48 protein-coding genes and 1 pseudogene are annotated in these 57023 nt (G+C 66.3%); 23 read left to right on the top strand and 26 right to left on the bottom strand.

Annotated features, from left to right (window positions below; translation table 11 throughout):
* Positions 1-112: 112 nt before the first annotated feature.
* Both ACTJLC_RS23670 and ACTJLC_RS23675 read right to left on the bottom strand, forming a co-directional pair.
* Positions 113-364: pseudogene (locus ACTJLC_RS23670) on the bottom strand (LysR family transcriptional regulator); the annotation flags it as partial.
* A 528-nt stretch (positions 365-892) separates the two neighbouring features.
* Positions 893-1339: a VOC family protein gene (locus ACTJLC_RS23675; protein ID WP_073432500.1), complete on the bottom strand. Its 447-nt coding sequence runs from the start codon at positions 1337-1339 to the stop codon at positions 893-895.
* Positions 1340-1739: 400 nt separating this feature from the next.
* Here ACTJLC_RS23675 and ACTJLC_RS23680 point away from each other — a divergent pair, with 400 nt between their 5' ends.
* Positions 1740-2186: a hypothetical protein gene (locus tag ACTJLC_RS23680; RefSeq protein WP_073432501.1), complete on the top strand. Its 447-nt coding sequence runs from the start codon at positions 1740-1742 to the stop codon at positions 2184-2186.
* 172 nt (positions 2187-2358) lie between these two features.
* Here the strand turns inward: ACTJLC_RS23680 and ACTJLC_RS23685 are convergent, their stop codons facing one another.
* Positions 2359-3276, bottom strand: a complete 918-nt coding sequence (locus ACTJLC_RS23685) for a LysR family transcriptional regulator (protein WP_440845333.1) — start codon at positions 3274-3276, stop codon at positions 2359-2361.
* 135 nt (positions 3277-3411) lie between these two features.
* Here ACTJLC_RS23685 and ACTJLC_RS23690 point away from each other — a divergent pair, with 135 nt between their 5' ends.
* From ACTJLC_RS23690 to ACTJLC_RS23710, 5 genes are all read left to right on the top strand, one after another.
* Positions 3412-4161, top strand: a complete 750-nt coding sequence (locus ACTJLC_RS23690; RefSeq protein ID WP_310132463.1) for a sulfite exporter TauE/SafE family protein — start codon at positions 3412-3414, stop codon at positions 4159-4161.
* Between the two features lie 389 nt (positions 4162-4550).
* Positions 4551-5297 (top strand): glucose 1-dehydrogenase, encoded by a 747-nt coding sequence (locus ACTJLC_RS23695; protein WP_114163502.1) that lies wholly within the window; start codon positions 4551-4553, stop codon positions 5295-5297.
* A 218-nt stretch (positions 5298-5515) separates the two neighbouring features.
* Positions 5516-7621: a TonB-dependent receptor plug domain-containing protein gene (locus ACTJLC_RS23700; protein WP_440845336.1), complete on the top strand. Its 2106-nt coding sequence runs from the start codon at positions 5516-5518 to the stop codon at positions 7619-7621.
* A gap of 1 nt (position 7622) precedes the next feature.
* Complete coding sequence (locus ACTJLC_RS23705; RefSeq protein WP_440845338.1) at positions 7623-8138, top strand: YfiR family protein; 516 nt, start codon at positions 7623-7625, stop codon at positions 8136-8138.
* Complete coding sequence (locus ACTJLC_RS23710; protein WP_440845340.1) at positions 8135-10018, top strand: putative bifunctional diguanylate cyclase/phosphodiesterase; 1884 nt, start codon at positions 8135-8137, stop codon at positions 10016-10018. The genes ACTJLC_RS23705 and ACTJLC_RS23710 overlap by 4 nt, the downstream gene beginning before the upstream one ends.
* 73 nt (positions 10019-10091) lie before the next feature.
* Here the strand turns inward: ACTJLC_RS23710 and ACTJLC_RS23715 are convergent, their stop codons facing one another.
* From ACTJLC_RS23715 to ACTJLC_RS23735, 5 genes are all read right to left on the bottom strand, one after another.
* On the bottom strand, positions 10092-13082 hold the full coding sequence (locus ACTJLC_RS23715) for an Hsp70 family protein (RefSeq protein ID WP_440845342.1): 2991 nt from the start codon (positions 13080-13082) through the stop codon (positions 10092-10094).
* Positions 13079-14983 carry an Hsp70 family protein gene (locus ACTJLC_RS23720; RefSeq protein ID WP_440845344.1) on the bottom strand — a complete coding sequence of 635 codons (1905 nt, stop codon included), beginning with the start codon at positions 14981-14983 and terminating at the stop codon, positions 13079-13081. Before ACTJLC_RS23720 ends, ACTJLC_RS23715 begins: the two co-directional genes overlap by 4 nt.
* A complete protein-coding gene (locus ACTJLC_RS23725; protein ID WP_440845346.1) occupies positions 14980-15567 on the bottom strand; it encodes a DUF2760 domain-containing protein in 588 nt (195 codons plus the stop codon). Before ACTJLC_RS23725 ends, ACTJLC_RS23720 begins: the two co-directional genes overlap by 4 nt.
* The gene (locus tag ACTJLC_RS23730; RefSeq protein ID WP_440845348.1) at positions 15567-15878 is read right to left on the bottom strand and encodes a hypothetical protein; all 312 of its coding nucleotides are present in this window, start codon (positions 15876-15878) and stop codon (positions 15567-15569) included. The genes ACTJLC_RS23725 and ACTJLC_RS23730 overlap by 1 nt, the downstream gene beginning before the upstream one ends.
* A gap of 70 nt (positions 15879-15948) precedes the next feature.
* Entirely contained in the window at positions 15949-16845 is an 897-nt protein-coding gene (locus tag ACTJLC_RS23735; RefSeq protein WP_440845437.1) for a LysR family transcriptional regulator, read from the bottom strand.
* A 133-nt stretch (positions 16846-16978) separates the two neighbouring features.
* Between ACTJLC_RS23735 and ACTJLC_RS23740 the strand changes: the two genes are divergently transcribed.
* The 8 genes from ACTJLC_RS23740 (at position 16979) to ACTJLC_RS23775 (ending at position 24353) form a co-directional block, all read left to right on the top strand.
* A complete protein-coding gene (locus tag ACTJLC_RS23740; protein WP_440845350.1) occupies positions 16979-17638 on the top strand; it encodes an NADPH-dependent F420 reductase in 660 nt (219 codons plus the stop codon).
* A 270-nt stretch (positions 17639-17908) separates the two neighbouring features.
* Complete coding sequence (soxC, locus tag ACTJLC_RS23745) at positions 17909-19180, top strand: sulfite dehydrogenase (protein ID WP_440845439.1); 1272 nt, start codon at positions 17909-17911, stop codon at positions 19178-19180.
* A 55-nt stretch (positions 19181-19235) separates the two neighbouring features.
* Complete coding sequence (locus tag ACTJLC_RS23750; protein ID WP_440845352.1) at positions 19236-19790, top strand: c-type cytochrome; 555 nt, start codon at positions 19236-19238, stop codon at positions 19788-19790.
* A gap of 218 nt (positions 19791-20008) precedes the next feature.
* Positions 20009-20923, top strand: a complete 915-nt coding sequence (locus tag ACTJLC_RS23755; RefSeq protein ID WP_440845354.1) for a TauD/TfdA dioxygenase family protein — start codon at positions 20009-20011, stop codon at positions 20921-20923.
* A 49-nt stretch (positions 20924-20972) separates the two neighbouring features.
* The gene (locus tag ACTJLC_RS23760; RefSeq protein WP_440845356.1) at positions 20973-22043 is read left to right on the top strand and encodes an ABC transporter substrate-binding protein; all 1071 of its coding nucleotides are present in this window, start codon (positions 20973-20975) and stop codon (positions 22041-22043) included.
* Between the two features lie 73 nt (positions 22044-22116).
* Positions 22117-22947, top strand: a complete 831-nt coding sequence (locus ACTJLC_RS23765) for an ABC transporter ATP-binding protein (RefSeq protein ID WP_440845358.1) — start codon at positions 22117-22119, stop codon at positions 22945-22947.
* The gene (locus tag ACTJLC_RS23770) at positions 22944-23846 is read left to right on the top strand and encodes an ABC transporter permease (protein WP_440845360.1); all 903 of its coding nucleotides are present in this window, start codon (positions 22944-22946) and stop codon (positions 23844-23846) included. Before ACTJLC_RS23765 ends, ACTJLC_RS23770 begins: the two co-directional genes overlap by 4 nt.
* A 207-nt stretch (positions 23847-24053) precedes the next feature.
* Positions 24054-24353: a hypothetical protein gene (locus tag ACTJLC_RS23775; RefSeq protein WP_440845362.1), complete on the top strand. Its 300-nt coding sequence runs from the start codon at positions 24054-24056 to the stop codon at positions 24351-24353.
* Between the two features lie 34 nt (positions 24354-24387).
* On the opposite strand, the gene ACTJLC_RS23780 is transcribed toward ACTJLC_RS23775, so the two are convergent.
* A complete protein-coding gene (locus tag ACTJLC_RS23780) occupies positions 24388-26229 on the bottom strand; it encodes a thiamine pyrophosphate-requiring protein (RefSeq protein WP_440845364.1) in 1842 nt (613 codons plus the stop codon).
* Between the two features lie 257 nt (positions 26230-26486).
* On the opposite strand from ACTJLC_RS23780, the gene ACTJLC_RS23785 reads away from it, so the two are divergent.
* Complete coding sequence (locus tag ACTJLC_RS23785) at positions 26487-27482, top strand: hypothetical protein (protein WP_440845366.1); 996 nt, start codon at positions 26487-26489, stop codon at positions 27480-27482.
* A 106-nt stretch (positions 27483-27588) separates the two neighbouring features.
* Here ACTJLC_RS23785 and ACTJLC_RS23790 read toward each other — a convergent pair whose 3' ends face one another.
* Genes ACTJLC_RS23790 through ACTJLC_RS23800 form a run of 3 tightly spaced genes read right to left on the bottom strand, consistent with a single transcriptional unit; the run spans position 27589 to position 30962 of the window.
* Positions 27589-28350 (bottom strand): endonuclease/exonuclease/phosphatase family protein, encoded by a 762-nt coding sequence (locus ACTJLC_RS23790; RefSeq protein WP_440845368.1) that lies wholly within the window; start codon positions 28348-28350, stop codon positions 27589-27591.
* Positions 28347-30629 (bottom strand): VTT domain-containing protein, encoded by a 2283-nt coding sequence (locus ACTJLC_RS23795; RefSeq protein ID WP_440845370.1) that lies wholly within the window; start codon positions 30627-30629, stop codon positions 28347-28349. Before ACTJLC_RS23795 ends, ACTJLC_RS23790 begins: the two co-directional genes overlap by 4 nt.
* 6 nt (positions 30630-30635) lie before the next feature.
* Positions 30636-30962: a hypothetical protein gene (locus tag ACTJLC_RS23800; RefSeq protein ID WP_440845372.1), complete on the bottom strand. Its 327-nt coding sequence runs from the start codon at positions 30960-30962 to the stop codon at positions 30636-30638.
* A 481-nt stretch (positions 30963-31443) separates the two neighbouring features.
* On the opposite strand from ACTJLC_RS23800, the gene ACTJLC_RS23805 reads away from it, so the two are divergent.
* A complete protein-coding gene (locus ACTJLC_RS23805) occupies positions 31444-32319 on the top strand; it encodes a manganese catalase family protein (RefSeq protein ID WP_440845374.1) in 876 nt (291 codons plus the stop codon).
* Positions 32320-32378: 59 nt separating this feature from the next.
* On the opposite strand, the gene ACTJLC_RS23810 is transcribed toward ACTJLC_RS23805, so the two are convergent.
* A complete protein-coding gene (locus ACTJLC_RS23810) occupies positions 32379-32804 on the bottom strand; it encodes an NUDIX hydrolase (protein ID WP_440845376.1) in 426 nt (141 codons plus the stop codon).
* A gap of 216 nt (positions 32805-33020) precedes the next feature.
* Here ACTJLC_RS23810 and ACTJLC_RS23815 point away from each other — a divergent pair, with 216 nt between their 5' ends.
* A complete protein-coding gene (locus tag ACTJLC_RS23815) occupies positions 33021-35741 on the top strand; it encodes an outer membrane protein assembly factor BamB family protein (protein WP_440845378.1) in 2721 nt (906 codons plus the stop codon).
* Between the two features lie 194 nt (positions 35742-35935).
* Here ACTJLC_RS23815 and ACTJLC_RS23820 read toward each other — a convergent pair whose 3' ends face one another.
* The gene (locus ACTJLC_RS23820; protein ID WP_440845380.1) at positions 35936-37018 is read right to left on the bottom strand and encodes a glycosyltransferase family 4 protein; all 1083 of its coding nucleotides are present in this window, start codon (positions 37016-37018) and stop codon (positions 35936-35938) included.
* Positions 37019-37269: 251 nt separating this feature from the next.
* Between ACTJLC_RS23820 and ACTJLC_RS23825 the strand changes: the two genes are divergently transcribed.
* Positions 37270-39576, top strand: a complete 2307-nt coding sequence (locus tag ACTJLC_RS23825; RefSeq protein ID WP_440845382.1) for an FdhF/YdeP family oxidoreductase — start codon at positions 37270-37272, stop codon at positions 39574-39576.
* A 39-nt stretch (positions 39577-39615) separates the two neighbouring features.
* Here the strand turns inward: ACTJLC_RS23825 and ACTJLC_RS23830 are convergent, their stop codons facing one another.
* Positions 39616-40209: a hemerythrin domain-containing protein gene (locus tag ACTJLC_RS23830; RefSeq protein WP_440845384.1), complete on the bottom strand. Its 594-nt coding sequence runs from the start codon at positions 40207-40209 to the stop codon at positions 39616-39618.
* Positions 40210-40661: 452 nt separating this feature from the next.
* Here ACTJLC_RS23830 and ACTJLC_RS23835 point away from each other — a divergent pair, with 452 nt between their 5' ends.
* Complete coding sequence (locus ACTJLC_RS23835; protein ID WP_440845441.1) at positions 40662-41693, top strand: flavodoxin family protein; 1032 nt, start codon at positions 40662-40664, stop codon at positions 41691-41693.
* A 95-nt stretch (positions 41694-41788) separates the two neighbouring features.
* On the opposite strand, the gene ACTJLC_RS23840 is transcribed toward ACTJLC_RS23835, so the two are convergent.
* Both ACTJLC_RS23840 and ACTJLC_RS23845 read right to left on the bottom strand, forming a co-directional pair.
* On the bottom strand, positions 41789-43837 hold the full coding sequence (locus ACTJLC_RS23840) for an NAD(+) synthase (RefSeq protein WP_440845386.1): 2049 nt from the start codon (positions 43835-43837) through the stop codon (positions 41789-41791).
* A 145-nt stretch (positions 43838-43982) separates the two neighbouring features.
* Positions 43983-44510, bottom strand: coding sequence for a CinA family protein (locus ACTJLC_RS23845; RefSeq protein ID WP_440845388.1), 528 nt, complete (start codon positions 44508-44510; stop codon positions 43983-43985).
* 274 nt (positions 44511-44784) lie between these two features.
* On the opposite strand from ACTJLC_RS23845, the gene ACTJLC_RS23850 reads away from it, so the two are divergent.
* Positions 44785-45297, top strand: a complete 513-nt coding sequence (locus ACTJLC_RS23850; RefSeq protein WP_440845390.1) for a GNAT family N-acetyltransferase — start codon at positions 44785-44787, stop codon at positions 45295-45297.
* 52 nt (positions 45298-45349) lie between these two features.
* Here ACTJLC_RS23850 and ACTJLC_RS23855 read toward each other — a convergent pair whose 3' ends face one another.
* The 8 genes from ACTJLC_RS23855 to ACTJLC_RS23890 all read right to left on the bottom strand — a co-directional run bounded on the left by ACTJLC_RS23855 (position 45350) and on the right by ACTJLC_RS23890 (position 54687).
* A complete protein-coding gene (locus ACTJLC_RS23855) occupies positions 45350-46609 on the bottom strand; it encodes a c-type cytochrome (RefSeq protein WP_440845443.1) in 1260 nt (419 codons plus the stop codon).
* 191 nt (positions 46610-46800) lie between these two features.
* Positions 46801-47703, bottom strand: a complete 903-nt coding sequence (locus tag ACTJLC_RS23860) for a cytochrome c oxidase assembly protein (RefSeq protein ID WP_440845392.1) — start codon at positions 47701-47703, stop codon at positions 46801-46803.
* Between the two features lie 320 nt (positions 47704-48023).
* Entirely contained in the window at positions 48024-48353 is a 330-nt protein-coding gene (locus ACTJLC_RS23865) for a hypothetical protein (RefSeq protein WP_440845394.1), read from the bottom strand.
* Positions 48354-48365: 12 nt separating this feature from the next.
* On the bottom strand, positions 48366-49043 hold the full coding sequence (locus ACTJLC_RS23870) for a cytochrome c oxidase subunit 3 (protein WP_440845396.1): 678 nt from the start codon (positions 49041-49043) through the stop codon (positions 48366-48368).
* Positions 49040-50989 (bottom strand): cytochrome c oxidase subunit I, encoded by a 1950-nt coding sequence (gene ctaD / locus ACTJLC_RS23875; RefSeq protein ID WP_440845398.1) that lies wholly within the window; start codon positions 50987-50989, stop codon positions 49040-49042. Before ctaD ends, ACTJLC_RS23870 begins: the two co-directional genes overlap by 4 nt.
* Positions 50986-52089 carry a cytochrome c oxidase subunit II gene (gene coxB, locus ACTJLC_RS23880; protein WP_440845445.1) on the bottom strand — a complete coding sequence of 368 codons (1104 nt, stop codon included), beginning with the start codon at positions 52087-52089 and terminating at the stop codon, positions 50986-50988. The genes ctaD and coxB overlap by 4 nt, the downstream gene beginning before the upstream one ends.
* 244 nt (positions 52090-52333) lie before the next feature.
* The gene (locus ACTJLC_RS23885) at positions 52334-54016 is read right to left on the bottom strand and encodes a hybrid sensor histidine kinase/response regulator (protein ID WP_440845400.1); all 1683 of its coding nucleotides are present in this window, start codon (positions 54014-54016) and stop codon (positions 52334-52336) included.
* Between the two features lie 419 nt (positions 54017-54435).
* Positions 54436-54687 (bottom strand): hypothetical protein, encoded by a 252-nt coding sequence (locus tag ACTJLC_RS23890; protein ID WP_440845448.1) that lies wholly within the window; start codon positions 54685-54687, stop codon positions 54436-54438.
* Here ACTJLC_RS23890 and ACTJLC_RS23895 point away from each other — a divergent pair.
* Positions 54686-55141, top strand: coding sequence for a hypothetical protein (locus ACTJLC_RS23895; RefSeq protein WP_440845402.1), 456 nt, complete (start codon positions 54686-54688; stop codon positions 55139-55141). The genes ACTJLC_RS23890 and ACTJLC_RS23895 overlap by 2 nt on opposite strands.
* On the opposite strand, the gene ACTJLC_RS23900 is transcribed toward ACTJLC_RS23895, so the two are convergent.
* Complete coding sequence (locus ACTJLC_RS23900; protein ID WP_440845404.1) at positions 55131-55517, bottom strand: hypothetical protein; 387 nt, start codon at positions 55515-55517, stop codon at positions 55131-55133. The two genes, ACTJLC_RS23895 and ACTJLC_RS23900, sit on opposite strands and share 11 nt — an antisense overlap.
* Positions 55518-55837: 320 nt before the next feature.
* On the opposite strand from ACTJLC_RS23900, the gene ACTJLC_RS23905 reads away from it, so the two are divergent.
* Entirely contained in the window at positions 55838-56275 is a 438-nt protein-coding gene (locus tag ACTJLC_RS23905; protein WP_073431498.1) for an Hsp20/alpha crystallin family protein, read from the top strand.
* A gap of 29 nt (positions 56276-56304) precedes the next feature.
* Positions 56305-56712: an Hsp20/alpha crystallin family protein gene (locus ACTJLC_RS23910; protein ID WP_114163495.1), complete on the top strand. Its 408-nt coding sequence runs from the start codon at positions 56305-56307 to the stop codon at positions 56710-56712.
* Positions 56713-57023 lie beyond the last annotated feature (311 nt).

Consider the following 57023-nt stretch of genomic DNA (forward strand, 5'->3'; position numbering starts at 1 on the left):
CCGCACGCCGGATGAGGCATACTTCGCGACGCTGCCTGCGATCAAATTGGCAGCATGACCGCCCCGGACGTTCCACTTAAAAATCTCAGAAAACTGTCCGAACGAGCGAGGCCACCTCTAGATGCCGGGCCGCTCTCAGAAGTCGACGGCCTTCATCGACCACGGCCCGGCCGGCTTGCGTGAGCGTCGCCCGTCTGCCGCTACGGTCGAACAGTTCAACATCCATGTCGCTTTCAATTTTCTGGACGAGGTAAGTGATCGACGACGGGACCCTATGCAACAGTTCGGCCGCCTCGGCGAATGTGCCGGCTCGCTCGATGGTGTCCAATACTTCCAGGACTTCAAACGACAACTTGATTGCCATATGACGCTCTCAGGATTCTTCTAATCTTTAAGTCGACTTCGCCGCGAAGGACGTGTAGACCAGTAGCAGCCGCGCGAGACCATTTCAGTGCGCAATTTTTCGAGGTTTGCTCGGTGCCGTTAAGATGGACAGTGACGATGTTGTCCCGCGCTAAGGAAGCAGGTTTGTGGACTTCCCACCCGTCAAACGATTATCGGGGCGATAGTCTAAGACATGCGCTGCCTCCTTGGGGCACGTGATAAGGCACCGCCGACCGTCCCGCCTCACGGGCCTCAACGTAGCTTGGCAACAATTCGGTCTTAGGTGTCAACAGTTCAATTGCGCTCATGTTGTTCGATACGAGTCAGGGAGCCAATGATTGTCAACAGTCTAAGCGGTGCCGTCGAATGTCTCAAAATGGCCGCGCGCAGCCCGAGAGCGCCCAAGTCGACCATAACGCTGTAGACCCATAGCAGTCGACCAGCGCTCCGACTTTCCCTTTCAGGAAGCAACCGATCTCTAACGTTCGACCTCCGCTCGATGGAGGGGTTAGGCGCCATGCCCCAGCTCCTGAGCGAGCCCGATCAGGATCCCTTCGGGGCCCCGGATGTAGCAGAGCCGATACGCGTTTTCGTACTGGGACACTTTGCCGACGAGTTCCGCGCCGCGTTTACCGAGACGGGCGAGCGTATCGTCGATGTCCTCCACGGTAAACATGACGCGTAGGTAACCAAGGGCGTTCACCGGTGTGCGACGGTGATCGGCGACCACAGGTGGCGCAAGGAATCGGGATATCTCGAGCCGGCTGAGACCGTCCGGCGTACGCATCATGGCAATTTCGACGCGCATGCCGCGCAATCCAGTGACGCCATCTGCCCAGTCTCCTTCGATGGGGGCACGCCCCTCGAGCTCAAGTCCAAGTTCGGCAAAAAATTCGATGGCGGCATCGATGTCTTCAACCACGATGCCGACGTTGTCCATACGCTTCACCGTCATGATGGCTCCCTGGCGCCTGGCTGAAGCGCCGATGGTAACGCTGCCGACCTGAGCTACCGCTCAAGCTCAGGGCTATCCGCGCGATTAGCTGCGAGAGAGATGCAGGCTACACCAGGGCACCGGATATCTGTCATCCGCGAACGCCCGCTTACCAGCCGAAATCGACCTCTTCTCGACAGAGGCCATGTCGAGCAAATCCAACTAAGGCCGAGCGCTCATCTGAACGCTATACGCCCCATTGAAAACAACGGCACGGTCCAGCATCGGGGGAGCAAAGACACCCGCCCAGCGCCGCAAGCCCTTCACCCGGAATTGAATAAAAAACATTGGCTGCTACCGTACAGACCTCTCCCATCGGCCGTGACAAGGTGGACTGAGACAGACCCACGGCGCCACCATCATGACCAAGTCCGTCCTCACTGCGCTCACCCTGATTATTGCAATAGGCGCTGGGTTTACCCCAGTCCTGTGCCGCGCCTACGCGCTCGACGCTCAGCTCGACTGCAAATCGAACGCGCACGCGTTCATCGCTCCGCTCGTGACCGATCGATATATCGATCCAAAGCCGATGCGTGTCGAAGCGAACTCGGTCAATGCATTCAAACCGGCACACGACGGCAACCTGACGGCTTTCGGTTTTCGCGTCTACGCCGTTCTCGGGTATGAACACGGCGACACGATATTCAAACAGGGAAGCGGCCAGCCCATTACAGATTCCGCCTATGGCGCGGTGGTGGTGGGCTCGACCGAGGACGTGGAAGCGCGCGTACGGAAGGCCGGCAGCGACGCTGTCGTGCGGCAGGTCATTCCCCTTGTGCTCACGGTCATCTTCTGCAGCGCGCAATGACGTGCTACGCACCTTCATCCATGGGCCGGCCACAACTAAACCGCTACCGCTCCGCTTGCATGAATGCGAGCAATGCCGCGCCGACTTCATCGTCGATGGTGTTGAACGAGTGGACCACGGAGATGTGATTGTGTCCCGCGACGCGCGCCCACGTCGGGCAGCGCTTTGTAACTCAACGAACCCGCGAACTGCCCGACGACTGACCAGAACCGTCCGCCAGATGCCGCACCAACGCCTTCTCCGGCCGCGGCATCGCGTTCATGTCGCGCATGCAGATCAGCAACTGGCGCGTCGCCCAACTATCGGTCAACTCGATCATGCGGATGCCCGGCCGCCCGCGATAACGCTTCGCCGCCGTGGTCGGCACGATGCCGACGCCCGCGCCTTGCTCGACCATGCGGCAGATGCCGTCGAAAGTTCGCACATGGGTGCGGAAGTTGAGCGTTCCGCCAGCCAGTAGCGCGCGCTCGCCCAGATACGCTTGCAACGCGCTGTCCGCGCTCAGCCCGATGAATTCGCGGTCGGCCACCTCCGCCAGCGTGACGCGGCGACGCGTGGCGAGCGCGTCGTCGCGGCTCGCGATCAGCACCAGCTTGTCGACGGCGAAGGGCAGCGTTTGCAACGCGCCATGCTCGACCGCATCCGAGATGATGCCGATCTCCGCCGCGCCGGTGAGTACCGCCTTGACCGTCTCGCTGCTTTGGCGTTCCTTCAGATCGATCTGCACATTCGGATGATCGCGCAGAAAAAGGCCGATCGCCGCGGGCAGGAATTCGGTGATCGCGGCGGTGTTGGTCCACAGGCGGATGCAGGCTTTGCGTCCTTCCTGATGCTCGCCCAGTTCACCTTGCATCCGTTCGATCTGGCCCAGCACGAGCCGCGCGTGATGGGCGAGCGTGTCGCCCGTGGGCGTGGATTCGACGCCGCGCCGGCCGCGTTCGAGCAAGGGCATGCCCAGGGCGTCTTCCATGCCGCGCAGCCGCGCGCTCGCCGACGGCAACGACATGTTCGCGCGCGCGGCGCCGTGCGTGATGCTGCCGGTTTCGAGGATATACAGAAAGAGCCGCAGGTCGATCAGATCGAAGCGCATGGAGGGGCGTTTGCGTTGTCTCGGTTCGGGTTCCAGCCTAAGCCATAGCCTAAGCCACGGTAAGTATCTTACGCATTGTGGCCGGGCTTGCGGCAATCGAAAATCGTCAATATCACAACCATGAACAGGCTCCCGATGAGTTCTTCCCTTGCGATGCACGCGGGTCTGGTCGCGGCAACCTTCGTCGTCGCCGGCTTCGTCAAGGGCGTGACCGGCATGGGTCTGCCCACCGTCGCGATGGGCGTGCTCGGCACGCTGATGCTGCCGGCTCACGCGGCCGCGATGCTGCTGTTGCCCTCGTTCGTCACGAACCTCTGGCAATTGTTCGCGGGACCGAGCGTGCGGGCGCTGGTCGGGCGCTTGTGGCCGATGATGGCGGGCATCGTCGGCGGCACGATTGCCGCCGCGTCGTTTATCGCGGGCGGGGGCGGCGAATGGGCGGTCGTCGGTTTGGGCGCCGCGTTGACGCTGTACGCCGGCGCGGGCCTGACGGCGTGGCGTCTCGACGTGCCCAGGCGGCATGAGCGCTGGCTGTCGCCGGCAATCGGCGCGGTCACGGGCGTGATCACCGGCGGCACCGGCGTGTTCGTCGTGCCTGCGGTACCTTATCTTCAGGGACTCGCGTTGAAGAAAGAGGACCTCGTGCAAGCGCTCGGCCTGTCGTTCACGGTCTCCACCATCGCGCTCGCGATCGGGCTCGCCAAAGAGCGTGCATTTGCCGTCGACGACCTCGGCCATTCGCTGCTCGCGGTGGCGCCGGCGCTGATTGGTATGTGGATTGGACAGCGTGTGCGAGGGCGCATCAGCGCCGACACCTTCCGCCGCTGGTTCTTTGTTTGCCTGCTCGGCCTCGGCATTCAATTGATGGCGCGCGCATTCGTTTGATCAGGCATTGGCGACAGGCAAAGCGAGGAGGGCAAGAATCGTGTGGGCCACCATTCTGGATACGCTCGGTGCAATAGCCGTACTGGCCAGCTTGTCCGTGCAGATCATGCTGTGGCGCAGGCGCTGAGATCGGCTTCTCGCGCGGCGTGCATGGCATGCGCGCGGCATGTATTCCATCAGCGCCGCGTGGCTGGCGCGCGCCGCGCTTCGATTGTTCGCGCCTCCCGACGTATCTGTTCGCCTTCAGCCGCTTTATCCCCGCCGCCTGAATCCCTACATTGCATGCAGTGGCGGCGTCGCTGCATCGGAAGCTGCATCGGCTTCATGGGCGCCAACTCGCGAATCATCGCCGCACTACGTCGGCGCAACCCAATCGAAAGGAAACGATCATGAGCAAGCTCACAGGCAAAGTCGCGGTTGTAACGGGCGCATCGAAAGGCATTGGCGCGGCGATTGCGAAGGCGCTGGCCGCGCAAGGCGCCTCGGTGGTGGTGAACTATGCGTCCAGCAAGGCGGGCGCGGACAGCGTGGTCGCCGCGATCACGGCGGCGGGCGGCAAGGCGGTGGCGGTCGGCGGCGACGTCTCCAAGGCGGCGGACGCGCAAGGCATCATCGACGCCGCGGTCGAAACGTATGGCCGCCTCGACATCCTCGTCAACAACTCGGGCGTGTACGAGTTCGCGCAGATCGAGGAGATCACCGAAGAACATTTCCATAAGCACTTCAACGTCAACGTGCTGGGTCTGCTGCTGACCACGCAGGCGGCCGTCAAGCATCTGGGAGAAGGCGGCAGCATCGTCAACGTCAGTTCGGTGGTGACGCGCCTCACGCCGCCGGGCAGCGCGGTTTATACGGGCACCAAGGGCGCGGTGGACGGCATCACCGGCGTGCTGGCACGCGAACTCGGTCCGCGCAAGATTCGCGTGAACTCGGTGAACCCGGGCATGATCGCGACCGAAGGCACGCATAGCGCGGGCATCGTCGGCTCCGATCTGGAGCAGTGGGCGATCAGCACGACGCCGCTCGGCCGCATCGGCCAGCCTGACGAGGTCGCCGACGTTGCCGTGTTCCTCGCGTCGGACGACTCGCGCTGGATGACGGGCGAAACCCTGATTGCCAGCGGCGGCGCGCGTTAAGGCGTTCAAGTAGAGGCATTTGCCGCGTCGCTGTGTGGTATCGCAGCGCGCGGCGCATGCTTCACATGCGGCATGTTTTACCGCCGCGTATGAAGCACTGCAACCGTATGTGCGTTGCATAGGGTTTGTCCTGAACCCCGTCCGCCCCCGCTTAAGTTGCTGCTGAAATTGTCGTTAGTGTGAAGGAAAGGCGCAAAGGCGCTCACCGCATTCACACTATGACTCGCGCCAATTCCAGACACCTGGCGGTACATTTTGCCGCCGCCGTTATTTTCGTCTCGTTGTCGGTGCAAACCGACGCAGCCGCGGCCGTCGATCCGCTCGACGCGCGTAACGCACGTAACGCCCGCCACGTACCCGCAGGTGACCTACCCGCGAGCGAAGCCGCCGACATTGCGCCGGACGCCGATGCCGACACGCTCGCCACGCTGCCGCTCGAGAAGCTGATGAGCGTTCAGGTGGTGACGTCCGCGTCGAAATTCACGCAGTCGGTGAGCGACGCGCCTTCCGCCGTGGTGGTGCTGAGCGCGGCGGACATCCGCGATTTCGGCTGGCGCACGCTCTCCGACGCGCTCGCGTCGCTGCCCGGACTCTACGTCAGCTACGACCGCAACTACGCCTATGTGGGCGCGCGCGGCTTCCTGCGTCCGGGCGATTACGACAGCCGCTTCCTGCTGCTGATCGACGGCGTGCGCACCAACGATTCGGTCTACGGCCAGGCGGTGATCGGCACCGAGGCGCTGGTCGACATGGACCTCGTCGAGCGGATCGAATACGTGCCCGGTCCCGGCTCTGCCGTCTATGGATCGAACGCGCTGTTCGGCGTGGTCAACGTCATCACGAAGAAGGGCAGCGCGATCGACGGCGCGCAGACCGCCGTGGCCGTCGGCAGCTTCGGCGAAAAGAAGGCGCGTGCCACCTACGGCTGGCACGGCCAGAACGGCGCGGACCTGGTGTTGTCGGCGAGCTCGTATGTGCGCAACGGACAGGACCTGTATTTCCCCGACTTCGATACGCCGGAGCAGAACCACGGCATCGCGCGCAACCTCGACTACGATCGCGCGCAGCGCTTGTTCGCCAAGGCCGCGTATGGCGATTTCTCTTTTTCCGCCGCCTATGTGAATCGCACCAAGGGCGTACCGACCGGATCGTTCGGCGCGGTGTTCAACGCGCCCAACTCGACCAACGATTCGCAGGGCTTCATCAACGGCACGTTCTCGCGTCAACTGACCACGGGACTCGCGGTCTCCGCTCAGGCCTATTGGGGCCGCGCCGACTATCGCGGGCTCGGCACGTATCCGTACGACACCGGCACCGCCGTGGCGAGTGTCGATGGCGATCATGCGCTCTGGTACGGCGCCGACACGCACGCCACGATCACGAGCCTGCCGCGGCAGAAGATCGTGGTGGGCGCGGATTTTCGCCGCGACGCGCATCGCGACCAGTACAACTACATCGTCGACCCGTACTCGTCGCAACTGAACGACAAACGCTCCAGCAATCAGACCGGCGCGTATATCGAGGACGAAATCCGGCTGCCGGCGAACTTCACGCTGAGCGCGGGCTTGCGCTACGACTGGGACAGCGTGACGGCGGGCAACCTCAACCCGCGGCTCGCGCTGATCTACAAGATCACCGCGCAGGACACCGCCAAGCTCATTTACGGCACCGCGTATCGCGCGCCCAACGCTTACGAACTGTATTACAACGTGCCCGGTGAGGGCGGCCAGGAGGCGAATCCGAACCTCAAGCCGGAACATATCTCCACGCGCGAAATCGTGCTCGAGCATCTGTTCGAATCGAGCGGCCGCGTGACGCTGTCGCTGTTCCAGTACGCGGTGCGCGACCTGATCTCGCAGACGGTGGATCCCGACAACGGCCTGCTGGTGTTTCAGAACATCGATCGCGCGGACGTGAAAGGCGCGGAGCTGGCCGTCGAGCGCGATTTCTTCGGCGGCGTCCGTGTGCGCGCGAGCTATTCGTGGCAACTCGCGCGCGACGGTCAGTCGGCGGTGCTGGCCAATTCGCCGCGTCATCTGGCGAAGATGAACCTGCTGGTGCCGTTGTTCCATCACGCCGCGCGTCTCGGCACCGAGGTGCAATGCACCTCGTCGCGTTCGACCGGAGCGTCCACGACGGGCGGCTATTGCATCGCCAATCTCACGCTCGGTTCGTCGCGGCTCATCAGTCATGCCGAGGTCTCGCTGAGCGTCTACAACGCGTTCAACAAACGCTACGCGGATCCGGCCGGGCCGGCGTTCGTCCAGCAGACGATCGAGCAGCAGAGCCGCACCGTGTACGCGAAGATGGTGTACGGGTTCTGACATGGGACCGACCCGAAACGTATGTCTCGCGATGGCGGTGTTGCCGTGGTGGCTGCTCATGCCGCTGTGGTGCGTGGGCCAGGTGCAGGACGTCGCGCTGAAGGCCGCCTACATCTACAACTTCGCGCTCTTCACGACGTGGCCCGCGAGCGCCGCGCCCGCGGCCTCGTTCAATGTCTGCGCGACGCGCGGCAAGCCCTTGTGGAACAGCCTGCAGAAGCTCGACGGCAAGATCATCGACGGCCGGCCGTGGACGACGGTGGACAGCGCCGCGCCGCCCAGGCTGGGCAAATGCGACATCACGGTGCTGCCGGAAGGCGCGCCCGCGCCGCCATCCTGCGGCCAGGCGAGCGCGCTGCTCGTGAGCGACGGCGGCCTGTCCGGCAGAAGCAGTGCGGCCATCACGCTCGTCACCGAGGACGAACACGTGCGCTTCGACATCGATACGCAAGAGGCGGCCCACTGCGGCCTGAAATTCAGTTCGAAGCTGCTGCGCCTCGCAAGGAACGTTCAATGAAAAGCCAGATACGACCGGAACCTTCGCGGCTCTCCAAAACGTTCGAGACCGGCCAACTCATCGCGGCCATCGCGGCCTTCGTGATCGTCGGCTGCGTGATGCTGGCTTACGAGTTCGTCTCGCTGCGCCAGGCGCTCGTCAAGGATGTCGAGATCGAAGCGGCGATCGTCGCCGACAATATTTCGGCTTCCGTGATGTTCGAGGACCACGACGCGTCGATGGAAATCCTGCGCGCGTTTCGCCCGGACCCGTCGCTGCTCTCGGTCACCGTGTACGACCGCTCCGGCTTTCTCTATGCGCAGTATCTGACGCGCAACGCCGCGCCGCCTCCAGAGCCGTCCGCCGCGGCGTTTCAGTGGCTGTCGTCGACCATCACGGTGCATCAGGAGATTCGCTATCGCGGTCATCAGCTCGGCGTCGTGGAGTTCGTCGCCAGCACGGCCGACGTGCGAACCGGCATTCTGCGCTTCGCCGGCTTGCTTGGGGTCGCGTCGCTCGGCGCGATGCTGGTGGCGGCGCTCGTCATGCGGCGCGCGCGTGCGCGCATGGACAAGGCGGAACGCGAGCTCGACTACCTCGCGCACACCGATCCCGTGACCGACCTCGCCAACCGGCGCGCGACCTACGAAACGCTCGAACGCGCGATGGAAGTGCACGCGCGCGCCGACCGCAGACTGGCGCTGCTGCTGATCGACCTCGACAATTTCAAGGGCGTCAACGACACGGCGGGGCATGGCGCCGGCGACCGGCTGCTGCGGCAGGTCGGCGCCACGCTGGTTTCCGTGGTCCGCAAACACGACGTCGTGGGCCGGATCGGTGGCGACGAATTCGCGGTGATCGCCGCGCCGGTGCGCGATAACGCCGAAGCGCTGGCGATCGCCGAGCGGATCACCGAAGCGCTGCGGCGGCCGTTTCACGTCGACGGCATCGACATGCTGGCCACCGCGAGCGTTGGCATCAGCATGTTTCCCGACGACGCCACCGCGTTGACCGAACTCGTCAGCAACGCGGATATCGCGCTCTACCAGGCGAAGGTATCGGGCAAGAACCGGCTGGCCGAGTTCAGGCCGGAGATGACCTTGCGCACGCAGCGGCGCGTGCGGCTCGAACGCGATCTGCGCAAGGCGATGGAGCGCGGCGAGCTCGACGTGTATTACCAGCCGCAGTTCCGTTGCGATTCGGAGCGCATGGTGGGGGTGGAGGCGCTGCTGCGCTGGCCGCATCCTGAGAACGGCTTCATCGCGCCGTCCGAGTTCATTCCGGTGGCGGAGGAGTGCGGCTTGATCGGCGAACTGGGCCGCTGGGTGCTGCTGCGCGCGTGTTCCGATGCGGCTTCGTGGCTGCGCACGACGGGCGTCGCGTTGAACGTCGCGGTCAACGTGTCGGCGCGGCAGTTGCGCGACGGCGATTTCATCGACGCGGTCAGGCACGCGCTGCACGATACCGGTCTGGCGGCGACGCAGCTCGAACTCGAACTGACCGAGAGCCTGCTGATGGAGGACATGGATTCCGCGATGGAATTCATGCACGCGGTGCGGCACCTGGGCGTGCGGCTCGCCATCGACGACTTCGGCACCGGCTATTCGTCGCTGTCGTATCTGCAGTCGTTTCCGATCAACCAGTTGAAGATCGACCGCAGCTTCATCCAGCTTTTGCCGGATGCCGGCACGACCATCGCCGGCGCGATCATCTCGCTCGCGCACGGCTTCAATCTGTGCGTCGTGGCCGAGGGCGTCGAGAACCGCGCGCAACTCGACTGGCTGCAACGGGCCGGCTGCGATCTGGTGCAGGGCTATCTGCTCGCGCGCCCGATCCGCGCGCAGGACATCAACGCGATGCTGACGAGAAAGCGGGCTCAGGAGGACGCGGTGACGAGCTAGGCGTCGAGCGATGCCGACGCGCCGCCAGGTGAGCGGGGCGTTTGGCTGAGCGGCCCGGCGTGGTGGATAACGCTCAACCGGCGATCAGCTTCAGGCCCGCCGGCAGCGACTCGCCGAATACGCGGCCTTCGTCGGCGTTATCGAGTTCCACGGTCTCGCTCACCATCGTGATCCACGCGCGCGGTGCGTTGGCCGCTTCGAGCCGGCGCACCACCGCATCGCGCGCGGCGTCGGGCAAGTCGCGCGAACGATCGCCGGTCATGCGGGCGATCTGCACAGCGGCGAACGCGGCGGGATCGACCTTCTTCCAGTCGAGCGCGAGTATCGCGTCCAGCCAGCGCGTGGCGACCTCCGGCGTCACCACGCCATGCGCGCTGCCGTAGAACGGCCGCCGTGCGCCGATACGGCCCACCGCCCACCAGCCTTGATGATTTTCAGCGGGCTTCTTCAGCCGCGTCAGTACCGATTCGCCGAGTTCGATCTTGCGTTCGACGGGAATGCGTTCGAGCGACGCGCTCAGCCGGAGCATGTCGGGAAAGCCGGTTCTGGACACGTCGAACGGCAACTTGTGGCGCGATTGCGCGGCCGTTTGCAGATACGCCATCGCGTCGAGCACGCGCAGTTGCGCGCTTTCGTCGAGACCGCCCGCGGCGCGGCGCCACAGCGTCCACCATTCCGACCACACCTGGCTCTCGTTGACGTACTGAATGCCGTCGTCGAACAGCGACCACAGTTGCTCGACGCGCCATGCGTCGAGCGGATAGCCGAAGCCCGGCCGCACGCAATAGCCGGCGAGATTCAGCCACAGCCGCTCGTGATCCGCCGAGCGCCGCCGACGCCGCGCGCGTTCCCACAGCGCGCCGAACAGTTCGCGCAGCAGCGCGCTGTTCCAGCTCTCGCGCGGGCCGAGCAGTTGTTCGAGCTGCGCGCGCAGCCGCTTGATTTCCTTCGGGCCGACGTTTTGCGAGCGCGAGCCGAAGCTGCGGTCGATATGGTCGATCGCTTCATCGAGCGCGGGATGCCGGGCCTCGCTCGCATCGCCGGCCAGATTCACCTGCGCGTCCTCGCGGCGCAACTGGAATTCGAGCAGCCAGCGCTGCGCGGGATGGTCGAGTTCGATGCAGTGGACTTCGAGCGTGCCGACTTCGGTGAGCGAGGTCGCGATGCGCACCGCGGTTTCGCGCGCGGTGCTGGTGCGGGTGCCGGTGCTGGTGCTATCGCGGGCTTGATCGCGCGGCTGCACGATCGTCGCGATGGGCGGCAGGCGAACGAAATCGCCGTCCGCCAGATCGATCAGTTGGCCGGCTTGATAGACCGTGTCCGCGCTCGACGAAACCAGGTGAAAACGCACCGGATGCCCGAGACGCAGCGCGAAGGTGCGCTGCTCGATCAGGATCTCGTGGCCTTCCTCGGTGCCGCGCGGCAGCAGGCAGATGCCGCGTGGCGAAGCGTCGGCGTCGCGCTTGCCGTCGCCCGTTTCGTCTAGCTGGAGGAAGTAGCTGCGCGGCGAGCCGCCGCCGATCTTCGGCGCGCCGCCCGCGCGGGCCAGCGCATAGGCGACCGCGCCGCGCGCCACGGCGACGTCCGGGTTGTCGTTGTGCAGCACGTTGAGCGGCTCGCCACGCCACGTGCCTAGTGTGTCGGCGAGGCGTCGCGTCAGCGCCTCGGCGCGGAATACGCCGCCGTTCAGCAACAGCGTGTCGGGCACCGGCAAGGACTGGTCCGAATCGGTGGAAGCGGCGCGACCTAGCGCCTTGCGCGACTGCGCCGCGAAGCGGCTCAGGAATGCCGCGATATGACGCGTGACGGCGGCATCGGTGGCGTAAGGCAGACCGAACTCGACGATCGCGCCGCGCGGCCTGCCTGGCCGTTCGCTCGACGCCACCGCCGGGAAAAAGCCGTCGACGATGATCTGCTCGACTTCGTCACGCGTAAGCTGCGCGGTGCGCGCGCCGCCGATCAGTTTCGAGCCCGCGCCGAGCAGCGTGATGGAGGCGGAATCGGGCGCTTGCGGGCCGAGCAGTTGTTCCTTCGCAGCGCGGCAACGCTCGACCAATTGGGAGAGGCTGGCTGCCGACAGGCGCTTGCGTTCGCTGTTGGCGCTGGCGCTGCTGCCGCTGCTCTCGATCGCGTTGCTGCCGCCGCCGTCGCCACGACTTCCACCGTCGCCGCCAGATAGCCGCATCTCGACGCGATGCGCGAGCGCCAGATCCATGTTGTCGCCGCCGAGCATCAGATGATTGCCCACGCCGATGCGCGTGAGTTCGGGCTCGGCGTTCTCAGGCAGGTTCACTTCGATCAGCGTGAGATCGGTGGTGCCGCCGCCCACGTCGCAAATCAGCACGAGCCGCGTGTCGGCGAGTTCGGCCGTAAGCCGCTCGCGGTGATGAAACAGCCAGTCGTAGAACGCGGCTTGCGGTTCCTCCAGCAGCCGCAAGCTCGGCAGACCCGCCATGCGCGCCGCTTCCACCGTGAGCGCCCGCGCGCCTTCGTCGAAGGAAGCCGGCACCGTGAGCACCACGTCCTGATGTTCGAGCGGCGCCTGCGCAAAGCGCTGGTTCCAGGCCGCGCGCACGTGCGCGAGATAGCTCGCGCTGGCCTCGACCGGCGAGACCTTGAGGACGTCGGCGGCGGCGCCCCACGGCAGGATGGGCGCGACGCGGTCCACCGACGCATGCGACAGCCAACTCTTGGCGCTCGCCACCAGCCGCCCCGGCACCTGGCCGCCGAGCGTGCGCGCGAGCCGGCCGATCACGATCGGCGATTGCGCCGCCTTACCGTCCCCGCCGTCCGCCCCGTGCCCGCCGCTCGCCGCGCGCTCCGCAGTCGCTGTCGCTGTCGCCGTCCAGGGCAATTGCAAATCGCCCGCGTCCAGTTCGCCCGCCGCCGCGTGATAGCGCACCGAGGGTAGAAGCGGCCGCGCGGCCACTTCCCCCGGACTCACCAGTTGCTCGATCTCGAACACGCGAATCGGCTCCGACGCGTTGCCGGCCTCCGCGTAGGCGAGCACCGTGTTGCTGGTGCCGAGATCGATGCCGACCTTGTACCGCTTCATCTCAGTCATGCATTGGCGTTGCCGCGCACGTCGAATTCGACTTTCCAACGCTCGTCGGTGCCGCGCGGCATCGCTTCCAGTTCGAGCGTGCCCGCCTCGGTGACGCGCGCATGCAGCTTCACCGGCACGACTTCACCGGCGGTGCGGCCCGCGGCCGGCAGCGTCGCCTGGATTTCTTCGAGTTCCTGCAATTCCTCCGGGCCCCAGAAATCGAGCAGCGTGCCCACCTGATCCTGACGACGCACCGACGAACCGAAGAAGCGGAAGTGCACCGGCTCGCCGACCACGAGGCCGAATTCCTGCGCGGGCAACTCGGCCTCGGTGCCTTCCTCCATGCCGAAGGGCGCCACGCACAGCGCCTGCACCGGCGGTTCGAGCCCCGGCACGGCGGGCATCGCCGATTCGATCGCGATGTAATACGCGCGCGCCGTGCCGCCGCGAATCCGCACGCCCCGGCCGCGTCGCACATAGCCGTAATAGGCCGCGCCGCGCGCGACGGCGAGGTCGAGGTCGGCGCCTTCCAGAAGCCGCGCCGGCGCCGCGCCTTCGGCCGCGAGCCAGTTGTTGAGCGTGCCCATGATCCGCTCGACCAGCAGCGGCGACTTGAACACGCCGCCGTTGAACAGCACGGCGGTGGGATGCAGGAAGCTCGCGTCTTGCGCGCCCGGGTTTGCGCTTGCGTTCGGATTCGCGGCGGCGTCGCGCAGTCCTTCGAGTTCCGCCAGCGCGCCCACCTGACGGCCGAGGAACGCCGCCAGATGCCGCGTGATGCCCGCGTCCTGCGCATACGGCAGGCCGAGTTGCGTCAGACCGGCGCGCGCGCGGCTCACTGGCCGCGCCGCGCTGTCCACCTGCGGGAAAAAGCCTTCGAGGATGGTTTGCGTCAACTCGATGCGCGTGAGTTCGGTGCGGATCGATCCGCCGATCAGCTTCGAGCCGCGGCTCGGCACGACGAGCGGCACCGTGTCGGTCGCCGGATCGCTGAGTAGCGTTTCCTTGGCCGAGCGGCATGCATAGGTGAGGGCGCGCAGTTGCCACGCGTCGGCCTGGGTGCCTTGCGCCGCGAGCTTGCGCGCGACGCCATGCGCGAGCGCGAGGTCCATGTTGTCGCCGCCCAGCAGAATGTGCTCGCCGACCGCCACGCGATGCAGTTCGAGATTGCCCTCGCGCTCGATCACCGCGATCAGCGAGAGGTCGGTGGTGCCGCCGCCCACGTCCACCACGAGGATGATGTCGCCCACCTCGACCTGCTTGCGCCACTGGCCGCCGCTCTTCTGGATCCAGCTATAGAGCGCGGCTTGCGGTTCTTCCAGCAGCGTCATGCGGCCGTAGCCGGCGGCCTCGGCGGCTTCGGCGGTGAGCTCGCGCGCGGCCGGATCGAACGACGCGGGAATCGTCACCGTGATGTCCTGCTGCGCGAAGGGCGCGTCGGGATGCGCGTGGTCCCAGGCTTCCCGCAAGTGCGTCAGATAGCGCACCGAGCTTTCGAGCGGCGAGACGCGCGCGACTTCGCGCGGCGCGTCGTTGGGCAGAATCGCCGCGCGCCGGTCGACGCCCGGATGGCACAGCCAGCTTTTGGCGCTCGACACGAGCCGGATCGGCGTGGCCGCGCCGCGGCCGCGGGCGAACTCGCCGACCGCGAACTCGCGCTCGCCGGTCCACGGCAGATGGAGGTCGCCCGAACTCAGTTCGTCGGGATGTGGCAGATAGAGGAACGAGGGCAGCAGATCGAGATTGTCGATCGCGCCGGGTCCGGTGAGCTGCGCGATCGGCAGCACGCCCTCGCTGGTTTGCTCGCCGTCGCTGGCGGCGGTGTCCACATACGACAGCGCGCAGTGCGTGGTGCCCAGGTCGATGCCGATCGCGTAGCGTGATTCGCGTGGTTCGAGTGATTCGCGCGCGTCGCTCATAGCTCCACCTCGGCCGGGGCGATCACCTTCGCGTTGTGGCTGTCCGTGAGCTTCGGCAGACGCACTTCGTCGACCCGCCAGCCGCGGTGGCTGATGCTGCCGCTAAACGGCGCGCGGCCCACCACATTGCCGGTCAGGCGGATCGCGCTCGCGTCGAAACCTTCGGCCAGCGTGACGCGGCTGCCTTCGGCTTCGTCGCGGATCGGACGGATCGTGAAGTGCTCGCGCAGCGTCGCGCGGCAGCCTTCGTGCACGAGGCGCGCGGCCACGCCGATGTCGGCGTCGCTGTAATGCTTGATGTCTTCCTCGACGAAATCGATGAAGCGCGCGTCGCGTTGCAGCAGGCCGAGCAGTTGCAGCGCGGCGTCGGGGCTGGCCTCTTTCAGCGTGGGCGCGGGTTGCGGCGCGGGAGCGGGAGCGGGCGTGGGCATGGACGCAGCGGGGGCGGGCGGCGTGCTCGCGGCCGCCTCTCCGTTACGCAGACGCAGCACCCCAGCGGCGAATTCGCCGTCGCCGAGAATGCGGAAGAACGTGCTGACGGCAAGCGAAATCCTGCCGAGGAAGGATGGGTTCGAATCGGTCATCAATGCTCCTGAGTGGCTCTGTTCGAGGACGAGCTGTCCTGGCTGCGCCGCACGCCACGGGCCTGAAATACGGACGGGCAGTCGTCATGCGCGTTGGCGAAGGTCGGCGGCACGGCGGCCGCCGAGGTGTGGGTTTTCGGTTGCTTCATCCAGAATCGCGGCGCGCTTCGCGCGCGCGAAACCCGTATTTTGCCTTGTGACGCGCCGAACGCGGGCAAAGCCCGCGAATCGAGCGTCCAATGCGCAGAGATTGGCGGATCGAAAGGGCCGGTTTTCAGCCGCGCCCGTTGGGTGGTTTGCACGCTTTTCACCGCCTTTGCCTCGCTTTCGCCTGCTTCAACGTTCACCGCTCACCGTTCCGACACGTGATTCACACATGATTCACGCGCCGTGCGGCCCGAACTCCGCGACCACCTGATCGATGAACGTGCGCAGTTTCGGCGTGGCGCGGCTCGCCGGAAACACCAGATGCATGGGCCGCGCCGGGGCTTCGTAGCCGTCGAGCAGCCGCATCAGCCGGCCTGCCGCCAGCTCGTCGCGTACCGCCACTTCGGGCGCGAGCATCACGCCGCCGTCGTTGAGCGCCGCGGCGAGCAGCGCCTTCACGTCGTTGGCCTGAAAGCGGCCCGAGACCGGCACCGCGTGTTCACCGCGCGCATCCGCGAAACGCCATTCGCTCGCCACCGGCAAGCTCGTGAAGATGAAGCCCATGCAGTCGTGTCCGGTCAACGCTTGCGGCGTGTCAGGCGTGCCGTGCCGCGCCAGATAGCCCGGCGACGCGCATACCACCAAACGGTACGGCATCAAGGGCCGCGCGATCAGCGACGAATCCGCGAGCGGCCCCAGCCGAATCGCCGCCTCATACCCTTCGTCGATCAGATCGACGAAGCGGTCGGTGAGCGTCAGTTCCACCCGCACCTCGGGATGAGCCTGGAGGTAGCGCGCGATCATCGGCGCGAGACAGCAGGCGCCGAACGTGACCGGCGCGGTGATGCGCAAGCGCCCGCGCGGCGTCGCCGACAGTTCCTGCGCGACGGCTTCGGCCGCTTCGGCATCCGCGAGCAGCGCCTTGCAGCGCTCGTAGAAAATCTGGCCGATCTCGGTCAGGCTCTGGCGCCGCGTGGTGCGGTTGATGAGACGCGCGCCGACGCGTTCCTCCAGCGTGCTCACATGCTTGCCGGCCATCTGCGACGAGATGCCGAACGCAAGCGCCGCCGCCGCGAACGAGCCGCTATCGGCCGTTTTGACGAACACGGCCATGCTGGTCAGACGGTCCATCATTCCCTATCCATGTTTTCGACAGTCGTCAAATTATGCCGATTTATCCCATTGAAGTTTTGAATCATAGTGTGTCTCACCGATGAGCGTGCGCTCGACGGCGCAATCCCAAACCTGCAACGGAGTGTGAAACATGAAGATAGGCTTTCTCGGCGCGGGCTTCATGAGCCGCGCGCTGGCGACCCTCGCCCAGCAAAACGGCCACGAGGTCATGCTCAGCAATTCCCGCGATCCGCGGACCTTGATCAGCACGGCGGCGGCGACCGGCTGCGCGCTCGGCACCGCGCAAGAGGCGGCGACATTCGGCGAGGCGGTGGTGGCGGCGGTGCCGTTCAGCAGCATTCATGCGCTGCCGGCGGCGGCGCTCGACGGCAAGATCGTGATCGACACCTGCAACTACTATCCGCAGCGCGACGGCCAGATCGAAGCGCTCGACACGCGCGCCACCACCACCAGTCAGTTGCTCGCCGCCGCATTGCCGGGCGCGAAAGTGGTGAAGGCCTTCAGCGCGATCCTGGCGAAAGACCTGGAAACGCACGGCAAGCCGGCCGGCACGCCGAAGCGCCGCGCGCTGCCGCTCGCCGCCGACGACGAGCCGGCCAAACGCGTGGTGAGCGCGCTAGTCGATCAGTTCGGCTTCGATCCCGTCGATGCCGGCGCGCTCGCGGACAGTTGGCGCTTCGAGCGCGCGAAGCCGGTGTACTGCATCGCGCTGGACCGCGCGGGGCTGCTCGAAGGGCTGGCGGCGGCGCAGCGGGAGGTGGAGTTGCCGCATGGGTCGTGGCGGCATTGATCGAAGTACAGGTTGCCACGCGCTGCGGCGAATGTGCCGGGTTATACGCCGGCCACGACCGTGACCGAGCCGGCGTCGCGCTTCAGCGATTACCCATGACGTGAAGTGTTTTTCGCGCGCCGGCGCGCACGGTCGGGCCCGTTTTCAGCCCCGCTTTTAGCCTGCTTCACTTCGATAGCTTTACTCCAATCGATATGAGAATTCATCGTTTGGCCGGCGCCTCGCGCATCGCTACGATAGCCCGCTTGCCCACCACGCGCCGCCGTCATGATGAACTCGCGCAAGCCCCAGCCGGATCCGCCGCCGTCACGCGGCCGTCGTCGCCTGCTCGGCGGTCTCGCGGCCGGCGGTCTCGCCGCTTCGCAGGCGACGGCGGCCGCTGAACTGCTGCCGCTCGACGTCGCGCCGTGGAGCCGCACGCCCGGCGCGCCGACACTCGAACATCCGTATGGCGTGCCGTCGCCGCGCGAGGCGAACGTCGTGCGGCGCAGCGCGCGCGCATGGCCGCTGCCGGGCGCGGCGTCGTCGATGACGCCGCTCGCCGATCTGCACGGCACGCTCACGCCCAACGGACTCGTCTACGAGCGGCATCACGGCGGCGTGCCCGACATCGATCCCGAGCAGCATCGGCTGGCGCTTCATGGCCTCGTGCGCGCACCGAAGCTGTTCACGATGGACGACCTGCTGCGCCTGCCGTCCGAATCGCGTATTCACTTTCTCGAATGTTCGGGCAATACCGGCAGCGAGTGGAACGGGCCGAGCGGTTTGCCCGTGCAACTCACGCATGGCTTGCTGTCGTGCTGCGAATGGACCGGCGTGCGTTTGTCGACCTTGCTCGAGGAAGCGGGCGGCCTGTCGAACCCGCTCAAGCCCCAAAGCGGCTGGCTCCTGGCGGAAGGCGCGGACGCCGCCGCGATGACACGCAGTTTGCCGCTCGAGCGGATACTCGATAGCGCATTGGTGGTGTACGCGCAAAACGGCGAGCGCTTGCGCCCGGAAAACGGTTATCCGTTGCGCCTGATCGTTCCCGGCTTCGAGGGCAATACGAACGTGAAGTGGCTGCGCCGGCTGAAGGTGGTCGACGCGCCGTTGCAAACGCGCGAGGAAACGTCGAAGTACACGAGCCTGCTCGCGAACGGCAGCGCGCGTCAGTTCGCGTTCGAGATGGATGCGAAGTCGGTCATCACGCGGCCTTCGCCGGGACATCGGCTCAGCACGCACGGTTATTACCCGATCACGGGGCTCGCGTGGTCCGGGCGCGGCACGATCCGCAAGGTCGAGGTCTCCACCGACGGCGGCGCGACCTGGCAGCTGGCGCGTCTGGAGGGCCCCGTAGCCGATCGCGCGCTCACGCGCTTTCAGGCCGATTGGCGCTGGAACGGCGGCCCCGCCGCGCTGCTTTCGCGCGCCACCGATTCGACCGACTACGTGCAACCCACGCGCGCCGAACTCGTCGCCGCGCGCGGCCTGAATTCGCAGTACCACTACAACGCGATCCAGCAATGGCGCGTCGGCGAAAACGGCGAGGTGCGCAATGCTTGAGAAGCGGTTCGGCGCGAACGGTGCGTTGCGGATGCGGGTGCGAACGGGGTTTTGGATGAGGGCGCGCGTTCGGCTCGCCGCATCGCTAGCGCTTTTGGCGCTTGCGTCCTGTGCGTCGATCACGCCCGACGCGCGCAATTCAACCACGACTCACGACATCGGCACGCCGCTCACCGACTCGCAGCTCGCCGCGTGGGACATCGACGTCGCGCCGGATGGTCGCGGCTTGCCGGCCGGCAGCGGCGACGTCGCGACGGGCGCACGGGTCTTCGCCGCCCAATGCGCGGCATGCCACGGCGCGCGAGGCGAGGGCGGTCTCGGCGACCCGCTGGTGGGCGGCCACGGCACGCTCGCGAGCGCGAAGCCGAAGCGCACGGTCGGCAGCTACTGGCCCTACGCGACCACGCTGTTCGACTATATCCGCCGCGCGATGCCGTATAACGCGCCCGAATCGCTGTCCGCCGACGAGGTGTATGCGGTGAGCGCGTTCCTGCTGAATCAGAACGGCATCGTGCCGGCGAACACGCGGCTCGATGCGGCGTCGCTGCCGCGCGTGGTCATGCCCAATCGCGACGGCTTCGTGCCCGATCCGCGGCCTGGGCGGCTGTGACGCGTGACGGCGGACCCACGGACCCGCGCATTGGGGCCGCGGCTGCGGAGGCATCCAACGTGCTATCGCCGTCCGCCTCGCGTTAAAGCAACGGGTTTATCACTTCAGCAGATAACCGTATCGGATTTCCTTCGTTGTGTCCGGGCCTTCGCGCCAGTAAATTCTTCTGACTACGCCTTCGACGGCGTCCTCCGAACAGATTCGACGAAGAGTTTCCTGTGACGACTGCCTTTGCACCCGACATCGACGCGGCCAGCGCCGCCGGCACGCTCCACCCCTCCCGGCGCATCGAGATTCGCGCCTTCGACGGCCCGCTCGGCGCCGAGGTGCTGGGCCTCGATCTCGATGAGCCGCTGAGCGACGACGACTTCGCCCGCCTCCATCGCGCGCATCTCGATCATCACGTGCTGGTGTTTCGCGATCAGCGCATCACGCCGGATCAGCAGATCGCCTTCAGCCGGCGCTTCGGTCCGCTGCAGATTCATGTGCTGCATCAATTCCAGTTGCCGGGCTATCCCGAGGTGCTGGTGGTGTCGAACATCGTCGAGAACGGCAAGCCGATCGGTCTCGGCGACGCCGGTCATTACTGGCATTCCGATCTGTCGTACAAGGACAAGCCGAGCCTCGGTTCGCTGCTGCACGCGCAGGAGTTGCCCGCGGAAGGCGGCGATACGTTGTTCGCCAACATGCACCTCGCGTGGGACACGTTGCCCGCGCATTTGCGCCGCGCGGTGGAAGGGCGCTTCGCCGAACACACGTATCTCGCGAAGTACGCGGAACTGCAAAAACGCAGCCAGTGGCGGCCCAATCTCTCCGCCGAGCAGATCGCGCAGGTCAAGCCGGTGGTGCAGCCGATCGTGCGCACGCATCCCGAGACCGGGCGCCGCGCGCTCTTCGTCAGCGAGCATTTCACGACTCGCATCATCGGCTTGCCTGAGGACGAGAGCGCGGCATTGCTCGAAGCGATCTTCGCGCATAGCGTGCGCCCCGAGCATCTGTACCTGCATCGCTGGTCCGCGCACGACATGGTGTTCTGGGACAACCGCTCGCTGATGCATCTCGCGGCCGGCACGCCCGACCATCTGCGCCGCAAGCTTTATCGCACGACGATCGAAGGCGACGTGCCGTTCTGACGGCAACGCCGCCCGCCTTGACCTCAATCACACGCTGACCGGAGTTCCGATGCTTGCCAGGTTTCGCCCGACCGCCGCGCGGTCGTTTTTTGCCCGACGCTTCACCACGACCGCCGCGACCGCCACGACACTGCTGGGCTTGTCGATCGCCAGCGCGGGATTGACCACGGCCATGCCCGCCCACGCCGAAGGACAGATCCGCGTCGCCGAACAGTTCGGCATCGTCTATCTGCTGCTGAACGTGGCGCGCGATCAGCAATTCGTCGAGAAGGAAGGCCGCAAGCAGGGGCTCGACATCAAGGTCGATTGGGTGAAGCTCTCGGGTGGCGCGGCCATCAACGACGCGCTGCTGTCCGGCGCGGTGGACGTCGCCGGCGCGGGCGTCGGCCCCTTGCTGACGATCTGGGATCGCACGCGCGGCAAGCAGAACGTGAAGGGCGTCGCCTCGCTCGGCAATCTGCCGTACTACCTCGTGAGCAACAATCCCGACGTGAAGACGATCGCCGACTTCACGGAGAAGGACCGCATCGCCTTGCCAGCCGTGAACGTGTCGGTGCAATCGCGCGTGTTGCAGTATGCCGCCGCGAAACGTTGGGGCGACAAGGAGTACAACCGTCTCGACAAATTCACCCAGGCGTTGCCGCATCCCGACGCGGCCGCGGCGATCATCGCGGGCGGCACGGAAATCACCGGGCATTTCGGCAATCCGCCGTTTCAGGAACAGGAACTCGCGGGCAATCCGAAAGCGCACATCGTGTTGAATTCCTACGACGTGCTGGGCGGCCCCAGTTCGGCCACGGTTCTCTATGCCACCGAAAAATTCCGTGACAACAATCCCAAGACGTACCGCGCGTTCGTCGACGCGCTTGCCGACGCCGCGCGCTTCGTCGCGGCGAATCCCGAGGCCGCCGCCGACATCTATATCCGCACGAATCAGTCGAAGATCGACCGCGATCTGCTGCTGAAGGTAATCAAGAATCCGCAGGTGCAATTCAAGGTCGCGCCGCAGAACACGCTCGGGCTCGCGCAATTCATGTATCGCGTCGGCGTGATCAAAAACGAGCCGAAGTCGTGGAAGGATTATTTCTTCGACGACCCGGCGACCGCGGCGGGCAGTTGAGCATGACGCATCTGATTTTTCATCTCGCAGGATATGTATCGGCCCGCGTGGCCGGCTTCGAAGGAGCGCTCTGATGGTGGCCAATCCCACGCTTCTGTTTCCTGAACGCAGCGGACAAACTCGCGGCGCGACCAGCGAGCGCTTGCTCGCGGTCGAAAACGTCAACCTCGAATACCGCACTCGCGAGCGCATCGTTCGCGCGACCCATGACGTGAGTTTCGACGTCTACGGCGGCGACCGCTTCGTGCTGCTCGGGCCGTCGGGCTGCGGCAAGTCGACCTTGCTCAAGGCGGTGGCGGGCTTCATCGAACCGACCTCGGGCCGCATTTCGCTCGACGGTCAAACCGTGCGCGGGCCCGGCGCCGATCGCATCGTCGTGTTCCAGGAGTTCGATCAATTGCCGCCGTGGAAGACGGTGCTGCAAAACGTCGCCTTTCCACTGCGTGTCGCGAAGAAGCTCTCGCGTGCCGAAGCCAACGAACGCGCGCTGCACTATCTGGAGAAGGTGGGGCTGGCTTCGTTCGCTCATGCGTATCCACATACCTTGTCGGGCGGCATGAAGCAGCGGGTCGCGATTGCGCGCGCGCTCGCGATGCAGCCGCGCGTGCTCCTGATGGACGAACCGTTCGCCGCGCTCGACGCGCTCACGCGCCGCAAGATGCAGGAGGAACTGCTGCGCCTGTGGGAGGAGGTGAACTTCACGCTGCTGTTCGTCACGCATTCGATCGAGGAAGCGCTGGTGGTCGGCAACCGCATTCTGCTGCTGTCGCCGCATCCGGGCCGCGTGCGCGCCGAACTCAACAGCCACCAGTATTCGCAGGACAGTTTCGGGCGCGGCGATTTTCAGCGCAGCGTCGCGCGCATTCATCACCTGCTGTTCGAAGAGACGGAGGCCGCGCAATGAGTTCTCCCGCCGCCTTGTTGCCGCCCGTTTTGCCGCCCGCTTTGCCCCCCATTCGCGACGAGTACGAACGCCCGCTCGAACCGCTCGGCGAACTCGTTTTCGAAGCGCCGTTGCCGTTCGGCAAGCGCCTTCTCGCGCAAGCCTGGCTGCGCAAGACGCTGATCGCGCTGGTGCTGATCGGCATTTGGGAAATCGCCGCGCGCGCGGTCGACAACGATCTGCTGCTGCCGACCTTCGGCGCGACGTTCAGCGCGTTCGTACAGGGCGTGTGGTCCGGCGAACTGCTGCGCAAGACTGCCGTGTCGATGTCGGTGCTGCTGCGCGGCTATCTGCTCGGCGCCGCGCTCGCCTTCGTGCTGACGTCGCTGGCCGTGTCGACGCGCGTGGGCCGCGATTTTCTGTCGATGCTCACGGCGATGTTCAACCCCTTGCCCTCGATCGCGCTGCTGCCGCTCGCGTTGCTGTGGTTCGGCCTCGGCACCGGCAGTCTGCTGTTCGTGCTGGTGCATGCGGTGCTGTGGCCGCTCGCGCTCAACACGTACTCCGGTTTTCAGTCGGTGCCGGCGACGCTGCGCATGACGGGGCGCAACTATGGCTTGACCGGCATGCGCCACGTCCTGCTGATTCTGGTGCCCGCCGCGTTGCCGTCGATTCTCGCGGGACTGCGGGTCGGTTGGGCGTTCGCATGGCGCACGCTGATCGCGGCCGAACTGGTATTCGGAGCGAGTTCGGGCAGCGGCGGCCTGGGCTGGTACATCTTCCAGAATCGCAACGAGCTCTACACGGACCGCGTTTTCGCGGGGCTCGCGGCGGTGATCGTGATCGGCCTGCTGATCGAGCATCTGGTGTTCGATACGCTGGAGCGCGTGACCGTGCGCAAATGGGGCGTTCAGCACTAGCGGGCACGATTGCTGCGGGGTTGGCTGGATTGGCCGGATTGGCCGGGTTGGCGTGCAAGGCGGCTCGAACGTCCGATATTCCAGGATTAATGCCAGGGTTATGTATGACGTGAAGGGGTTTCGATTCTGCCGGGGTGGACTAAGCTTGTAATCGGGTGCTTCTGTTGGATTGGCCCCCCGCAACGGCAACCCCATTTCTCGACGACCATGATCACGACGCAACGCATTACGGTGTCCGCCGCGGTCGGCGCCTTGCACGTCATCGCAATCTGGAAGTGCCTGCGCGCGTGCGAAACGCCGGCGTGCGGTTCGAGCATGCACGTCAAGCTCCAGGACCGCACGGAGTCGATCACGCTGTTTTTCGACGAAGTGCCGATGGAACAACTGCACCGACTCGTCATCATGCTGAACAATCTGCCCGGCGCGATGACCGCGAGTCTCGCGCCGGCAACGGCGCCGGGGCCGGGCGAGTCCCTGTCTCACGTCGGCTCACGTCAGCATACGTGAGCGTCATCGAGCTCAAGCGGTAAGGCAACCCGCATCACTTGTCGCGATGCCCCGGCAGCACCGCGCCGAGCACCTGCTTCGCGGTCTCGACAATCACGTTGCCTTGCTCCGGGTCGCCCTTCATCAGCGTCGTGGCGAATGCCTTGGCCTGGGCGAGCGTGACATGCGGCGGCAACGGCGCAATGTTGGGATCGGCCTTCACCTCGATGACGACCGGTCGGTCCGCCGCGAGCGCCTCGTCCCAGGCCGCGCCCATCTGTTCGGCGTCGTCGACGTAAATGCCTTTCAGGCCGATCAGCTCCGCGAACTTGTGATACGGCACGGAAGGAATGTTCTGCGACGCCTCGAACTTCGGATCGCCATTCATCACGCGCTGCTCCCACGTCACCTGATTCAGATCCTGGTTGTTCAGCACCATGCAGATCCAGCGCGGATCGGCCCAGTCTTGCCAGTACTTCGAGACGGTGATCAGTTCGGCCATGTTGTTCATCTGCATCGCGCCGTCGCCCACCAGCGCGATCACGGGGCGCTCGGGAAACGCGAACTTGCCGGCGATTGCATAGGGCACGGCCGCGCCCATCGACGCGAGCCCGCCCGAGAGCGAGCACATCATGCCGCGCCGCACCTTCAGATCGCGTGCATACCAGTTCGCGCAGGAACCGGAATCGCTCGTCACGATCGAGTCGGCGGGAATGCGCTTCGACAGCTCCCACACCGTGCGCTGCGGATTGACCGCGTTGTTGCCGGCTTCGTGCGCGCGCCGCTCGAGCGTTCGCCACCAGTCCTCGGTCCAGCCCTCGATCGTCCTGCGCCACGCGCGGTCCTGCTTGTGTTCGAGCAGCGGCAGCAGCGCGCGCAAGGTCTCCACGCTATCGCCCACCAGATTCACTTCCATCGGATAACGCAGGCTCAGCATGTCCGCCTTGATGTCGATCTGCACGCCGCGGGCGGCGCCTTCCTTCGGCAGAAACTCCGAATAGGGGAAGCCGGAGCCGATCATCAGCAGGGTGTCGCATTCCGTCATCAGGTCGTAGCTCGGCTTGGTGCCGAGCAGGCCGATCGCGCCGGTGACCCACGGCAGATCGTCCGGCAGCGCGGCCTTGCCGAGCAACGCCTTGGCGACGCCCGCGCCGAGTTTTTCGGCGACGGCGATGACTTCGTCGGTCGCATGCAGCGCGCCCGCGCCGACGAGAATCGCCACTTTTTTGCCGGCGTTGAGCACGTCGGCAGCCTGCTGCAGATCGTCGGGATAGGGCACGAGCCGCGGCGCGCGAAAGCCCACGCCCGAATGCAGCGTGCCGTGCTTGCGGCCCGGCGCTTCATACGGCAAGTCCTGCAGATCGTTGGGCAGCACGATCGCGGTGACCTTGCGTTCGGCGAGCGCGGTGCGCACCGCGCGGTCGACCAGATGGCGCACCTGCGCGGGGACGCTGGCCTGTTCGACGAAAGCGCCCGCGACATCCTTGAACATGGAGACGAGGTCCAGTTCCTGCTGATAGTGGCCGCCGAGCGCGGCGCGCGCCTGCTGTCCGGCTATCGCGAGCACGGGCATGTGGTCCATCCTGGCGTCGTAGAGACCGGTGATCAGATGCGACGCGCCGGGGCCGGAGGTGGCGATGCAGACCCCGAGTTCGCCGGTGAATTTGGCGTGCGCGGCGGCCATGAACGCGGCCATTTCCTCGTGGCGGACCTGGATGAATTCGATGCCCTGATCCGAATCACTGGTCTTGTCGTTCCTGTCATGCTTCTGTTTCGATTGAAACCGGTTGAGCGCGCCGAACATGCCGTTGATGCCGTCGCCCGGATAGCCGTAAATCCGGCGCACGCCCCAGGCGTGAAGTCGCTCGACGATGAAGTCGCTGACGGTTTGAGCCATGAATGTCTCTCCTTGGCGAATACGCGAATGAGCATGTCTGCGGACGCAAATCCCGTTCCCATGCGGTGCGCCTATGCGGTGCTCACATGCGGTGCTCACATGTAGTGGCGGCATGCGGGATACGGTTTGCCGGGCCCGTCCGTCGATGGCGCCCGCGCTTCTTCATTTCGCCTGGAGACGAGCCGGTTCGGCGCAACGCACCGGTCCGGCAGTAACGCGTATGCAGAATGGGAAGACCTACTCAGGGAGTCGCTACCATGGCCGTCCAGATTCGTCGCAACGCGCCGCCCGATGCCGTGCAGGGGCGGTCCGATTCACCGGACGCGAGCCGCGGGACCAGCGGCGCGCGTGGCCGGTCGAAGCGTCTTTCGGCGGGTGGCGCTGTGCTGCAAAGTCTGAAGCAGATGACCGGCTGGTCGCGCTCTTCATCGGTGAAACCGCAGCGGGCACCGTTCGCCAGCCTGCCGCCGGCTTCCTCGACCGTGCAGGAAGATCTCGTCGGCGATACCGTCAAGTGGATCAACCGTAGCGCCGCCGCCCGGCCGCAAGGCACGCCGAAGTTGACGCGCGAGCAGGCCCTGGCAGCAGGCAAGCCCGTGCCGACGCGCGCACCGCCGCCGCCTCCGCGAGCCGGCAACGCGGCGTCTTCCGTCCACCTCGACGATGACGACGATCTGATGGAGCTGAATACGGCAAGCGGCAAGGTCGCCCCCGCGCTGCGGTCCGCCGTGACGCAAACGCCACCGGGCAGCGCGCGAGGCGCCGCGCACCGTCAGCCAGGCCATGGACCGCTTGGGCCGCAGCGCGCCCGCAGCAGTTGGAAACCGGACCTCGCCACGATTCACGAGGAAAAACATAGCAGCGGCCCGCTCAGCTCCCTCGGGGCGCATTACGACGGCATCATGCGGCAGCTTCGGAGCGCGAACACGCAGGCGCAAAACGCATTGACGCAACCCAGAATCCCGTTTTTCGCAAGCACGAAAAAGAAACGGGCCATCCTCGAAGGCAAGCGCGGCGAGTTGCAGCAACATGCCGCCGCGCTCGGCCGTTTACTGAACGAAAGCGGCTCAGCCGCCGTCGACGAAAAAACAGTTCGCCAGCTCGGCCGTGAAGGCCATCCCGGGATACCGGTCAGCCAGCTTCGCGCCGTGGATCGGGACATCGCGGAAACGTTGCGGCAACGGCGTCACGTTCAGAAGACGCTGGAAACGGTTCACAAATGGATCGCCGAAATCGATAAAACGCTCGCGTGAGACTGTACGTCCTCTGAAATCGCACGCGCGCAACAGGGTTTCGCCACCCTCGCCAGATGTTCGTTCACTCGCGCCGCGCGGCGGCGGCCCAGCGAGCCTATCAACCTCAGCGCAGCACGCGCGCGATGACGGGCAGATGATCCGAGGCGACCCGCGCCAGATCGCTGCGAAACACCTGCACGTCGACCAGACGCTGCACCGGATGCACCCACACGCGATCCAGCGCGAAGGCGGGAAAGCGCGACGGAAACGTGCGCGGCGCGGCGGCCGGCCGGAAGTGCGCCAGCAGCGCGCGCAACGGACGGCCCCAGACGAACCATTCGTTCAGATCGCCGAGCAGGATGACCGGCAGTTCGGGCGTGTCGAACGTATCGAGCAGCAGGTCGACCTGGGCGCGGCGTTCGCGCGACGACAGGCCCAGATGGGTCGCGACGACGCGCAGCACGCCGCTGCCGGTTTCCACGTCGACGTCCAGCGCGCCGCGCGCCTCCCGGCTGCCGAACGAAAGGTCGAGCGTGCGCACCGCGCGCACCGGCAGATTGGTCAGCACCGCGTTGCCGTAGCGCCGTTGCGGCGTGTCGAGCGTCGGCCCCGGCACGCCATGCAAGCCCGTGATGTCGCTCAGCACGGGCAGCACGTCGAGGCTGCCCGTGCCGCCGAGCGGCACCTCCTGCAACGCGACGATGTCCGCGTTCATGGCGGCGATCACCTCGCCGATGCGTTCGGCCGAGCGCCGCCCGTCCGTGCCCACGGCGGCGTGAATGTTGTAGGTGGCGATGCGCAACACGTCGCTCGCATGTTGGTGCGCCGGCGCGGACCGCGCTTGCGGGCGCTCCAGGGCGATCACGTCCGCTTCGCGCCGGCTCATCGCCGCCCCGCGAGAATGCGCCGCAGCAGCAGCGAGAGGCCGACCAGCGCGACGCCGATCGCGGCCACCACCATCAGCGAGAACGGCGTCGGGTGACGCACCGCGGACACCAGTTGATGCGCGAACGACGTGGCCAGCACGACGCCCGGCGCCATGCCGATCGCCGTGCCGGCGAAGAAGTCGCGAAAGCGGATGCGTGACGCGCCGGCCGCCAGATTCACGATCGAAAACGGCGCGGCCGGCACGAGCCGCAACACGATCACCGCGAGCAATCCCTTTTGATGCAGGCGTTCGCTCAGCCGGTTCAGTTTCGGTCCGGCGAGTTCGCGCACCGCGTCGCGTCCGAGCCACGCGCCGACGGCCCACCCCGCGGCGGCGGCGATCAGCGTGCCCGCCATCGCGTAGGCCGCGCCCGTGAGCGCGCCGAACACGAAGCCGGTCACGGCGATCAGCAGCGTCACGGGCACCGACAACAGCGCCGCCAACGCATAGCCCGCCACGACCGCCGCCGGTCCGAGACGGGTAGCCGCGAGTTGCTCCACGCCGTGCGTGAGCGACGTGAAGCTCAGCGGATGGCCCGCCGGCGTGAAGCGCCAGACGATCGCCAGCGCGACCACCGCGAGCGCGAGCGCGCCCAGCACGAGCAGCCTGGCGGTGAGCGACCGGTGGGTCGGCTCGGGCAGGAACTGGCGGATCAGTTCGTCCGGCGCGATCGGCGCTTCGGCATCCAGAACGTGGACCTTGTCCGCGAAATCGCGAAACTCCTCGGCGACCTCGGGGGTGAGCGCGACGAGCGTGCGCGCGCCGTGCTTCAGGCTCGCGATCGCGGGGTTCAGCCGGCCGTGCCGTTCGAGCGCCTGCTCGACCTCGGCTTCGCTCGTGTCGAGATGTTCGGCGAGCAACGCGTTGCGGATGCGCGCGATCGTCGCCTGCGCCTGGGGATTGCCGCGCGCGTCGATCGCCACGCAGCACTCGGTGTCGAGCACCATCGAGCGGTTGTTCAGGTTCGCCGTGCCGATCAGCAGCACGCGCTCGTCGACGATCATCACCTTGCTGTGCACGTTGACGAAGACGCCGCGCCCGGCATCGATCGCCGGGGCGTACATCGCGTAGCGGCCGTTCGGATCGGCGTCCTGGATGAGCCGGTGCAGGCGCGCCCGCAGCACGCCCATCGTCGCCTCCTGGAGCCAGCCGCTCTGCTTGAACGGACAGACCACCGCGACGTCCGGGCCGGGCGTGCGGCCGATCCGCTCGCACAGCGCGGTGCCGATCGCCCCGGCGGTGAAATACTGGTTCTCGATGTAGATGTTGCGGCGCGCCGCGGCCACCGCCGCGACGTGCAGCGCCCGCACCTGATGCACGGCCTCGCGTCCCTCGTAGACGGGCTCCGTGAGGGCGATGCCGAGGTCGATATCGACGAAGTCCGGCGTCACGCTGGAAGGCCACAGTTGCGGGTTCGCGGGCCCGGGCTGGAACGGTCGCGGCGCCGTGCGGGAGCGGCGCGAACGCTGCCAGCGTTCGTGCACGAGCCGCGCCATCGCGCTCGCGGCGGGTCCGTCGAACATCATCTGCACGTCGTGGATCGGCTGATAGCGGGTCTTGCCGGGATTGCGTCGCGCGGGGTCGTCGGGCGCGTGCGCGGGCGTGTCCCAGCGCGCGCTCGTGAGATCGATGCCGCCGGTGAACGCGAGGCAGTCGTCGATGACGACGATCTTCTGATGATGCGATGCCCCGAGCGGATGCCGGCCGTCGAGCCTCAACGACAGCCGCCGGTGCGTGTGCCAGCTCGGCTGATACGAGGGCAGCCATTCGCGCTCGAACGCGTAGAGCATCGCGAAGTCCCAGCCGAGCACGTGGATACGCAAGTGCGGATTGGCGTCGACCACCGCGCACAGGAAGTCGGCGAGACCGTCGGGCAGTCCGTCGCCCGCGCCGCCGGGCACCAGTTCGATGCGGCTGTCGATATCCCAGCCCACGATGAAGATCGAATGGCGCGCACGCGGAATCACCTCGCGCAACACGGCGTAATAGCGCGCCGCGTCGATGAGCACGGCCGCGCGCCGCGCGCGAACCAGCCACTCGCAAGTCTCGCGAGGCCGCAGCAGTTCGTCGTTGGCGTCGTTGGCATCGGCGGGCGCGGGCTCGTGCGCTTCATCGTGCGCATCGTATTGCTTCGCGCGTCGCAGCGCCTTCCGCGTGTCGGGCGCGTCGGGCGCGTGGGGCGCGTGGGGCGCGGACGTATCGAAGGAATCCGACGCGGACAGCTCGGGTTTGCCCATCGGGGTTCACGCCTCCTCGTGCGGCCAATCACTCGCGGCGATCATCGCCAGTTCCGCGCTCTCGGCGGTGAGCTTCAGATCGAAGCCGAGATGCGACGCCTCCTGAACCTGCAAGGCCACGTATTTATAGGCATCGACCGGATGAGGATTCGGCGCGGCGTGGCCCGGCCAACGCACGTTCAGCCGGAACCGCAAGCCGGCCTCGGTAGTCGCGGGTTCGCATCGCGACACGATGCAGCCGGATCTCAGGTCGAGCACCGCGTCCTCATGCAAAAGCGCCTCGAACTGCGGCAATCCCGCGAGAAACGCAATGATCGGATGTCGACTGGACATGGACGCACCTCCTGTGAGTTTCGTGAACCAGGTCTTGCTATCGAACGGCGTTCCCCACGACTTCTGGCGATTGTATTTGTGGATGCACGGCTTGAACTTTTAACAGACGTATGCGCCGTGGAGCGCGTCGAGCGGGCTTTTCGGGCGTATGCGCTAAGTGGCTCGCAATGATCGTGCACGGTCCGCGCGGTCGAGTTTTGCGGGTCGATTCGAGGGCGATCCGCGGGCGATTCGCGGGCGATTCGATCGGCATGAGAAAGGCGTCGCCGTCGAACGACGCCGCCTCGTGATGTCACCGCCAGGTATGCCGCATGCGGCAAGCGAGCGGCCGTGAGCGGTCGCCGCAAGCGTACGAAGCCGGGGGCTTGCGCCGCTCACGCGCATATCCGCAGGCGATGTCCCGCCGGCATGACCCGCTTGCGGCACGTCCACCATCGACGCCGAGGCAATGGCGATTGTTCTACTTTTCAATGGAGAGATCATGTTCGTTCATAACAAGCGCCTTCAATACACAGTACGCGTGGCGGAGCCCGATCCGGGCCTCGCGAATCTGCTTCTCGAACAGTTCGGCGGACCGCAGGGAGAACTTGCCGCGGCATGCCGGTATTTCACGCAGGCCGTCGGCGAGGACGATCCGGGGCGCAGGGACATGCTCTTCGACATCGCAACGGAAGAGCTCAGCCACCTCGAGGTCATCGGCTCGATCGTGGCGATGCTCAACAAGGGCGGGAAGGGCAAACTGGCCGAAGGCGTCGACGAGCAGGCCGAGCTGTACCGCTCGCTGACGGGCGGCGGCAACGACTCGCACATCACGGCGCTGCTCTACGGCGGCGGCCCCGCGCTGACCAATTCCGCCGGCGTGCCGTGGACCTCGGCGTACATCGACACGATCGGCGAGCCCACCGCCGATCTGCGCTCGAACATCGCGGCGGAAGCGCGCGCGAAGATCATCTACGAGCGCCTCATCAACGTCACGGACGACGCCGGCATACGCGACGCGCTCGGCTTTCTGATGACCCGCGAGATCGCGCATCAGAAGTCGTTTGAAAAAGCGCTCCATTCGGTCCAGCCGAATTTCCCGCAAGGCAAGCTGCCGGGCGTGGCCGAGTACGCCAGCGTCTACTACAACATGTCGTCGGGCGACGACGCGCCGCGCGGGCCGTGGAACGAAGGTCCGAACTGGGATTACGTGGAGTCGCCGCAACCGGCGGTGGATGGCGGCGACGGGCTGGCCTCGGTGAACGTGAGCGCGCCGGATGCCGAGACCTTGCGGGCGATGGCGGGGCGCACCGCATCCGACGTCACGGCCGACCCGGTCACCGGCGCGGACCTGGGCTCGGGGCAGCAACGCGCCTGACCGCGAAGCGGGAGGCGGGACGGGAAGCGGGGCGTGGGCGATCGGGCCGCTCCGATCGCTCATCGGCCACGTTGCGCCGGCAACGCGTGCAGCGGGCTCGAACGGTGCCCCGGACCGACCGGACTGTTCTCGCCGAGCAGCACCTGCACGATGCCGCGCGTCGAGATGCTCACCCATGTCACGCCCACGTCCTTTGCGCGAATCCAGCGGCACCGGCTGATTTCATGGTCGGGCAGGGCGACCGCCGTGGGCGGCAGATGCGCGGCGAACACGTAATGGCGAGTCCGCGCGCCCCAGAACTCGAACACATAATCGAGCGCGATCCCGCTCAGGCGCGTTTCCTCGGCCAACTCGCGCAGGGCGGCCGCGTGCGCGGGCTCGCCGGTCTTGCAGCGTCCGCCGGGCAACGCCCATCTTCCGTTGGGCCGGGCGACGAGGAGAATCCGGTTGGCGCGGACGCAGAGAACGGTGGCTCTGTGTTTCATGGCGGCGATGGAGTGGTTGGCAGGCCGGGTTTGCAGCGAGTTTGCTGGGCGGGTTTGCTGGCACCCAAGCATGCGGCGTGCCGTGAGCAGGAACCGCATGTGCTACTTCCAAGGCAATTTGTCTGACGCTGCGCGTCATTCGCGCCGCCTGCGTTTTCGAACGTCTCCGGCTTGCCTGGAGTTTTTCTTCGAATACCTTTTGCCGAGGTCACTGCTATGTCGACGCCGCGCCGCTTTCCAGTCGCTCTCGCGCTTCCCGTCATCGTGTTCATGCTCATCGGCCTGGTGGTGGCCGTCGGAGGCGTTTGGCTGATCTCGCTCGGCGGCTCCTGGTACTACCTGCTCACGGGCATCGGCATCGCGCTGACGGGGCTGCTGGTGGCGATCCGGCGGCGTTCGGCGCTGCTGCTGTTCGCGCTGGTGCTGTTCGGCTCGACCGTGTGGGCGGTCACGGAGGCGCGCTTCGACTTCTGGCAGTTGCTGCCGCGTCTGTGGGTGTGGCTCGTGCTGGGCCTATGGCTGCTGTTGCCGCCCGTGACCCGCAGGCTGGTGTTCGGGCCGCCCGGCGCGCATCGTCAAGGCGCGTTGCCGCTCGCGGCCGCCGTCGTGCTGACGGTGCTGCTGGGTATCGGCACGGCGTTCAATCATCCTTACGACCGTGCCGGTTCGATCGAGGTCGGCTCGGCCCCGCCCGCCGCACCGCTTGCCGGCGACGCGAACCGGCAGACGGGCGACTGGACCGATTACGGCGGCTCACCGCTCGGTCAGCGCTATTCGCCGCTCGCGCAGATCACGCCGGCCAACGCGGGTCAATTGAAGGTGGCGTGGCAATTCCAGACCGGCGACAAGCCCGGCCCGGACGACCCCACCGAGACCACGGCCGAGAACACGCCGATCAAGGTCGGCGACAAGCTGTTTCTGTGCACGCCGCATGGCATCGTCATCGCGCTCGATCCGGTCGCGGGCAAGGAAATCTGGCGCTTCGATCCGCATATTCAGAGTCCGGCGGGCTTCAAGCATTGGGAGCACATGACCTGCCGCGGCGTGTCCTATCACGACGACAGTCTTTATCCGGCGAAGGGGGAAGTGGGGGCTTCTGACGCTGCTGTCGCGGGGGCACAGGGCGGTGCGTCGGAGGCGGTTTCGGCGTCTGAAGGTTCGGCTTCTTCGGCGCCTTCTGCGACTTCCGGTTCTGAAGCTTCGGCGCCTTCAGCGGCTGCGGCTGCGTCGGGCGCCGAGACTTCGGCGGCGGCTTCCGCCACGCCTGCCGCCGCTTCCGGCATCGAGGCGTCTTCCGCGCTTGCCGCCGCGCTTGGTCCCAAGGCTTCCGCCACGTTCGCGACCACGCCCGCCTCGGAATCCGCCGCGCCGGCTGCTTCATCGGAACCCGCCGCGCCGTCCGCCGCCGCACCCGCGCCGAGCCTCGCCGCCGAATGCCCGCGGCGGATTTTCCTGCCCACCGCCGACGCGCGCCTCATCGCGCTCGACGCCGACACCGGCCGGCCCTGCGCGCACTTCGGCAGCAACGGTCAGATCGATCTGCGCACCAGCATCGGACCGTTCACGCCGGGCGGCTACTATTCGACGTCGCCGCCGGCGGTCACGCGCGACCTGGTCATCGTCAGCGGCCATGTGACGGATAACGAATCGACCAACGAGCCGTCCGGCGTCACGCGCGCGTTCGACGTGCGCGACGGCCACCTCGTGTGGAACTGGGACGCCGGCAAGCCCGACGCCACCGAACCGCTCGCGCCGAACCAGACCTACGTGCGCAACTCGCCGAACATGTGGTCGGTGTTCAGCGTCGACGAAAAACTCGGCATGGTGTATCTGCCGCTCGGCAATCAGACGCCGGACCAGTGGGGCGGGCTGCGCACGCCGGCTTCCGAGAAAGTCGCGGCGGGCGTCGTCGCGCTCGATCTGGCGACCGGCAAGATGCGCTGGAATTACCAGTTCACCCATCACGATCTGTGGGACATGGACGTAGGCGGCCAGCCGAGCCTGATCGATCTGCAAACCGCGAGCGGCGTGCAGCCGGCGCTGATCGCGTCGACCAAGCAAGGCAGTCTGTACGTACTCAATCGCGAAACCGGCAAGCCGATCGTGCCGATCACGGAAACGCCGGTTCCCCAAGGCGCGGCAACCGGCGACCACACGTCGCCCACGCAGCCGGTTTCCGCGCTCAATTTCAATCCGCCCAAGGTGCGCGAGCGCGACATGTGGGGCACCACGCCGTTCGATCAACTGTGGTGCCGCGTGAAGTTTCGCTCGCTGCGCTACGACGGCGCGTTCACGCCGCCGTCGGAACAGGGCTCGCTGGTGTTCCCCGGCAACTTCGGCGTGTTCGACTGGGGCGGCGTCGCGGTCGATCCGGTGCGGCAAATCCTGATCGCCAATCCGAGCTACATGGCCTTCACGTCGAAGCTCATTCCGCGCGCGCAGATTCCCGTGGACAACGGCGAGAAGAAAGGCAGCGAGACGAGCGGCATCAAGATGGCGCGGGGCACGCCGTTCGGCTTCGAGTTGAACGCGTTTCTTTCGCCGCTCGGCATTCCTTGCCAGGCACCGCCGTGGGGTTACGTCGCGGGCGTCGATCTGCGCAGCAACCAGATCGTGTGGCAGCACAAGAACGGCACGATTCGCGACAGCGCGCCGTTGCCGATTCCGATGCCGCTCGGCGTGCCGAGCCTCGGCGGCATGGTGACCACGGCGGGCGGCGTCGCGTTCCTGTCCGGCACGCTCGACTACTATGTGCGCGCCTACGACGTGCGTACCGGCGATAAATTGTGGCAAGCGCGCCTTCCCGCGGGCGGCCAGGCCACGCCGATGACCTACGCCGGCGGCGACGGCAAGCAGTACGTGCTGGTGACGGCGGGCGGCCACGGATCGCTCGGCACGAAGCAGGGCGACTACGTGATCGCGTACAGGTTGCCGTAGCGCGTCGCCCTGGTGCGCTCGCTGCGAAGCGGCGCGCGACGCCGGCGACTTCCGTCATGCTCCATCATGCCGCGCCCGCCGGAGCGACGGCGCAGTTCCGCGTATGCGATGTTCGAACGCCGGCAGCGGCGTGGCCGCGAGGGAAGCATCGGTGCGGCGGTTGCAGTGGTAAGCGCCGCAAGCGCCGCAACGGCTCAGCGCCCGTACATCGAATAGTGTGCGAGGGGAGGCTGCGCCGCCGCGCGCCGGTCTTCGAGCAAGCCTTCGTAGATGCTCAGATAATCCGCGGCCATGCGTTCGGCCGTAAAGCGCGCCTCGAACGATCGGCGGCACGCAACGCGATCGATCCGCGCGATGTTCGCCACCGCGTCGACGGCTTCGTCCACGCCGTCGACGATGAACCCGTTGACGCCGTGCTCCAGCACTTCCGGCACCGCGCCGCGGCGAAACGCGATGACCGGCGTGCCGCACGCCATCGCCTCGATCATCACCATGCCGAACGGCTCGGGCCATTCCACCGGGAACAGCAACGCGCGCGCGTTCGCGATCAACGCCCGGCGAAGGCCGCCGCCGACCTCGCCGAGATAGTCGGTGAAATGCGCCGATTGCTTCAGCAGCGGTTCGACTTGCTGACTGAAATAGTCGCGCTCGCCAGGATGAACCTTGGCGGCCATCCTGAGCGGCCAGCCCGCGCGCCGTGCGATTTCCACCGCGAGATCCGGCCGCTTGCCGGGCATCATGCGGCCGAGAAACAGCAGATACGATCCCGGCTCGGGCTGCAATTCGAACTCGTCGAGGGGCAAGCCGTGATAGACGGTGCCGCGCCAGTTCGCCCACGGCACCGGCCCGCGCTGATCGTTCGAGATGGAGACCAGCGGCGCCGCGGCGAATTCACGAAACAGCGGACCGTGGTCGACCGGAAGCAACTGCCCATGCAGCGTCGTGAGCGATGCGACGGGCAACGAGTCCGCCAGCGGAAAATGCAGCGGATCGCCGTGAAAGTGCACGACGTCGAACTCGTGCGCGAGATGCGCGACGCGCGCCAGTTGCCTCACGTGATGCGTGAGGGTGTCCCACACGCCGGCGTCGCGCCAGAGTCCGCGTTCGCAGACGGGCACGAGCCGCGCGCGCGTAGTCGAATCGGCGCTCGCGAAAAGCGTGACGTCATGGCCGCGCCGCACGAGTTCCTCGGTGAGATACGAAACGACGCGCTCGGTCGCGCCGTAGGCGAGCGGCGGGACGCTTTCATAGAGCGGGGCGACCTGGGCGATTTTCATCGTTGCTTTCGATCTGTGCGAGGGTTGCTTTCGACGGTGGTGGGTCACGGCCGTCATGGCCGATAGGTCAGAGGGATGCTTGCGTGCGCAAGCGCAAGGCGTGCGCTTTATCGCTGCCTTCACCCCTCGTTATCGCTGCAGCAGCATCGGCTGTGCCATCGAAAACCGGGCGATCCCTGGCGCGCAAATCGCGACGCGGGCATTGCGGTTGCTGTGCTGTGGTGCCGATAGCGTCTTGACCGGAGCGAGCGATGACCACCAAGCGCAACACCGAAGCCTATCCCTACGCCTCCGGCGGATGGGGTTCGCTCAAAGCGGTGACGAGGATTCTCACGCAGGAGCATGTCGCGCTGAAAGACGGCCGCGTGCTCGCGAAACAGAACAAGCCCGACGGCTTCATGTGCGTCAGTTGTTCATGGGCGAAGCCGGCCGAGCCGCACCTGTTCGAGTTCTGCGAAAGCGGCGCGAAGGCGACCGCGTGGGACACGACATCGAAACGGGTCACGCCGGATTTTTTCGAATTGCACACCGTCGCCCAGCTTTCCACCTGGCACGACCACGATCTGGAAGCGGCCGGCCGGCTCACCGCGCCGCTGCGTTACGACCCGGCCACCGACCGCTACGTCAAGGTGAGCTGGCAGGACGCATTCGACGAAATCGGCCGCGAGCTCAACAGCATGCGGCCCGAGCGCGTCGTGTTCTATACGTCGGGGCGCGCCTCGCTCGAAACCTCATACATGTACCAGCTTTTCGCGCGCATGTACGGCACGAACAATCTGCCGGATAGCTCCAACATGTGCCACGAGAGCACGAGCGTCGGCTTGAAGGAGGCGATCGGCGCGGGCGTCGGCACCATCACGCTCGACGACTTCGAGAAGACCGACCTGATGTTCTTTTTCGGCCAGAACGTCGGCACCAACAGCCCGCGCATGCTTCACCCGTTGCAGGACGCGCGCAAGCGGGGCGTGCCGATCATCACCTTCAATCCGCTGCGCGAGCCGGGTTTGATCCGCTTCGCCAATCCGCAGTCGCCGCGTCAGATGCTCACGCCGGACGACACGCTCATCAGCACGCAATATCACCAGGTGAAGAACGGTGGCGACACCGCCGCGATTCTCGGCATCTGCAAGGCGGTGATCGCCGCCGACGACCTCGCGCGCGAGCAAGGCCGCGAGCGGATCATCGACGTGCCGTTCATCGAGGAACATACGCGGGGCTACGAGGCATTCGCCCGTTACGCGCGCGACGCGGCATGGCGCGACATCGAGGCCATCAGCGGTTTGCCGCGCGACGCGCTCGAAGCCGCCGCGGGCGAATACATGAAGGCCAACGCCGTGATGATTCACTATGGCATAGGCCTGACCCAGCACCGGCTCGGCGTGCAGAACGTGCGCATGCTGTGCAATCTGCTGTTTCTGCGCGGCAACATCGGCAAGCCGGGCGCGGGCCCCTCGCCGGTGCGCGGTCATTCGAACGTGCAGGGCCAGCGCACGGTAGGCGTGACGGAAAAGCCGGAACTGGCGCCGCTCGACAAACTGGCGAGCCAGTTTTCGTTCGAGCCGCCGCGCGAAACGGGCATGAATACCGTGGAGGCTTTCGAGGCGATGATCGCGGGCAAGGTGAGCGCGGTGTTCAACCTCGGCGGCAATCTGGTGCGTTCGGTGCCCGACCGCGCGCGGATCGAGCCCGCGTGGCGCAAGCTGCGGCTGACCGTGACCGTGGCCACCAAGCTCAACCGCAGCCAACTGGTGCACGGCGAGATCGCCTACATTCTGCCGTGCCTGAGCCGCATCGAAATCGACCGGCAGGCGAGCGGCGAGCAAGCCGTTTCGATCGAGGACAGCACCGGCTGCATGCATGGCTCGCGCGGCATGGTCGAGCCGGCCGGCGACGAAGTGCGCTCGGAGCCGTTCATCGTGGCGGGCATGGCGAAGGCGACCTTGGGAGACCGTTCGAGCGTCGATTGGGACGCCTGGAAAGACGATTACTCGATCGTGCGGGAAGAAATTGCCAGGACCTATCCCGACATTTTTCACGACTTCAACGCGCGCATGTGGACGCCGGGCGGTTTCTTGCGGCCCTTGCCGGCGCGCGAGCGCAAGTGGCAGACCCCAAGCGGCAAGGCGGAATTCATGGTGCCCGAAACCTTGGGCGAGGACCCCGACATGCCCGAGCCCGAACCCGGCGCGCTGCGGCTCATGACCTTGCGCTCCGACAGTCAGTTCAATACGACCATCTATCATCACGACGACCGCTTCAGGGGCGTGAAGGGCAACCGCATGACGCTCCTGATGAACGCCGGCGACATGGCCGCGCGCGGCCTCGCGGAAGGCGACACCGTGACGTTGCAGACCATTGCCGACGACGGCGTCGACCGGCGTGTGACCGGCTTTTCCGTGAAGACGTATGAGATTCCGCCGGGCTGCATCGCCGGTTACTACCCGGAATGCAATCCGCTGCTGCCGCTTTGGCACTGCGCGAAGGAAAGCAAGGTGCCGGGCGCGAAATCCATTCCGGTGCGGATCGTGGAGACCGGGCGGCAGCGTGAAACGACGTGAGCGTGCCGCCGCTCCGTCTTCTATGTCGCTCAGCGTCGCTCAATGCTCGCGGGCCCGCCGCGGTTCGCGCGCTTTCGGCACGCAATGCGTGACGCCGAGCACCAGCATCGCGCCGATCAGAAAGCTCGCCACCGGGAACGTGCCCATCGTATTGAGCGCGATTTCCGCGGGACGCTGCCCCAGCAGTTGCAGCCTGCGCCGCGTCATGCTGGCGCCGAGCGAATGAAGCTGCGTCTGCAAGGCGCGCTCCGCGGCCGGCAGCAGGACCGTTTCTTCGTCCGCGACGTGATGGATGACCTCGCGCATCAGTTGCATGAAGAGCGCGTCGTAGGCCGCGTTTTCCGGGCCCATCGCGCGCAGCCGGTTGATCGTCGCGCGCATTTCGTTGTGTTCCGGGGCGCTTTTGGCGAGCGTTTCGTCGTCGCCCATCACGGCCGCCAGGGCCGGATAGAAAATTTCTTCCTCCAGTTGCGCGTGAATCTCCAGCGCCGCACAAGTGGAATTGACGATCGCCTGCTTGCGCCACCAGGGGCTCGTCGCGTGATAACGATGGAACGCGGCAAGCGCGTGCATGTGATCGAGGCGAATCATCGCGGTGATGCTGGGGGACATTCTGGACGTATCGGTGGACATGGCGTTTCTCCATGATTGACGCCGGTATTGCGGGCACCGGCAGGCGAGGCCAATGCGGCGCGACCAAAGACGGATGGTGTGTGGCAAGCAATGGGCAGGAGAACACGGGGACCGATTTAGCCTGCGCGGCACGAATCCCGCATGCGGTGTACCTGGTCGCGGCGATTGGCCGGGCGCACCGCCATGACGTCCGAAGCGGACCGCCGCGTTTGCCCGGGGCAACAGCGGAATGTTTTTTGCTGCGTGGTTCGCTGTGCCGTGACCGTGCGCAATTCGACGCGCGCCGCACGATTCGCGGTGCATGATTCGCGGTGCACGATTAATACGCCCTCGTGACGACAGACAGCCAACTCATGGACCCAACCCAAGCCCCGCCATCGCCCGCCAACGAGCCTGCCGCACAGAAGATCGACATGAAGCTCGACGTCAGAAAAGGGCAGGTCACTGAAAAAATGTCGCGCGACGCGTTTCGCGCGCGCTTCATGGCGCGCTTTTACGACCCTGCGTTTCGCGGCGAAGACGAAGCATTGGCGCGGCTCGAAAACATTGCGTGGGACGCCTACTCGCAAGCGCGCAAGTCGCCGGTCAACGAAAAGGCCGGCCCCGGCTTCGCGGACCCCGGCTACGATCTTTCGGTCGAATGGCGCGCGGCCAGCGAGCGGATCAAGGCGGCACAAGCGCGTCAACGCGATCCGGCATCGCCCGCGCGGGTGCTGGTGGTCAACGCATCGTCGCGAAACGACTATACGTGTCCCGGCGAAATGTCGAAAAGCTTCCGGCTCGCGAAACTCGCGCAGGCCACGCTGGAGCAGCAGTCATTCGAAGTGGATCTGCTGGACCTTTCGCGCCTCGCGTCGGATCGCGATCTGCACATTCATCCGTGCAAGGGCTGCGTGTCGACCGCGATGCCGCTGTGTCACTGGCCGTGTAGCTGCTATCCGAACCATTCGCTGGGCCAGGTCAACGACTGGATGAACGACATCTACGAACGCTTCGCCGCCTGCCACGGCGTGCTGTTCGTCACGCCCGTCTACTGGTATCAGGTCAGCAGCCCGCTGAAGCTGATGATGGACCGGCTCGTCTGCGCGGACGGCGGCAACCCGGACCCGACCTCCACGCACGGCAAGCGCGTCGACGAAGCCAAGCGCCTCGAACTCGACGGCTGGGACTATCCGAAACATCTGGCGGGCCGCGCGTATGGCGTCGTCGTGCATGGCGACGTGGCAGGCATCGAGGACTCGCGGCGCGCGCTGACCGACTGGCTCGACTGGATGGGATTCGTCGAAGCGGGCGCGAAGTCGCGTCTGGATCGCTTCATCGGCTACTACGAGCCTTATGCGACGAGCCACGCCGCGCTCGACCGGGACCACGACGTGCAGCGCGAAGTGGCGAACGTCGCGCGGGCGTTGGCCGAGACGGTACGGCAGGTCCGCGCGGGACGCACGAACCCGGACGAGCATCTGGAGACGCCGCGAGCGAAGTGATGGAAAGCGAGCGAAGGGACTGCGCGAACACCTGGCATACCTAGCACCCCAGCCCCCCAGCCCCAATACACAGCCCGAACACACCATTCAAACGCTCAGTCGGGAATACGCCCGAGATCTTCCAGCCACACCGTCGCCTCGCCGTCGCTCGGCGCGCGCCAGTCGCCGCGTGGCGACAGCGAGCCGCCGCTGCCGACCTTCGGCGCGTTGGGAATGCACGAGCGCTTGAACTGGCTGGTGCGGAAAAACCGTTCCGCGAAAATGGCGAGATTGCGTTTGATGTCGGCCAGGCCGTACTCGTTGCGCACCACGTTCCGCCCGGCCGGCCACACGCCGCGTTCGCGGTCGCCCCATGCGGAGAGCGCGAGAAACGCGACCTTCGACGGCGCGAAGCCGAAACGCAGGATGTGATACAGATTGAAGTCCTGCAATTCATACGGGCCGATCACGCTTTCGGTTTTCTGATCGAGCACTTTCTCGACCTTGCCGGGCACGAGCTCGGGGCTGATCTCCGTGCTGAGGATCTGCTCGAGCACACGCGAACCCGTCGCGCCGATCTGCTCCGACTCCGCCACCCAGCGCACCAGATGCGCAATCAGGGTTTTCGGCACGCTCGCGTTGACGCTGTAATGCGACATGTGATCGCCCACGCCATACGTGCACCAGCCGAGCGCGAGTTCGCTCAGATCGCCCGTGCCGATCACGATGGCCTGGTGGAAGTTGGCGAGCCGGAACAGATGACTGGTTCGCTCGCCTGCCTGAACGTTCTCGAAGGTCACGTCATACTGTTCCTTGCCGGATGCGAACGGGTGCCTCAGGTCCTTGAGCATTTGCAGGCAACTCGGGCGGATATCGATTTCCTCCATCGCGCATCCCACGGCCTGCATCAAGTCCTTCGCCTGTTGCAAGGTGCGGCTGCTGGTCGCGAAGCCGGGCATCGTATAGGCGAGAATGTTCGAGCGCGGCAGCTTCAGCCGATCCATGGCCTTCGCGCAGACGAGCAGCGCTTGCGTCGAGTCGAGACCGCCCGACACGCCGATCACCACCTTCGAAATTTTCGCGGCGCCCAGCCGTTGAATCAGCGCCTGCACCTGGATGTTGTAGACCTCCGCGCAACGTTCATCGCGATTCGCCGCGTCGGCCGGCACGTAGGGAAAACGGTTGACGGCGCGCGCGAGCGGCAAGCGTTCCGCGTCGGGCAGCGATACCGGAACCGTGACCACCTCGAACTTGCCGACTTCCTCGGTATGACGGCGCGTGGACTGTCCGAAGGTGGTTTGCCGCATGCGTTCGCGCGAGAGCCGTTCGAGATCGACGTCGCCGTAGATCACGTGAGACGTGTCCAGAAAACGTTCGGATTCAGCGAGCAATTCGCCGTTCTCGTAGATCAGCGCCTGGCCGTCCCACGCGAGATCGGTGCTCGATTCGCCACGTCCCGCGGACGAGTAGAGATACGCCGCGAGGCAGCGCGCCGATTGCTGGCCGACGAGCTGATGGCGATACCCCGACTTGCCGATCACGATGTTCGACGCCGAGAGGTTCACGAGCACGGTCGCGCCGGCCAGCGCCGCGAACGACGAGGGCGGCACCGGCACCCAGACGTCCTCGCATATCTCGACATGAAAGCGCAACAGCGGCGCGGCGGGCACGTCGAATAACAGCGACGCGCCGAACGGCGCTTCCTGTCCGCACAACGCGATTCGCGTGCACGACGCGTTCTCGGCGGCGCTGAACTGGCGCGCCTCGTAGAACTCGCCGTAATTCGGCAGATAGCTCTTGGGCACCACGCCGCAAAGCTTGCCGCCCGCAATGACGAGCGCGCAGTTGAACAGCTTGTGCTCGACCTTGAGCGGCGCGCCGATCACGAGCACGCTGGCAATTTTCGCGGAAGCCGCGATGATTTCACCGATCGCGTCTTCGCAGGCATCGAGCAGCGCGCGCTGATGGAACAGGTCGTCGCAGGTATAGGCGGACACGCCGAGCTCGGGAAACGCCACGAGCAGCGCGCCGTGTTGCGCGGCCTCGCGGGCCAGTTCGAGCGTTTGCGCGGCGTTGAAATGCGGATCGGCGACGCGGCACACCGGCACCGCCACCGCGACGCGGGCGAAATCGTGAGTGTAGAGATTGAAGAACGATCGGCTCATGTTCTGGAAGACCTTCAAGGACTGCGGGCGGAAAACAGGCACGCGGTAGGTGCGGTGCGTGCGGTAGAAGGCGCCGGATGACAGGTCGATGCGGGCTCATCGGATTCAGCGCGCCGCGCATCGGCGCGCGTTCGGCCTGTCGCAATCAAAGCGCCGCAAGAGATCGCCCGTGCCTGACGTTCGGCAACTCGTTGAAATAATGCTCGACCCGCGAGAGGGCGTAAAGCGCGGCGCATTGGCGGATCGTGACGCGGTCGCCGTCGAATACGCGCGTTTCGCTGAACGCATACTGGCGCTCGCGCTGCTTGTAGCGCCACGCGAAGCATTGCGTGCCGGGCGCGAGATCCGAGCCGTCCGGCGGCGGCCCGGCGAGCCCCGTGTTGGCGACGACGATGTGCGCGTGGCACGCTTCCTGCGCAAGCAGGCCCGCCGCCATTTCCCGCGCGACTTCCTCGCTCGTCAGGCCGAAGCGTTCGATCGTGCGCGCTTCCACGTTCAGAAAGCCGCATTTGCCCGAAGGCGAATACACCACCAGACCGACGTCGAGACACGCGCCGCTGCCGGGCACGTCGGCGAGCAGCGAGGCGATCAGGCCGGCCGTGCAGGATTCCGCGGTGGCGATCACGAGGCCGCGCGACGTCAGAAATCCAACCACACTGCGGGGAATATTCATTGTTCTCCGGTCCTCCACGACGCCCGATGAAGCGCTCCTTCCTCGCGTAGCAAGCGCGATACCCGCGCTTGCGCGCCACCGTCACCGTGCCTGGCGATTGCTAAAGGCGCGTTTGCGTCGGCGGAACCTCGCCGTTGTGGTGCGCTTCGGATCGCTCTGCCGGCGCGCCGTTTTTGGCCCCGGTATCGCGTCATCCTCCCAATTGCCGCAATGCGAAGATCGGTACAGCGCTTGCTGATCTTCTTAGGCACGCAACGCAAAGGAGGCGAGGTCGATGCTGTTCCCGACAATCGTTGTCAGCCGCGAGGACCCGTCCTCGACAGACGCACGCATCCTGCTCGACGAACTGAGCGCCACGCTGGCCGTGCTCACCGGCGACGGCGGGCAGAGCCGCTTTTCGGTGCGCGACGTCGCCGTGGACACCGCGCGTTTCGTCGTGGCGAGAAGCGCGTTCGGCACGCCGCTCGGCTGCGGCGCGTTCAGGCCGCTGCGGGAACACATTGCCGAGCTCAAGCGCCTCTATGCGCGCCCCGGCGCGGACGGCGCGGGCTTCGCGATACTCACGCATCTGGAACAGGAAGCCGGGCGGCTCGGCTATGCGGCGCTGTGGCTGGGCACGCACGCGAACAATCGGCGGGCCATCGAGTTCTATGAAAAGCACGGTTTTCATCCTATCCCGCCGTTTGGACCCTACGTCACGAGGGCGAACGTCTGCTGTTTCGAGAAACGGCTCGATGGTCAGTCGCCCGGCAATCAACGTGAAATCAGCATGCGCGGCGCGGGATGAGAGTGCGCGGCGGCCCTCCCGAACGCCGGGCGCGGCGTTGTGCGTGCCCGTGTCATTTATGCAATTTCTCCCGCAATGTGCGCACGTCGTTGGCCGTGACCGGCTGCGCGTCGTTGCCCCAGGACGTGCGAATCCACGTGAGCACGGCGGCCATCTGCGCGTTCGTGAGATCGTGCGCGAAGCCCGGCATCGACTGGCGCGGCGGTCCGTGCAGCGTGCCCGGACTATTGCCGCCTTCCACCAGTAGACGAATCAGCGACGTGGTGTCCTCGCCGATCACGGCGGGGTTGCCCGCCAGCCGCGGAAACACATCCGTCACGCCCATCCCCTCCGATCCGTGGCAACGCGCGCAAAACGACGTATAGACGCGCGCGCCGACCGTTTGCGACGCGTCGACGCGGTTGCCGTTGCGCGTGGACGGATCGGGCCGCGCGTGCGGGTCGTAGCGCCCAGCCGGTTTTTGCGCCGGCAGGGACTTGAGGTAATGGGCGATGGCGAGCGCGTCGTCGTCGGTGAGATATTGCGTGCTGTCCTCGATCTGCTCGACCATCGAGCCGAAGGCCGCGAGCCCTGCGCCGTGGCCCGTCCTGAGAAACGCGGCCAGCTCTTGCGCGCCGAGGCGGCCGAGCCCCGCGCCCGGATCGCCGCTCAGATTCGGCGCGAACCAGTGATCGTTGACGCCGCCCGTCAGCCAGTCCGGCGACGATTCGTCATAGCCTTTTTCCTGGTAGCCGAGCCCGCGCGGCGTGTGGCAGGTGCCGCAGTGTCCCGCGCCTTGCACGAGGTAGGCGCCGCGATTCCATTGCGCGTCGCGGCCGGGCTTCGGCTGGTACGGCTGCGTCGGCAGGAAGGCCAGTTGCCAGAAATAGAGCGCCCAGCGCTGGTTGAACGGGAACGGCACTTTCGTCGGCTGATTGGGCTTCGCGACCGGCTGCACCGCGCGCATGAAGTACGCGTAGAGCGCTTGTACGTCGTCGTCGGTCAGCTTCGAGAACGACGGGTAGGGCATCGCCGGATAGAGCCGCTTGTTGCCTGGCGCGACCCCCTTGCGTAATGCGCGCTCGAAATCCGCGTAACTGTAGGCGCCGATGCCGTAACGGCGCTCCGGCGTGATGTTCGTGCTGACGATGGTGCCGAACGGCGAGGCGAGTCCGAGCCCGCCGGCGTAGGCCGCGCCGCCGACCGAGGTGTGGCAGCCGGCGCAATCGGCCGCCTTGGCGACGTATTCGCCGCGTGCGATGAGGGTGGCGTCGGGGCTATTGGCCGGTTGGCTCGATGCCGGTGCCGCGAGCGAGCCGAACGTCAACGCCATGTGCCACACAGCCAGCAATTCGACGCGCCGCTTGTTGGTCGATCTCCTAGTCAACTTCCTGGTCGACTTCTTCGTCATCTGTCGTGGTCGCGCGCGGTTAGCCGGGTTGACCTGCGTGCGCGCCGGTGTGCCGCTTTCGGGCGTGGCATCGCGGTTGCCGGCGCCGCGCTGGGGCAACGCTTCGCGCCGTTTCATGACGCGCCGTCCCGGCGCGCGGCCACGCCATTCGGAACGAGCGCGGCGGGCGCGCCCCGCATCAGCCAGCGCGCGCCCGTCATCAGCGCTGCGAGCAGATACGCGAGGCCGCCCGGCACCCACATCACGAGACCGCCCAGCTGCTGATCGAGCAGTGGATCGACGCCGAGCGCCGAGGCCGGTTCGACGTAGGCCGGATACCAGAGCCCCGGCGCGAGCGTCAGCAACGCGCCGAGCGCGCCGGTATGAACCATCGTCGTGAAGAGCGACAACATCGCGTAGCCGCTTTCATCGCGCCGGGCCGCTTCGCCGAACACGGTCCACCAGAACAGCAGCGCGCTCAGCAGAAAGCTGGCGTGCTGCAGCGCATGCAGGCCGGGCGAGGCAAGCGTGGCCTCGAACAGACGCGGCATATGCCACGCCCACAGCGCCGCCGCATGCAGCAGCCAGGCGACGGCCGGCCGGCACAGCACACGCCAGATGCCGCGCCACGCTCGCGTGCGGACCGCCGCGCCGATCGCATGCCGCGGGCGCGGCGGCAACGCCCATAGCCAGAGCGCGAGGGGCCGTCCGAGTACGAGGAGCGGCGCGGCGACGATCATCAACAGTTCGTGCTGCACCATATGCGCGGAAAACAGCGCGGCGCTCAGCGCATCGAGCGGCGAGGCGAGGGCCGCGACGAGGGCGAGCCAGCCCAGACCGAACGCCGCCAGTTGCCGGGCGCGGACGATGCGGCCTCGCCGGCCGCGCGTGCGCAAGCGCAGGTAGCCGAGGCCATACAAGCCGAGGCTCGCGAGCAGCAAGGCGACGACCCACGGCTCGAAGGTCCAGTGCGGCACGAAGGACGGTGCGGCTCGGTCCGCGGTGGTCAGTTGATGCGCCTGCACGCAGGGACTCATGAATAGCGCCGCAACGGTGGCGGCAGTGGCACCAGCTTTGGCAAGGGCAGCGGTAGCGCAAGCGGCACCAGCTTTGGTAGCGGAAGCGGAAGCGGCAACAGCCTTGGCAACGGTAGCGGAAACGGTAGCGGAAACGGTAGCGGAAACGGTAGCGGGACCAGCTTTGGCAACAGCAGCGGAAGCGGAAGCGGAAGCGGAAGCGGAAGCGGAAGCGGAAGCGGCAATAGCTTCGGCAACCGCACCAGCTTTGGCAACCGCAACCGCAGCAGCAATCCCGACGACACCGTCGACGCGCGCGCCGCAACCCGCCAAGACGCCCATCACACGCATGCGGAAATCAGCCATTGCGGAATCCACATCGCAACGAGTGCGAGCGTCGAGACGAGACCGACGAGCGTCGCCGTGCACGCGAGCATCGCGGGCCGGGCCGGCAAGGCGACCGCGGAGGCCGGCGCGATCAGGCTCGTCTCGCGCCAGCGCCGCCAGGCGAGCAGCGTCGCGATGACCGAAAAGAGCAGCGCCGCGCCGGTCACGCCGCCGAGCGGCAGCATCGTGCGCCACGCGCAGGCGGGCGGCACCAGCGCGTAGTCGATAGAGAGCGCCGCCAGCACCGCGGAGGGCGCGCCCAGAAGCGCGAGCCAGGTTCGCATGGTCAGTCTCCATCACAGCCGCGGCGCCAGGTAGATCACCGCATACACGGGCAGCCAGCTCAACACCACGAAATACCAGTACAAGGCGTTTTCGCTGACGTCGACGAGGCGCTTGCCCTCGAACGGTCCGGTGAACAGCAGCACGGCGAGCACAGCGGTGTCCACCGTGTCGGTGATCAGATGCGTGGTGTGCAGGCCCAGCAGCAGCCACACGACCGAACCATACGCATTGGTGTTCCAGCTCACGTTCAGCGCGGCGAACTCGAAACCGCGCAGCACCAGAAACACCCCCGCGAACGCGAGACAGACGGAAAGCCACAGCCGCGCGCCCGCGCGATCCTCGCGTTCGGCGGCGCGCTTGGCGAGCTGGTTGGGCCACATGCTCACGAGCAGCACCGCCGTGTTGACGCTGCCCCACACGAGCGCGGGCGGCGCGGCGTTCAGCGGCCAGATCGCACTGAGACTGCGCAGATAGAAGTACATCATCGCGCCGATCGCGAACACCGTGCCTTCGATCAGCATCAGGCAGACCGTGCTCCACCACATCAGGCTGCGATGACCGAAGCCGAAGCTCGGCAAGCGGCGCACGTCGAGCGTCAAGGTGTCGGGCGCATCGCGCATGGCGTGCCTGGTGTCGTTGGCGTGCGCGGCGTTCATGGCACTCGCCGGCAGCTTGCGAAGCTCCGTCATGGCCGCTGCTCCAGTTCGAGCGCGCGGCGGTTTTCGCCGCGATTCGGCCAGAACCAGCCGATCAGCGCGACGGCGACCGGCACCGAGCCCCACACGACCGCCCACGGCGTAAACACCGAGCCGATGAACAGCACGGTGGTGGCGACCGCGCTCACGAACGGCCAGATCGACGGCGACGGAAACAGCGGCCGCAGATCGGGGAGCGCGTCGAGCGCGGTGGTCGACAGCACTTCGCGGGCGTCGGCCGCGAGACCGCTCACATAGGCCGGTTGCGCGCCCGGCTCCCAGAGCGGATCGCGTCCGTGCACGACCGGCAGCGCATCGAAGTTATGCGGCGGCGGCGGGCTCGCCGTACTCCATTCGAGCGTGCCGGCGCCCCACGGATCGGCGCCCGCGAGCGCGCCGCGCCGATAGCTGCGCACCACGTTGACGAGGAACACCAGCACGCTCACGCCGATGGTCAACGCGCCGAGCGTCGCGCCCAGATTCAGGCCGTCCCAGCCCATGCCGTGCGGATAGGTCCACACACGGCGCGGCATGCCGTGCAGCCCGAGCACGTGCATCGGAAAGAACGCGACGTTAAAGCCGATGAAGAACAGCCAGAACTGCCAGCGCCCGAGCGTTTCGTCCAGCATCCGGCCGGTCGCTTTCGGAAACCAGTAATAGAACGCGCCGAATAGCGGAAACACCGCGCCGCCCAGCAGCACGTAATGCAGATGCGCGACCACGAAATACGTGTCGTGCACTTGCAGATCGAGCGATACGGAACCGAGCATCACGCCCGTCAGACCGCCGAGCACGAGGATGAAGAAGAACGCGAGCACGAACCACAGCGGCGTTTTCAGATTCAGGCGGCCGCGCCAGAGCGTGGCGAGCCAGCAGAAGATCTGCACGCCCGACGGTATCGCGATCATCAAACTCGCCGCGGTAAAAAAGCTCTTGCCGAGCGCCGGAATACTGGTGGCGAACATGTGATGCACCCATAGCCCGAAAGCGAGAAACGCGGTGGCGATGAGCGCGAGCACCATCGCCGGATAGCCGAATACCGGACGCCGCGCGAAGGTCGCGATGATCGAGGAGATGAAGCCGAGCGGCGGAATGAAGATCAGATAAACCTCGGGGTGGCCGAAGAACCAGAACAGGTGCTGCCACAACAACACGTCGCCGCCGCGCGCCGGATTGTAGAAGTGCGTGCCGACGAGGCGATCGAGTATCAGCGCGGTGCTGCCGAGCATCACGGCGGGCATCGCGAACAGCACCATGAACTGCGTGACGAGCGTCGCCCACACGAACAGCGGCATGCGGTTGAGCGACATGCCCGGCGCGCGCAGCTTGAAGATGGTCGCGATCAGCACGACGGCTTCGAGCAGCGCGGAGAGTTCGGTGAAGGTGATCATCTGCGCCCAGATGTCGACGCCCTTGCCGGTCGAGTAATCGGGACCGGCGAGCGGCACGTAGCTGAACCAGCCGGTGTTCGCGCCCGCGCCGAGCGCGAACGCGACGTACAGCGTCAGGCCGCCGAACAGGAACACCCAGTAGGCGTAGGCGTTCATGCGTGGAAAGGCGACGCTGCGCGCGCCGATCATCAAGGGCACGAGCCAGGTGGCGACGGCCTGCATGACGGGCACGGCGAACAGGAACATCATCGTCGTGCCGTGGATCGTGAAGAGCTGGTTGTACAACTCGGGGCCGACGAGGCGATTGCCGGGCCGCGCGAGTTGCAGCCGCATGGTGAGCGCGAGCAGGCCGCCCAGCAGAAAAAACGCGAACGTGGTGACGACGAAGCGCCGCGCGACCGTCTTGTGATTGACCGCCGCGAGCGCGCCGAACCAGCCGGGACGATCGCTCCAGGTGCGCGCGAGCGCGGCGCGCACTTCGGGCGTGGCGCCGGGGCCGTCGAAGAGACGCGTTTCGGGCGTCGCCGAAGCGGATGGAGGGTCGCTCATTGCAGGGTTCCGAGCCACGCGACGAGGGCGGCCATGTCCTGTTGCGAGAACCGGCTCGCGGGCATCGACGTGCCGGGTTTCATGCTGCCGGGCGCCGCGATCCAGGCGGCCAGATTGGCGCGCGTATTGTCGAAGGTGCCGGCTGCGAGCATCGGCCGGCTCATCACGTGCGTGAGGTCCGGGCCGAGCAGGCCCGCGGCCGACGTGCCGCGCACCGTGTGGCAGTTCGCGCAGGCGCCGGTCGTGAAGAGTTGCTCGCCGCGTTTCTGCATGTCGGTCACCGCTTGCGGCGCGGGCTCGCGCTGATGCGCGGCCCACGCTTCGTATCGCGCGGGCGGCTCGGCCACCACGGAGAACGCCATCAACGCATGTTCGAGGCCGCAGAATTCCGCGCATTGACCGCGATAGGTGCCGGCGCGGTCCGCGCGAAATTCGATGGTCGCGTCGCGGCCGGGGATCATGTCTTTCTTGCCGTGCAGGTTCGGCACCCAGAAGGTGTGGATCACGTCGTCCGCTTTCAGCGAGATCACGACGGGCCGGCCGACCGGCACGTGCAATTCGTTGGCGACCGCGAAGGCGTCGCCGGCGCTGTCGCCGCCGTAGCGCGCTTCCCACCACCATTGATGGCCGGTCATTTCCAGATGCAGCGCATCGGCGACGGGCAGCCGCGACAGCGCGCGGTCGGTCATCACGTCGGCGAGCAGCAGGCCGAACAGCAGCACGACGGATGCGATGCTCGCGCCGGTCACCACGCGGCGTGTGCGTGCTTCGTGGCTCGACTCGTGGCCCGCTTCATAGCCTGCTTCATGGCCCGCCTCGGCGCGACTTTCAGGGCTCGGCTCAGGCCGTGTTTCGGACCACTCCCACGGCGCGGGTTCGAGGCCCGCCTTCCGCTTGCGAGCCGACGCGCGCAGCATCGCGATCAATAACGCAATCAGCACGGCGGCGAACACCAGCGAGCACACCGCGAGCGTGAGATTCCACAAGTTGAAGATGTGCAAGGCCTGCACGCCGGCGGGACGCAGCGCATTCTGAGCCGGTTCGCCATTGGCGTGGGGCGGGAGAAAGGCAACGGCGCAAAGCAGCGCGGCGAACCCCAAACCCGCGCGGAAGAGCCGCGGCTTCCGTGCAAGCGCGCAAACGAGCGCGCCGAACCACGAACCCCGGCGGACAAGCCGCCGCTGCCGTAGAGGACGCCATTGCTCGATGGTGCGTGCGTTGCGGGTTTTCATCGCGCGGGGGACTGGATCGTGTGCCCGAGCGCCAGCAATTACCGTTCCCCAGCCGGGGCGAGGCGGTTTATCCGCAATGAACGCGCAATGACGCGCAATGAACGACGCGCCGCTAGACGATCCCCTGAACCCGCCCCTCGGTGCGGTTCTCCAGAATGTGCTGAAGCTTTTCCAGCGACAGCGGCTTGGTGAGGTGGTAATCGAAACCGGCCGCCAGCGCGCGCGATTTGTTGGACTCCGACGCGTAGCCCGTCAACGCGACGAGCGTCACGTCGTCGAGGCGCGGGTCGGCGCGAACCGCGCGCGCCACGTCGAAACCGTCCATGTCCGGCATGCCCACGTCGATGATCGCGACTTCGGGATGCGTCTCGCCGATCAGGCGCACCGCATCGTGTCCATTGTCCGTCGCGCTCACGTGGTGGCCTTCCAGCTCGAGCAGGACGCTGAGCACTTCCAGCGCGTCGCGGTTGTCGTCGGCGAGCAGCAGGCGGGTGGGGCGCACCTGGGGCATCGTCATGGCGGGTTTCTGGGCCGGCGCGCTTCGCAGGATCGGCAGGCGCACCGTGACGAGCGTGCCCGCGCCGGCCGCTCCGCTTTGAATCGCAATGCTGCCGTGGTGCAGTTCCACCAGACGTTTCGCCACCGCGAGCCCGATGCCGAGGCCGCCCTCGGAGCGGGCGCTGCCGCACGTCGACTGCGCGAACAGCTCGAACATGTACGGCTGGATCGACGGATCGATGCCGATGCCGTTGTCCCTGACCTCGATGACGACGCACCCCGGCTCGCCGGCATCGGCGGCATGCTCGGTACGAACCGACAGTTCGATCTTGCCGCCCGCCGGCGTGTACTTGGCGGCGTTCAGCAGCAGATTGCCCAATACCTGGCTTAGCCGCACATGATCCGCGCGCACGTGAACCGGCGCTTCGAGGCCGCTCAGTTTCAGCGTATGCCTGCGCGATTCGAGATGATGCTTGACCGCGCTGACCGCGTCGAACGTGATCTCGTTGAGCGACGTATCGCTCAGCTTGATGGCGAGCTTGCCGTGCTTGAGCCGCGCCGCATCCAGCAGATCGTCGACCAGCGTGCGCAGATGCTTCATCTGGCGTTGCGCGATGGTCAACACGGCGTCGGCTTTTTCGTTCGCGGCGCACAGGCGCTTCGCGGCCGAGATCGCGCCGTCGATCGGCGCGAGCGGATTTCTCAGTTCGTGCCCGAGCATGGCGATGAACTCGTTGTGTCGGCGGTCGCTCTCGGCGCCGTCGTCGCGCACGTTCGCCATCGTCAGCGCGGCGCCCGCGACTACGGCGAGGCTCGACAGCACGCGGGCGTGCTCGCCGTCGAAGCGGCAGGCCGCGTCGTGAGACATCGCCCAGATCGCGCCGAGCTGACCGCTGTCCGACGGAATCGGAACGACGATGCCTTCATGCACGTCGATGCCCGCGAACCGCAGACACCCGAACTGTTCCTCGGGCCGCACGAAGAGCCGCGGGCAGCCGGCGTCGAGCGTCACGCCGCACGGGCACTCGTTCCACGCGGTGCTTTTGCCTTGCAGGCCCGCGCACGATCCGGCCACGGCGAGCCAGCGGAACGAGCGGTTGTGAGGCGGCCCTTCCAGCAGGCTGATGCCCGCGCTGCCCGCATCGCACAATGCCAGCGCTTCGTTCGCGATCGCTTGCAGCAGCGCGTCGCGCGAGCCGGTTTGAGCGCGCGCGAGACGGAGGAGGGCAAGGTTTTCCCTGGCGTGGTCGGCCGCCCTGGCCGGGCGCCGCGCCAATTCATCGGCATCGTCGTGCATGCGATTATCCAAACGGTCGGGGAACTGGCTGCGAGCAGGCAGACGGACTTCGTTGACCGCCTCCACAAATCAATATAGCTGAAGCGGTGAAAAATTCCGGGGGTTTCGTGCGCGAGCGCACAGGGTGAACGAGGGGCTGTCGTTGCCGACGAAATGATGTCGCGTAGAGCGCGCGAGCAGACGTCGTATGTGAAGAGGAAACCGCGGCCTGGCGCTGTTCGAAAACGGTGGGGTCCCGCGTGGTCGCGGCCTTGTCGCCGGCGTGTTCGATCAGCCGGCGCACGCGGGGAAGAAACTACAAGCCTGCAGGCAGGAACTGCTTCGCACGTCGCCGTTGCTGCCGTTGCCGCCGCACGGCCGGCCTCGTCATGCGCCTCCATCCGCATGACGCCCGCGCGGCCACGGCGGGTACTGATTCTTCATGCTTCCTCATCCGACTCCGGAGACCCGGTTTCCGACAGATCGTCGTCCCGAACTTCGGCTTCGCGCACACTCGTGCCTTCGTCGTCGGTCTCCGACACATCGGTCTTGAACGTGCCCGGTTCGCCGGTCTCTTCATCGGGGGATGCACGCCCTGGTTGACCGGTCTCCACATCGGGCGATGCACGGCCTGGTTCATCGGCCTCAGCGGGTTCAGCGGGCTGATCGGGCTTTTGTGCTTGCGTGGCCATGATTCTCTCCTTCGAGATTGAGGGTGCCTGGGCTGCGAGCAACGATCAAGCCCGCCTTTGCGGCGGCGCAGCGCGCGGCTTGCGCACCGGGCATGGGCAATGCGGCCTTGTCGTCAAAAGGCCCATGAGGCAGGAGGTTCACATGCGAGTACAGACGATAGCCATTGCGAACCTGCTTGTGACCTCGACTGCCATGCCCGATTCCGACGGCGGTTTTCTATGGGCCGTGTTCGTCACGGAAAGGAATCCGGAACACCGGTCGATTCTCGAAAGGAGAGGAACCTGTGGACATGTGCCGAGAGGCGATGCGCTCGACATCGCGGCGCGCATGGCTCGCGAGATCGCCATCGGCCTGGCCGTGCTGGCCGACGATGCGCTCGCGTCCAGAACGGCCGGCGGCGTGGCGCCGCTCACCCGCTCAGCGGCACCGCCGGTCACCGCGCTCACTGAATAGGCGGCACGGTGCCGGTCTTCTGCGCGAGCAGGCGTTCATAGACGCCGAAGCGCAGTTCCACCTCCTGCTCGCTCAATCGTTCGAGGCTGAGCGTGACCTTGTCGGCCGGCAGACCGAAGACCGTGGAGAGCGCGACTTCGATCGGCGCGGCGCTCGCCAGATCCTGCTCGACGGTGGTGGCGACCGTGATCTCGAAGCTGCCGTCCTCGTCTCTCAGCAGAACCTCGACGAGCCGGGCGCGCGCGCTCATATTGTTCTCGATCGCCAGCTTTGCGACTTCGGCGAGCGTGCGCAGCGTGGCGGTCGGAAAGCCGCGGGTCGCGCGCAAGCGAGTCCGGTGTTTGCCGAAAGTGACCCATTCCGCGTCAAAACTCATGATGCCTCCAGGGGTGAATCGGGTTGCAAGGGAATCGGGGGAGAGTGTAGGGATGGGCCAGCAATTTTCAAGGGCGACGGGGGCCGCTTTGGCTCAAAAAATTTCGCCGGGCGAGCTCTTGAAACCGCCTGGCCTCGACCTATTTTCCGGTCATCGTCGTGCAGTCGCATCTCGCGTTCGCGTCCTGCGTTGCGTGAATCGCGCTGCGTGTTTCGACTCGTGTTTCAACTTATTTGTCGGCGGTAAGGCGGATGAACCCGGAGCGCGTTTGCCCGTTCGTCGCCTTGCCTTAATTAAGGAGCTTACGGAGGACCCAAGCCATGAGTGACTTCTTTTTTGGACTTCCCCTGTTCGACGATTTCGAGCGTCTGCAACGCCAGATGACCAATCTGTTGACCGGCGCGCCCGTCAGCATTCGCGCGGGCCGCTTCGGCGCGTTCCCGCCGATCAACCTGGGCAGCACGGACGATTCGGTGGAGATCGTCGCCTTCGCGCCGGGCATCGATCCCGCGAAACTCGAAGTGACGGTCGACAAGGGCCTACTCACGATCAACGGTGAACGTGAAGCGGCGCCGGACGCGGAAGGCGAAAGCCGCAGCTACGCGCGGGAGCGTTTCACGGGCAGTTTCCGGCGCGCCGTCGAATTGCCGCGCGATGCCGATCCCGACAACGTGCGGGCGCGCTATGTGAACGGTTGCCTGATCGTCACCGTGGGTAAGCGCGAATCGTCGAAACCCCGCTCGATTGCGATTCAGTGAGCATTGCGATTTTCATCAAGGAGCTTGCCATGAACGACAAAACTCAAGTGACCGAGCGCGACACGAGCGCAGTCGCTCAACGCACGGGCGAGCGCTCGTCGAAGACGCCGGCCGTCGTGCCCGCGGTGGACGTGGTGGAGGACAAGCACGGCATCACGCTGTGGGCCGACTTGCCGGGCGTCACGCGAGAAAAGCTCGACCTGCGCGTGGAAGGGCCGAACCTTTTCATCGAGGCCGAAGCCACCGTGCCCATGCCCGCCGAATTGCGCGTGCATCACACGGAGATGCAGCAGCCGCGTTTCGCGCGCGCGTTCACGCTGAGCGCCGACTTCGACACCGCGCAGATCGACGCCAGCCTGAAGGACGGCGTGCTCAAGCTGACGATTCCGCGCAGGGAAGAAGCGCGTCCGCGGCGCATCGACGTGAGCGTCGATTGACGCCGGCGCTAGTGCGCCGAGGCCGCCTCGTGGCGTAGCTTAGCCGCGAGGCGGTGGGGTCCGTCGCAGGGTTTAACGCTGCGACGGACCGCCGCTCAACCGCGTCAACCGCGGCTTCCCCTTCCACCCGACATCCCCGATTCCCGGCCCGCCGACGCTGATCCAGCGCTGTCTTCTTCTCGCGGCCGATTCGCGGCCGATAACTGTCCTCTTTAGCAACACATCCCCTTTTGCTTGCGCCAGCGTGCAACACCGCGAGGCACGCCGCGGCAAGCTGTCACACGAGCACCCCTGTTCCTTTTCACGCGCCG

The sequence above is a fragment of the Paraburkholderia sp. 22099 genome, assembly GCF_052045835.1.
Lineage (GTDB): Bacteria > Pseudomonadota > Gammaproteobacteria > Burkholderiales > Burkholderiaceae > Paraburkholderia > Paraburkholderia terricola.

Bases quoted from the DNA above. Each gene is read 5' to 3' on its own strand.
- ACTJLC_RS23675 (WP_073432500.1), bottom strand. From the start codon at position 1,339: ATGACGGTGAAGCGTATGGACAACGTCGGCATCGTGGTTGAAGACATC.
- ACTJLC_RS23680 (WP_073432501.1), top strand. From the start codon at position 1,740: ATGACCAAGTCCGTCCTCACTGCGCTCACCCTGATTATTGCAATAGGC.
- ACTJLC_RS23685 (WP_440845333.1), bottom strand. From the start codon at position 3,276: ATGCGCTTCGATCTGATCGACCTGCGGCTCTTTCTGTATATCCTCGAA.
- ACTJLC_RS23690 (WP_310132463.1), top strand. From the start codon at position 3,412: ATGAGTTCTTCCCTTGCGATGCACGCGGGTCTGGTCGCGGCAACCTTC.
- ACTJLC_RS23695 (WP_114163502.1), top strand. From the start codon at position 4,551: ATGAGCAAGCTCACAGGCAAAGTCGCGGTTGTAACGGGCGCATCGAAA.
- ACTJLC_RS23700 (WP_440845336.1), top strand. From the start codon at position 5,516: ATGACTCGCGCCAATTCCAGACACCTGGCGGTACATTTTGCCGCCGCC.
- ACTJLC_RS23705 (WP_440845338.1), top strand. From the start codon at position 7,623: ATGGGACCGACCCGAAACGTATGTCTCGCGATGGCGGTGTTGCCGTGG.
- ACTJLC_RS23710 (WP_440845340.1), top strand. From the start codon at position 8,135: ATGAAAAGCCAGATACGACCGGAACCTTCGCGGCTCTCCAAAACGTTC.
- ACTJLC_RS23715 (WP_440845342.1), bottom strand. From the start codon at position 13,082: ATGACTGAGATGAAGCGGTACAAGGTCGGCATCGATCTCGGCACCAGC.
- ACTJLC_RS23720 (WP_440845344.1), bottom strand. From the start codon at position 14,983: ATGAGCGACGCGCGCGAATCACTCGAACCACGCGAATCACGCTACGCG.
- ACTJLC_RS23725 (WP_440845346.1), bottom strand. From the start codon at position 15,567: ATGACCGATTCGAACCCATCCTTCCTCGGCAGGATTTCGCTTGCCGTC.
- ACTJLC_RS23735 (WP_440845437.1), bottom strand. From the start codon at position 16,845: ATGGACCGTCTGACCAGCATGGCCGTGTTCGTCAAAACGGCCGATAGC.
- ACTJLC_RS23740 (WP_440845350.1), top strand. From the start codon at position 16,979: ATGAAGATAGGCTTTCTCGGCGCGGGCTTCATGAGCCGCGCGCTGGCG.
- soxC (WP_440845439.1), top strand. From the start codon at position 17,909: ATGAACTCGCGCAAGCCCCAGCCGGATCCGCCGCCGTCACGCGGCCGT.
- ACTJLC_RS23750 (WP_440845352.1), top strand. From the start codon at position 19,236: ATGAGGGCGCGCGTTCGGCTCGCCGCATCGCTAGCGCTTTTGGCGCTT.
- ACTJLC_RS23760 (WP_440845356.1), top strand. From the start codon at position 20,973: ATGCTTGCCAGGTTTCGCCCGACCGCCGCGCGGTCGTTTTTTGCCCGA.
- ACTJLC_RS23765 (WP_440845358.1), top strand. From the start codon at position 22,117: ATGGTGGCCAATCCCACGCTTCTGTTTCCTGAACGCAGCGGACAAACT.
- ACTJLC_RS23770 (WP_440845360.1), top strand. From the start codon at position 22,944: ATGAGTTCTCCCGCCGCCTTGTTGCCGCCCGTTTTGCCGCCCGCTTTG.
- ACTJLC_RS23775 (WP_440845362.1), top strand. From the start codon at position 24,054: ATGATCACGACGCAACGCATTACGGTGTCCGCCGCGGTCGGCGCCTTG.
- ACTJLC_RS23780 (WP_440845364.1), bottom strand. From the start codon at position 26,229: ATGGCTCAAACCGTCAGCGACTTCATCGTCGAGCGACTTCACGCCTGG.
- ACTJLC_RS23785 (WP_440845366.1), top strand. From the start codon at position 26,487: ATGGCCGTCCAGATTCGTCGCAACGCGCCGCCCGATGCCGTGCAGGGG.
- ACTJLC_RS23790 (WP_440845368.1), bottom strand. From the start codon at position 28,350: ATGAGCCGGCGCGAAGCGGACGTGATCGCCCTGGAGCGCCCGCAAGCG.
- ACTJLC_RS23795 (WP_440845370.1), bottom strand. From the start codon at position 30,629: ATGGGCAAACCCGAGCTGTCCGCGTCGGATTCCTTCGATACGTCCGCG.
- ACTJLC_RS23800 (WP_440845372.1), bottom strand. From the start codon at position 30,962: ATGTCCAGTCGACATCCGATCATTGCGTTTCTCGCGGGATTGCCGCAG.
- ACTJLC_RS23805 (WP_440845374.1), top strand. From the start codon at position 31,444: ATGTTCGTTCATAACAAGCGCCTTCAATACACAGTACGCGTGGCGGAG.
- ACTJLC_RS23810 (WP_440845376.1), bottom strand. From the start codon at position 32,804: ATGAAACACAGAGCCACCGTTCTCTGCGTCCGCGCCAACCGGATTCTC.
- ACTJLC_RS23815 (WP_440845378.1), top strand. From the start codon at position 33,021: ATGTCGACGCCGCGCCGCTTTCCAGTCGCTCTCGCGCTTCCCGTCATC.
- ACTJLC_RS23820 (WP_440845380.1), bottom strand. From the start codon at position 37,018: ATGAAAATCGCCCAGGTCGCCCCGCTCTATGAAAGCGTCCCGCCGCTC.
- ACTJLC_RS23825 (WP_440845382.1), top strand. From the start codon at position 37,270: ATGACCACCAAGCGCAACACCGAAGCCTATCCCTACGCCTCCGGCGGA.
- ACTJLC_RS23830 (WP_440845384.1), bottom strand. From the start codon at position 40,209: ATGTCCACCGATACGTCCAGAATGTCCCCCAGCATCACCGCGATGATT.
- ACTJLC_RS23835 (WP_440845441.1), top strand. From the start codon at position 40,662: ATGTCGCGCGACGCGTTTCGCGCGCGCTTCATGGCGCGCTTTTACGAC.
- ACTJLC_RS23840 (WP_440845386.1), bottom strand. From the start codon at position 43,837: ATGAGCCGATCGTTCTTCAATCTCTACACTCACGATTTCGCCCGCGTC.
- ACTJLC_RS23845 (WP_440845388.1), bottom strand. From the start codon at position 44,510: ATGAATATTCCCCGCAGTGTGGTTGGATTTCTGACGTCGCGCGGCCTC.
- ACTJLC_RS23850 (WP_440845390.1), top strand. From the start codon at position 44,785: ATGCTGTTCCCGACAATCGTTGTCAGCCGCGAGGACCCGTCCTCGACA.
- ACTJLC_RS23855 (WP_440845443.1), bottom strand. From the start codon at position 46,609: ATGGCGTTGACGTTCGGCTCGCTCGCGGCACCGGCATCGAGCCAACCG.
- ACTJLC_RS23860 (WP_440845392.1), bottom strand. From the start codon at position 47,703: ATGAGTCCCTGCGTGCAGGCGCATCAACTGACCACCGCGGACCGAGCC.
- ACTJLC_RS23865 (WP_440845394.1), bottom strand. From the start codon at position 48,353: ATGCGAACCTGGCTCGCGCTTCTGGGCGCGCCCTCCGCGGTGCTGGCG.
- ACTJLC_RS23870 (WP_440845396.1), bottom strand. From the start codon at position 49,043: ATGACGGAGCTTCGCAAGCTGCCGGCGAGTGCCATGAACGCCGCGCAC.
- ctaD (WP_440845398.1), bottom strand. From the start codon at position 50,989: ATGAGCGACCCTCCATCCGCTTCGGCGACGCCCGAAACGCGTCTCTTC.
- ACTJLC_RS23885 (WP_440845400.1), bottom strand. From the start codon at position 54,016: ATGCACGACGATGCCGATGAATTGGCGCGGCGCCCGGCCAGGGCGGCC.
- ACTJLC_RS23895 (WP_440845402.1), top strand. From the start codon at position 54,686: ATGATTCTCTCCTTCGAGATTGAGGGTGCCTGGGCTGCGAGCAACGAT.
- ACTJLC_RS23890 (WP_440845448.1), bottom strand. From the start codon at position 54,687: ATGGCCACGCAAGCACAAAAGCCCGATCAGCCCGCTGAACCCGCTGAG.
- ACTJLC_RS23900 (WP_440845404.1), bottom strand. From the start codon at position 55,517: ATGAGTTTTGACGCGGAATGGGTCACTTTCGGCAAACACCGGACTCGC.
- ACTJLC_RS23905 (WP_073431498.1), top strand. From the start codon at position 55,838: ATGAGTGACTTCTTTTTTGGACTTCCCCTGTTCGACGATTTCGAGCGT.
- ACTJLC_RS23910 (WP_114163495.1), top strand. From the start codon at position 56,305: ATGAACGACAAAACTCAAGTGACCGAGCGCGACACGAGCGCAGTCGCT.